This window comes from Ligilactobacillus pabuli, assembly GCF_022836475.1.
Lineage (GTDB): Bacteria > Bacillota > Bacilli > Lactobacillales > Lactobacillaceae > Ligilactobacillus > Ligilactobacillus pabuli.
In genome coordinates, this window is the sequence record NZ_BQXH01000002.1 from 110,451 (window position 1) to 168,121 (window position 57,671).

56 protein-coding genes, 1 tRNA gene and 1 other annotated feature are annotated in these 57,671 nt (G+C 44.2%); of the genes, 6 read left to right on the top strand and 51 right to left on the bottom strand.

Annotated features, from left to right (window positions below; genetic code table 11):
- Nucleotides 1–287 precede the first annotated feature (287 nt).
- From LPAF129_RS01510 to LPAF129_RS01575, 14 genes are all read right to left on the bottom strand, one after another.
- Nucleotides 288–500, bottom strand: coding sequence for a hypothetical protein (locus tag LPAF129_RS01510; protein WP_244054319.1), 213 nt, complete (start codon nucleotides 498–500; stop codon nucleotides 288–290).
- Between the two features lie 345 nt (nucleotides 501–845).
- Nucleotides 846–2,216 carry a 23S rRNA (uracil(1939)-C(5))-methyltransferase RlmD gene (gene rlmD / locus LPAF129_RS01515; RefSeq protein ID WP_244054321.1) on the bottom strand — a complete coding sequence of 457 codons (1,371 nt, stop codon included), beginning with the start codon at nucleotides 2,214–2,216 and terminating at the stop codon, nucleotides 846–848.
- Between the two features lie 655 nt (nucleotides 2,217–2,871).
- Nucleotides 2,872–3,873, bottom strand: a complete 1,002-nt coding sequence (locus LPAF129_RS01520; protein ID WP_244054471.1) for a diacylglycerol kinase — start codon at nucleotides 3,871–3,873, stop codon at nucleotides 2,872–2,874.
- Between the two features lie 48 nt (nucleotides 3,874–3,921).
- Entirely contained in the window at nucleotides 3,922–5,355 is a 1,434-nt protein-coding gene (gatB, locus tag LPAF129_RS01525) for an Asp-tRNA(Asn)/Glu-tRNA(Gln) amidotransferase subunit GatB (RefSeq protein WP_244054323.1), read from the bottom strand.
- Nucleotides 5,355–6,818, bottom strand: a complete 1,464-nt coding sequence (gatA, locus tag LPAF129_RS01530) for an Asp-tRNA(Asn)/Glu-tRNA(Gln) amidotransferase subunit GatA (protein WP_244054325.1) — start codon at nucleotides 6,816–6,818, stop codon at nucleotides 5,355–5,357. Before gatA ends, gatB begins: the two co-directional genes overlap by 1 nt.
- A gap of 3 nt (nucleotides 6,819–6,821) precedes the next feature.
- On the bottom strand, nucleotides 6,822–7,124 hold the full coding sequence (gene gatC / locus LPAF129_RS01535) for an Asp-tRNA(Asn)/Glu-tRNA(Gln) amidotransferase subunit GatC (protein ID WP_244054327.1): 303 nt from the start codon (nucleotides 7,122–7,124) through the stop codon (nucleotides 6,822–6,824).
- A 663-nt stretch (nucleotides 7,125–7,787) separates the two neighbouring features.
- A complete protein-coding gene (locus LPAF129_RS01540) occupies nucleotides 7,788–8,951 on the bottom strand; it encodes a CamS family sex pheromone protein (RefSeq protein ID WP_244054329.1) in 1,164 nt (387 codons plus the stop codon).
- A complete protein-coding gene (gene ligA / locus LPAF129_RS01545; RefSeq protein WP_244054331.1) occupies nucleotides 8,948–10,963 on the bottom strand; it encodes an NAD-dependent DNA ligase LigA in 2,016 nt (671 codons plus the stop codon). The genes LPAF129_RS01540 and ligA overlap by 4 nt, the downstream gene beginning before the upstream one ends.
- Nucleotides 10,964–11,107: 144 nt before the next feature.
- Complete coding sequence (gene pcrA, locus LPAF129_RS01550; protein ID WP_373875022.1) at nucleotides 11,108–13,336, bottom strand: DNA helicase PcrA; 2,229 nt, start codon at nucleotides 13,334–13,336, stop codon at nucleotides 11,108–11,110.
- A 287-nt stretch (nucleotides 13,337–13,623) separates the two neighbouring features.
- Nucleotides 13,624–14,787 (bottom strand): ATP-grasp domain-containing protein, encoded by a 1,164-nt coding sequence (locus tag LPAF129_RS01555; RefSeq protein WP_244054335.1) that lies wholly within the window; start codon nucleotides 14,785–14,787, stop codon nucleotides 13,624–13,626.
- A 446-nt stretch (nucleotides 14,788–15,233) separates the two neighbouring features.
- Nucleotides 15,234–15,809 (bottom strand): xanthine phosphoribosyltransferase, encoded by a 576-nt coding sequence (locus tag LPAF129_RS01560; RefSeq protein ID WP_244054337.1) that lies wholly within the window; start codon nucleotides 15,807–15,809, stop codon nucleotides 15,234–15,236.
- A 130-nt stretch (nucleotides 15,810–15,939) separates the two neighbouring features.
- On the bottom strand, nucleotides 15,940–16,620 hold the full coding sequence (locus tag LPAF129_RS01565) for a glycoside hydrolase family 73 protein (protein WP_244054339.1): 681 nt from the start codon (nucleotides 16,618–16,620) through the stop codon (nucleotides 15,940–15,942).
- Nucleotides 16,621–16,625: 5 nt separating this feature from the next.
- Nucleotides 16,626–17,216, bottom strand: a complete 591-nt coding sequence (locus tag LPAF129_RS01570; protein WP_244054341.1) for an ECF transporter S component — start codon at nucleotides 17,214–17,216, stop codon at nucleotides 16,626–16,628.
- A gap of 279 nt (nucleotides 17,217–17,495) precedes the next feature.
- Nucleotides 17,496–17,921 (bottom strand): MarR family winged helix-turn-helix transcriptional regulator, encoded by a 426-nt coding sequence (locus LPAF129_RS01575; protein ID WP_244054344.1) that lies wholly within the window; start codon nucleotides 17,919–17,921, stop codon nucleotides 17,496–17,498.
- 537 nt (nucleotides 17,922–18,458) lie between these two features.
- Between LPAF129_RS01575 and LPAF129_RS01580 the strand changes: the two genes are divergently transcribed.
- A complete protein-coding gene (locus tag LPAF129_RS01580; RefSeq protein WP_244054346.1) occupies nucleotides 18,459–18,761 on the top strand; it encodes a DUF454 family protein in 303 nt (100 codons plus the stop codon).
- Nucleotides 18,762–18,826: 65 nt separating this feature from the next.
- On the opposite strand, the gene LPAF129_RS01585 is transcribed toward LPAF129_RS01580, so the two are convergent.
- The 16 genes from LPAF129_RS01585 to LPAF129_RS01660 all read right to left on the bottom strand — a co-directional run bounded on the left by LPAF129_RS01585 (nucleotide 18,827) and on the right by LPAF129_RS01660 (nucleotide 33,705).
- Nucleotides 18,827–20,902, bottom strand: a complete 2,076-nt coding sequence (locus LPAF129_RS01585; protein ID WP_244054348.1) for a DNA topoisomerase III — start codon at nucleotides 20,900–20,902, stop codon at nucleotides 18,827–18,829.
- A 740-nt stretch (nucleotides 20,903–21,642) separates the two neighbouring features.
- Nucleotides 21,643–22,011 carry a 50S ribosomal protein L7/L12 gene (rplL, locus tag LPAF129_RS01590; RefSeq protein ID WP_244054350.1) on the bottom strand — a complete coding sequence of 123 codons (369 nt, stop codon included), beginning with the start codon at nucleotides 22,009–22,011 and terminating at the stop codon, nucleotides 21,643–21,645.
- A gap of 46 nt (nucleotides 22,012–22,057) precedes the next feature.
- Nucleotides 22,058–22,561: a 50S ribosomal protein L10 gene (rplJ, locus tag LPAF129_RS01595; protein ID WP_244054352.1), complete on the bottom strand. Its 504-nt coding sequence runs from the start codon at nucleotides 22,559–22,561 to the stop codon at nucleotides 22,058–22,060.
- A 31-nt stretch (nucleotides 22,562–22,592) separates the two neighbouring features.
- Nucleotides 22,593–22,711: a sequence feature (ribosomal protein L10 leader region), on the bottom strand.
- A gap of 68 nt (nucleotides 22,712–22,779) precedes the next feature.
- A complete protein-coding gene (rplA, locus tag LPAF129_RS01600; protein ID WP_244054354.1) occupies nucleotides 22,780–23,469 on the bottom strand; it encodes a 50S ribosomal protein L1 in 690 nt (229 codons plus the stop codon).
- Between the two features lie 96 nt (nucleotides 23,470–23,565).
- Nucleotides 23,566–23,991, bottom strand: coding sequence for a 50S ribosomal protein L11 (gene rplK, locus LPAF129_RS01605; protein ID WP_244054356.1), 426 nt, complete (start codon nucleotides 23,989–23,991; stop codon nucleotides 23,566–23,568).
- A gap of 179 nt (nucleotides 23,992–24,170) precedes the next feature.
- Entirely contained in the window at nucleotides 24,171–24,722 is a 552-nt protein-coding gene (gene nusG / locus LPAF129_RS01610) for a transcription termination/antitermination protein NusG (protein WP_244054358.1), read from the bottom strand.
- Nucleotides 24,723–24,864: 142 nt separating this feature from the next.
- Nucleotides 24,865–25,032, bottom strand: a complete 168-nt coding sequence (gene secE, locus LPAF129_RS01615) for a preprotein translocase subunit SecE (protein ID WP_244054360.1) — start codon at nucleotides 25,030–25,032, stop codon at nucleotides 24,865–24,867.
- A gap of 41 nt (nucleotides 25,033–25,073) precedes the next feature.
- Entirely contained in the window at nucleotides 25,074–25,226 is a 153-nt protein-coding gene (rpmG, locus tag LPAF129_RS01620) for a 50S ribosomal protein L33 (RefSeq protein ID WP_010496805.1), read from the bottom strand.
- Nucleotides 25,227–25,308: 82 nt separating this feature from the next.
- Nucleotides 25,309–25,830 (bottom strand): NYN domain-containing protein, encoded by a 522-nt coding sequence (locus LPAF129_RS01625; RefSeq protein WP_244054362.1) that lies wholly within the window; start codon nucleotides 25,828–25,830, stop codon nucleotides 25,309–25,311.
- Nucleotides 25,831–25,837: 7 nt separating this feature from the next.
- Nucleotides 25,838–26,593, bottom strand: coding sequence for a 23S rRNA (guanosine(2251)-2'-O)-methyltransferase RlmB (gene rlmB, locus LPAF129_RS01630; RefSeq protein ID WP_244054472.1), 756 nt, complete (start codon nucleotides 26,591–26,593; stop codon nucleotides 25,838–25,840).
- Between the two features lie 25 nt (nucleotides 26,594–26,618).
- On the bottom strand, nucleotides 26,619–27,041 hold the full coding sequence (locus tag LPAF129_RS01635; protein ID WP_244054363.1) for a Mini-ribonuclease 3: 423 nt from the start codon (nucleotides 27,039–27,041) through the stop codon (nucleotides 26,619–26,621).
- Between the two features lie 6 nt (nucleotides 27,042–27,047).
- On the bottom strand, nucleotides 27,048–28,457 hold the full coding sequence (gene cysS / locus LPAF129_RS01640; protein ID WP_244054365.1) for a cysteine--tRNA ligase: 1,410 nt from the start codon (nucleotides 28,455–28,457) through the stop codon (nucleotides 27,048–27,050).
- Nucleotides 28,458–28,607: 150 nt separating this feature from the next.
- Nucleotides 28,608–30,104, bottom strand: coding sequence for a glutamate--tRNA ligase (gene gltX, locus LPAF129_RS01645; protein WP_244054368.1), 1,497 nt, complete (start codon nucleotides 30,102–30,104; stop codon nucleotides 28,608–28,610).
- Nucleotides 30,105–30,230: 126 nt separating this feature from the next.
- Entirely contained in the window at nucleotides 30,231–31,355 is a 1,125-nt protein-coding gene (locus LPAF129_RS01650) for a PIN/TRAM domain-containing protein (RefSeq protein WP_244054370.1), read from the bottom strand.
- Nucleotides 31,356–31,454: 99 nt separating this feature from the next.
- The gene (gene radA, locus LPAF129_RS01655; protein WP_244054372.1) at nucleotides 31,455–32,828 is read right to left on the bottom strand and encodes a DNA repair protein RadA; all 1,374 of its coding nucleotides are present in this window, start codon (nucleotides 32,826–32,828) and stop codon (nucleotides 31,455–31,457) included.
- Nucleotides 32,829–33,162: 334 nt separating this feature from the next.
- On the bottom strand, nucleotides 33,163–33,705 hold the full coding sequence (locus LPAF129_RS01660; RefSeq protein ID WP_244054375.1) for a dCTP deaminase/dUTPase family protein: 543 nt from the start codon (nucleotides 33,703–33,705) through the stop codon (nucleotides 33,163–33,165).
- 212 nt (nucleotides 33,706–33,917) lie between these two features.
- Here LPAF129_RS01660 and rpiA point away from each other — a divergent pair, with 212 nt between their 5' ends.
- Entirely contained in the window at nucleotides 33,918–34,607 is a 690-nt protein-coding gene (gene rpiA / locus LPAF129_RS01665; protein WP_244054377.1) for a ribose-5-phosphate isomerase RpiA, read from the top strand.
- Between the two features lie 224 nt (nucleotides 34,608–34,831).
- Complete coding sequence (locus LPAF129_RS01670; RefSeq protein ID WP_244054380.1) at nucleotides 34,832–36,166, top strand: C1 family peptidase; 1,335 nt, start codon at nucleotides 34,832–34,834, stop codon at nucleotides 36,164–36,166.
- 294 nt (nucleotides 36,167–36,460) lie between these two features.
- On the opposite strand, the gene LPAF129_RS01675 is transcribed toward LPAF129_RS01670, so the two are convergent.
- The 4 genes from LPAF129_RS01675 to LPAF129_RS01690 all read right to left on the bottom strand — a co-directional run bounded on the left by LPAF129_RS01675 (nucleotide 36,461) and on the right by LPAF129_RS01690 (nucleotide 41,326).
- On the bottom strand, nucleotides 36,461–37,138 hold the full coding sequence (locus LPAF129_RS01675) for a 2,3-bisphosphoglycerate-dependent phosphoglycerate mutase (protein ID WP_244054382.1): 678 nt from the start codon (nucleotides 37,136–37,138) through the stop codon (nucleotides 36,461–36,463).
- Nucleotides 37,139–37,295: 157 nt separating this feature from the next.
- A complete protein-coding gene (locus tag LPAF129_RS01680) occupies nucleotides 37,296–38,474 on the bottom strand; it encodes a C40 family peptidase (protein ID WP_244054385.1) in 1,179 nt (392 codons plus the stop codon).
- Between the two features lie 366 nt (nucleotides 38,475–38,840).
- Nucleotides 38,841–39,983 (bottom strand): CHAP domain-containing protein, encoded by a 1,143-nt coding sequence (locus LPAF129_RS01685; protein ID WP_244054387.1) that lies wholly within the window; start codon nucleotides 39,981–39,983, stop codon nucleotides 38,841–38,843.
- A gap of 395 nt (nucleotides 39,984–40,378) precedes the next feature.
- Nucleotides 40,379–41,326: an AEC family transporter gene (locus LPAF129_RS01690; protein ID WP_244054389.1), complete on the bottom strand. Its 948-nt coding sequence runs from the start codon at nucleotides 41,324–41,326 to the stop codon at nucleotides 40,379–40,381.
- Nucleotides 41,327–41,591: 265 nt separating this feature from the next.
- Here LPAF129_RS01690 and LPAF129_RS01695 point away from each other — a divergent pair, with 265 nt between their 5' ends.
- Complete coding sequence (locus LPAF129_RS01695) at nucleotides 41,592–42,815, top strand: LCP family glycopolymer transferase (RefSeq protein WP_244054392.1); 1,224 nt, start codon at nucleotides 41,592–41,594, stop codon at nucleotides 42,813–42,815.
- A 468-nt stretch (nucleotides 42,816–43,283) separates the two neighbouring features.
- Here LPAF129_RS01695 and LPAF129_RS01700 read toward each other — a convergent pair.
- A tRNA-Leu gene (locus tag LPAF129_RS01700) sits at nucleotides 43,284–43,368 on the bottom strand.
- 50 nt (nucleotides 43,369–43,418) lie between these two features.
- Nucleotides 43,419–43,883, bottom strand: coding sequence for a SprT family protein (locus LPAF129_RS01705; RefSeq protein ID WP_244054394.1), 465 nt, complete (start codon nucleotides 43,881–43,883; stop codon nucleotides 43,419–43,421).
- A gap of 57 nt (nucleotides 43,884–43,940) precedes the next feature.
- Between LPAF129_RS01705 and recQ the strand changes: the two genes are divergently transcribed.
- Nucleotides 43,941–45,749 (top strand): DNA helicase RecQ, encoded by a 1,809-nt coding sequence (recQ, locus tag LPAF129_RS01710; protein WP_373875023.1) that lies wholly within the window; start codon nucleotides 43,941–43,943, stop codon nucleotides 45,747–45,749.
- Between the two features lie 751 nt (nucleotides 45,750–46,500).
- Here the strand turns inward: recQ and LPAF129_RS01715 are convergent.
- Together LPAF129_RS01715 and nadE are read right to left on the bottom strand one after the other, a co-directional pair.
- Nucleotides 46,501–46,932: a hypothetical protein gene (locus LPAF129_RS01715; protein ID WP_244054398.1), complete on the bottom strand. Its 432-nt coding sequence runs from the start codon at nucleotides 46,930–46,932 to the stop codon at nucleotides 46,501–46,503.
- 97 nt (nucleotides 46,933–47,029) lie between these two features.
- Nucleotides 47,030–47,857: an NAD(+) synthase gene (nadE, locus tag LPAF129_RS01720; RefSeq protein WP_244054399.1), complete on the bottom strand. Its 828-nt coding sequence runs from the start codon at nucleotides 47,855–47,857 to the stop codon at nucleotides 47,030–47,032.
- A 394-nt stretch (nucleotides 47,858–48,251) separates the two neighbouring features.
- On the opposite strand from nadE, the gene LPAF129_RS01725 reads away from it, so the two are divergent.
- Nucleotides 48,252–48,989, top strand: coding sequence for a WecB/TagA/CpsF family glycosyltransferase (locus LPAF129_RS01725; RefSeq protein WP_244054401.1), 738 nt, complete (start codon nucleotides 48,252–48,254; stop codon nucleotides 48,987–48,989).
- A gap of 181 nt (nucleotides 48,990–49,170) precedes the next feature.
- Here LPAF129_RS01725 and rpsI read toward each other — a convergent pair whose 3' ends face one another.
- The 13 genes from rpsI to LPAF129_RS01790 all read right to left on the bottom strand — a co-directional run bounded on the left by rpsI (nucleotide 49,171) and on the right by LPAF129_RS01790 (nucleotide 57,619).
- The gene (rpsI, locus tag LPAF129_RS01730) at nucleotides 49,171–49,563 is read right to left on the bottom strand and encodes a 30S ribosomal protein S9 (RefSeq protein ID WP_244054403.1); all 393 of its coding nucleotides are present in this window, start codon (nucleotides 49,561–49,563) and stop codon (nucleotides 49,171–49,173) included.
- A 13-nt stretch (nucleotides 49,564–49,576) separates the two neighbouring features.
- Nucleotides 49,577–50,020, bottom strand: coding sequence for a 50S ribosomal protein L13 (rplM, locus tag LPAF129_RS01735; protein WP_244054405.1), 444 nt, complete (start codon nucleotides 50,018–50,020; stop codon nucleotides 49,577–49,579).
- Between the two features lie 148 nt (nucleotides 50,021–50,168).
- Nucleotides 50,169–50,975, bottom strand: a complete 807-nt coding sequence (gene truA, locus LPAF129_RS01740) for a tRNA pseudouridine(38-40) synthase TruA (RefSeq protein ID WP_244054473.1) — start codon at nucleotides 50,973–50,975, stop codon at nucleotides 50,169–50,171.
- Between the two features lie 101 nt (nucleotides 50,976–51,076).
- The gene (locus LPAF129_RS01745) at nucleotides 51,077–51,871 is read right to left on the bottom strand and encodes an energy-coupling factor transporter transmembrane component T family protein (RefSeq protein ID WP_244054407.1); all 795 of its coding nucleotides are present in this window, start codon (nucleotides 51,869–51,871) and stop codon (nucleotides 51,077–51,079) included.
- Nucleotides 51,864–52,739 (bottom strand): energy-coupling factor ABC transporter ATP-binding protein, encoded by an 876-nt coding sequence (locus LPAF129_RS01750; RefSeq protein WP_244054409.1) that lies wholly within the window; start codon nucleotides 52,737–52,739, stop codon nucleotides 51,864–51,866. Before LPAF129_RS01750 ends, LPAF129_RS01745 begins: the two co-directional genes overlap by 8 nt.
- Nucleotides 52,715–53,554, bottom strand: a complete 840-nt coding sequence (locus LPAF129_RS01755; protein ID WP_244054411.1) for an energy-coupling factor ABC transporter ATP-binding protein — start codon at nucleotides 53,552–53,554, stop codon at nucleotides 52,715–52,717. Before LPAF129_RS01755 ends, LPAF129_RS01750 begins: the two co-directional genes overlap by 25 nt.
- A 522-nt stretch (nucleotides 53,555–54,076) precedes the next feature.
- Nucleotides 54,077–54,460, bottom strand: coding sequence for a 50S ribosomal protein L17 (gene rplQ, locus LPAF129_RS01760; protein ID WP_244054413.1), 384 nt, complete (start codon nucleotides 54,458–54,460; stop codon nucleotides 54,077–54,079).
- 36 nt (nucleotides 54,461–54,496) lie between these two features.
- The gene (locus LPAF129_RS01765; RefSeq protein ID WP_244054415.1) at nucleotides 54,497–55,441 is read right to left on the bottom strand and encodes a DNA-directed RNA polymerase subunit alpha; all 945 of its coding nucleotides are present in this window, start codon (nucleotides 55,439–55,441) and stop codon (nucleotides 54,497–54,499) included.
- Nucleotides 55,442–55,526: 85 nt separating this feature from the next.
- Nucleotides 55,527–55,913, bottom strand: coding sequence for a 30S ribosomal protein S11 (gene rpsK, locus LPAF129_RS01770; RefSeq protein ID WP_244054417.1), 387 nt, complete (start codon nucleotides 55,911–55,913; stop codon nucleotides 55,527–55,529).
- A gap of 28 nt (nucleotides 55,914–55,941) precedes the next feature.
- On the bottom strand, nucleotides 55,942–56,307 hold the full coding sequence (gene rpsM, locus LPAF129_RS01775; RefSeq protein WP_244054420.1) for a 30S ribosomal protein S13: 366 nt from the start codon (nucleotides 56,305–56,307) through the stop codon (nucleotides 55,942–55,944).
- 25 nt (nucleotides 56,308–56,332) lie between these two features.
- Nucleotides 56,333–56,446: a 50S ribosomal protein L36 gene (gene rpmJ, locus LPAF129_RS01780; protein ID WP_003689393.1), complete on the bottom strand. Its 114-nt coding sequence runs from the start codon at nucleotides 56,444–56,446 to the stop codon at nucleotides 56,333–56,335.
- 33 nt (nucleotides 56,447–56,479) lie between these two features.
- Nucleotides 56,480–56,698: a translation initiation factor IF-1 gene (gene infA, locus LPAF129_RS01785; RefSeq protein ID WP_244054422.1), complete on the bottom strand. Its 219-nt coding sequence runs from the start codon at nucleotides 56,696–56,698 to the stop codon at nucleotides 56,480–56,482.
- A 261-nt stretch (nucleotides 56,699–56,959) separates the two neighbouring features.
- Entirely contained in the window at nucleotides 56,960–57,619 is a 660-nt protein-coding gene (locus tag LPAF129_RS01790) for an adenylate kinase (RefSeq protein ID WP_244054424.1), read from the bottom strand.
- Nucleotides 57,620–57,671: the final 52 nt, after the last annotated feature.

The following is a 57,671-nucleotide window of genomic DNA, read 5'->3' on the forward strand; positions in this document are numbered from 1 at the left end:
CTCATTTGGCTAATTTGTTTTTGATTTGGATATAGTCGAACTTTAAAAGCTATCGGAGCCATTGATTTCACCATCTTTTCCTTAGCATAGCACTTTATTAGTTTAAAACAATGTGTAGTTTTAAGTAGCGTACAGTGTACGCTACGGCTATCCATCCCCCGACTAAAGTCAGGGGTATTTCGCCAAAAGCATCAATAAATACTCAAAAAAGCAGAAATCTCCTTGATTGAAAGATTCCTGCTTTTTATGTGACAAGAGATAGGGAAATCGACGTTTGCAGTTTGAGTTTACATCCGCTGTTTTTGGGAAACAACGGTCGTATCTAGCTTTGCGGTCGTTGTTTTGAAGAAACGACGGTTGCATTTGAATTTGCAGTCGCTGTTTTTGGGAAACGACGGTCGTATTTGAATTTGCGGTCGCTGTTTTAAGGAAACGACGGTCGCATTTGAATTTGCGGTCGCTGTTTTAGGGAAACGACGATTGTATCTGCTTTTGCTCATGTTATTTTCCTGAAAGAGGTGACGCTATCGCAATTGACACCTCTACTTTTACAAACTTGGGGCGGCAATCTTAATTGCTCACCCTGTTTTCTCAAACTTGGGGGAGCTTTCCCATTTGCTCACCCTGTTTTCCCAAACTTGGGGGAGCTTTCTCATTTGCTCACCCTGTTTTCCCAAACTTGGGGGAGCTTTCTCATTTGCTCACCCTGTTTTCTCAAACTTGGGGGAGCTTTCCCATTTGCTTACCCTGTTTTCTCAAACTTGGGAGAGCTATCACGCAAAAAAACTGCCACTCTCATACACTGAAAGCAGCAGTTCTTCATTTTTAGTTAGTGACCTACAAATTTAGTCTCGTTCTAAGACTGCAATTGTTTCCACGTGAGTTGTTTGTGGGAATTGGTCAAATGGTTCCAATGGTTGTTTGACAGAGTATCCCTGTTCACCAAAACGTTCAATGTCACGCACCAAAGTAGCTGGGTTGCAGCTGACATAGACGATTTTTTGCGGTGCAGCTGTAGCAGCGGCTTCAATGAATTCGGCTGCGAGGCCCTTGCGTGGTGGATCAACAACGATCACATCCGGTTTGATACCGGCAGCGGCCCATTTTTTCATTGCGTCTTCAGCACTGGCAACTTCAAATGTTAAGTTTTCCAAGTGGTTCAGGCGAGCATTTTGCTTAGCATCTTCAATCGCAGCTGGGACGATTTCCACCCCGTAGACCTGCTTAGCGGCTTGGGCCAGGCTCAATGAAATTGTCCCGATCCCACAGTAAGCATCGATCACAGTTTCTTCACCGGTCAAACCTGCTAGTTCAACGGCCCGGGCATACAGTTTTTCAGTTTGGACTGGGTTGACCTGGTAGAAGGATTGTGCCGAAATATCGAAAGTTAAACCGTTTAATTGGTCTTGAATATAGTTGCGGCCACGCAAAACTTTGCTGGTCTTTCCTAAGATCACGTTCGTTTTTTCAGTGTTGATGTTTTGCATCACACTGATCACGTCTGGACAAGCTTTTTGGATGTCCGCAGAAATTTCTGCCGCACCCATGAGCTTCTTAGTCTTAGTAACTAACACGACCATCACTTCGCCGGTATAATGACCGCGACGGACCATGACATTTCGGATCACACCTGAGTGTTTTTCTTCTTTATAGGCAGGCACCTTGTATTTCCGTAAGATGTCACGCACAGCAATAATCACTTCGTCGATCCGTGGATCTTGGATATAGTAATCTTCCAACGGAATAAAGTTGTGACTGCCACGACGGAAGAAGCCAGTCGTTAGCTTGCCATGCCATTCGCGGGCTGGGACCTGGGCCTTATTGCGGTAGTGGTATGGTTCTTCCATGCCAACTGTGTCAGCAACTTCGAGGTCTGACAAGTGGGCCTTTTGTAAAAGGTCGACCACTAACTTACGCTTATACTTCAATTGAGCCGGGTAAGCCCAGTGTTGTAAGGGAGTGATCCCCGTTTGGACGAGTTCCTTCTTACCAGCAGAGACCCGGTCAGGACTAGTTGTCAGGTATTCGAGCGCCTTGGCAAAGCCGTAGTTCTTATCAGCTTTCAAGACGTGGAGTTTAACTTCTTCACCAGGTAGAGCCCCTGCAACAAACAAGGGATAACCCTCGACTTTAGCGACACCCATCCCCTGATAAGTCAGGTCAGAAATTGTCGCAACTAATTCGTCATTTTTTTTGACTGGTGTATTTTTCTTCATTTTATGCTCCTTAATTTGCATCTGTAACGAAAGTACTTCTTGGCAAGTGTACAAGACTCACGCCCCACTTGCAAGGGCGCAGTACTATTATTTAGCTTTTTTTGTGAAACAAGCAGGTTGGCTCACTGTGCTGCAAGCCGTTTTTTCGACTGAAAGTTGGAACTTTTGACGGAGATTCAGACGTACTTAAAGTGCTCGGGAACTAATCGCTTTGCTCCGCCCTGTGTTTTCTAGTCGGGCTACTCAAAGCAGCTCCTTCCGTCTATCCAAGTCCACCTCTAATGCCAAAACCGCATTAAAGGCGGGCTCCGATAGTGCTCGGGAGCTAACCACTTTGCTCCGCCCTGTGTTTTCTTAGTCGGGTTACTTGAAACAGAAAGCTCCGCTCATCCAAGCCTGGCCTTCAATGCCGAAACCACATTAAAGGTCAAACTCCGATGATGCTCACTTTCTCCCGTTTCACTCCACCCTGTGTTTCTTAGTCGGGCTACTTGAGGCAAGAGACTCCGCTCATCCAGCTAAACCAGAACATCACTGAAAAGCGTGATTTTCTGGTCTAGCCCGATAATGCTCATCTCTTAACCGCCTCAATCCGCCCTGTGTTTTTGCCATTAAAAATGACCGTAACCCACAAGCTACGGTCATCTGTTAAACACTAATCTTTTTGGTCTGGAATTTTTTCCATTTCATGGACAAAGCGGTCCCTGACATCTCGTTCCAAAGCCGTTTCAGCTGTGATTGCTGAATCGGGGATCTCGTCGGTGTTGGCACACATTTCAATGTGCTGCTTGTGATCGATAAAGGTCATCGGTGCGTCGCCGCCGTATTCGCCGTCGACGTTGATCATCATCTGTTTATCGTCGGCACTCGCCACGATCTTAGACGTTTTCACGTAGATAATTCGCGGATCATCAACGTGCTTCCCACCGTTAAAGACCTTACGGATCAACTGCAGAATTTCCACGAGATTGGCTGTTTTCACAATGATCAAGGTAAATTTACCATCATCAAGTGAAGCATCCGGTACAATTTGTTCAAAACCGCCGACTGAATTAGTCAACGCCACAAAAAACATCGAAGCTTGGTCATCAAAGACGCCATCGTCATACTCGATGTGCATCTTGACTGGCTTGATCCGGGGCAAAAGTTCGGCACCCTTGACCAGATAAGCCAAGTAGCCAAACTGTGACTTCAATTCAGATGGGACTGAATACGTTAGCGTCGACAATAAGCCGCCCGCCGCAATATTCACGAAATAGTTATCATTTGCTTGACCAATGTCCATCTTGACCGTTTGGCCCTTCGCAATGACTTGCGCCGCTGCTAGTGGATCTTCACGAGGAATCTTCAAAGCGCGAGCATAATCATTGGTCGTTCCAGCTGGAATGATTCCCATCTTTGGTCGCTGGTCTAATGGTGCGATACCATTGACGACCTCATTGATCGTCCCATCGCCGCCCGCTGCGATCAACAGGTCAAAGCCGTCTAAGGCCGCCCGTTTCGCCTCGTTTTGGGCAGAATTTTTTTCAGCAGTCGTCGCAAAGGCACTAGTCTCATAACCAGCATTTTCCATAATATCCAAAATGCCGATCAAGTCTTTTTTCATTGCCTCGCGACCAGAAGTAGGGTTATAAATTACACGACAACGTTTTTTCATCATTATATCTTTCTCTCTAGGAAAACCGCCTACGCGAACCGCTTTCCCTTACCTTTCTTTCAAACTAGCCATCAAGAGCTGGTTGACCACTTTCGGGTTAGCCTTACCACGAGTTTGCTTCATGATATTTCCGACTAAGAAGCCGACCGCTCTATCCTTACCATTCTTAAAGTCTTCAATTGACTTTTCATTATTATCCAAAACTTCGTCAATAATTGGTTGTAAGACTGCAGGATCAGATAATTGGACCATGCCCTTTTCTTCGACCCAAGCTTTAGGGTCAGTGTCATTGGCAACGATCTGCTTGAAGACTTTCTTGGCAATCTTGCTAGAAATTGTTTCGTCTTGGATCAAGCCGATCATTTGTGCCAAATGTTCTGGTGTCAAAGCTAATTCAGCCAATTCTTGTTTCTTGTCGTTCATATAGGCACTCACTTCACCCATCAACCAGTTAGCGGCTAATTTAGGATCAGCGCCTGCAGCGACAGTTGCTTCAAAGAAGTCTGACATTTCCATCGTCTGTGTCAAAACATTGGCGTCATATTCTGTGACACCCCATTGTTCAACGTAACGTTGACGACGATCTTCTGGCATTTCAGGAATGGAATCTTGGACTTCTTTGATCCAGTCATCTGAAATGTGGATCGGCGGCAAATCAGGTTCTGGGAAGTAACGATAATCGCTCTTACCTTCCTTGACCCGCATCAAGACTGTTTCACCAGTATTAACGTCAAACCGGCGAGTTTCTTGTTGGATCGAGCCGCCAGCCCGGATCACATTTTCCTGGCGTTTTTCTTCAAATTTCAAACCTGAACGCACATGTTCGAAAGAGTTCAAGTTCTTCATTTCCGTCTTAGTCCCGTATTGCTCTGAACCAATTGGGCGAACAGAAATGTTAACGTCGACACGCATGGAACCTTCTTCCATCTTCACGTCAGAAACGCCCGTAAATTGAATGACTTGACGTAACTTTTTCAAATAAGCATAAGCTTCATCTGCAGAAGCAATATCTGGTTTTGAGACGATTTCAATCAAAGGTGTCCCCTGACGGTTCAAATCAACGTATGAATAACCATCGGGATCATGGGTGTTTTTCCCGGCATCTTCTTCGACGTGCATTTCTTCGATCCCAATTTTCTTAGTTGAACCATCTTCTAGTTCAACTTCCAAGTAACCTTCCCGACCAATTGGAGTTTGTGCCTGAGTGATCTGGTAGGCCTTTGGATTATCTGGGTAGAAGTAGTTTTTCCGGTCAAAGTGGATATCTTTAGTAATTTGGCAGTTTAAAGCTAAGGCAGCTCGCATACCGTATTCTAACGCACCCTGGTTGACTTCGGGCAAAACACCCGGATAGCCCCAGTCAAGGACGTTAGTATTCGTATTTGGTTCTGAACCATATTGGACTGGTGCCGGAGAAAATGCTTTAGACTTAGTCTTCATTTCAATATGGACTTCCAGCCCAATCGTTGTTTCAAAGTTCATTAATTTTCTCCTCCAATCGTTGGTACGGCTTGATGAAAGTCAGTTGCTTGTTCAAAGGCGTAGCCGGCACGATACATTGTTTCTTCACCAAATTGTGGTGCGATCAATTGCATCCCGATCGGCATTCCGTTTGAAAAGCCAGCTGGCAAGGACATCCCTGGCAAACCAGCTAAGTTAACTGGAATGGTGAGGATATCGTTCATATACATTTTAACTGGATCATTGATCTCAGCACCAATATCAAAGGCCGTTGAAGTCGTTGTTGGGCTCAAAATCAAGTCATAGTTGGCAAAGACATCAGCGAAATCGCGACAGATCAACGTCCGGACCTGGGCAGCCTTCTTGAAGTAAGCATCGTAAGTTCCGGCAGATAAGGAGAACGTCCCCAACATGATCCGGCGCTTCACTTCGTCACCAAAGCCTTCAGAACGTGAACGAACGTAGACGTCTTCCAAGTTCTTCACATCTTCAGCCCGGAAACCGTAACGGATCCCATCGTAACGTTGTAAGTTAGATGAAGCTTCAGACGAAGCAATGATGTAATAAACTGGCACACCGTATTTACTATGTGGCAAAGAAACTTCTTCCACTGTTGCACCTAATTTTTCAAAGGTCTTAGCAGCGTTCAAGATTGCTTCTTTAACTTCAGGGTCGACCCCTTGTTCCAAGTATTCTGTTGGCAAACCGATCCGCATGCCCTTGATATCACCATCTAATTTAGCAGTGAAATCAGGCACTTCGCGTTCGGAAGAAGTAAAGTCATGTTTGTCATGTCCTGCAATAGCACTTAACAACAAGGCGTTATCCTTCACTGAACGAGTCATTGGTCCCACCTGATCTAAGGAAGAACCAAAGGCGATCACGCCGTAACGAGAAACACGGCCATAAGTTGGCTTAACGCCGACGATCCCGTTAAAGGCAGCCGGCTGACGAATTGAACCACCAGTATCAGTGCCCAAAGCAGCTAATAATTGACCTGAGGCCACTGCGGCTGCGGGACCACCGGAAGAACCGCCGGGAACTTTAGTCTGGTCCCAGGCATTCTTCGTGATCTTAAAGGCAGAGTTTTCGTTAGAACCGCCCATCGCAAATTCATCCAAGTTCAGCTTACCCACATTGATCATCCGCGCAGCATTCAGCTTGTTCATGACAGTTGCGTTGTAAATTGGTTCAAAGTTTTCCAGGATCTTGCTGGCAGCCGTCGTCTTCAAACCCTTGGTAATAATATTATCTTTAATACCGACTGGGATACCTGCTAGTTTTTCAGCATCAGTTATGCCTGCTTGGTCGACCTGCGCAGCAGCGGCTACAGCTGCTTCTTCATTTAAAGTCAGGAAAGACTCAATTTTTTGGTCCCGGGCCTTGATCTGTTTGAAAGTTTCTGCCGTTAATTCTGCGGCACTAAAATCATGCTTGACCAAACCGTTATGGATCGAAGTTAGATCATTTTTAAAGTAATCCATTAGTTAAGCTTCCTCACTTTCATCAATAATTGCGGGAACCTTGATCAGCCCGCGGTCCTTTTGTGGGACGTTTTTCATTAATTCTTCACGGTCAGTTCCTGGAACTGCAACGTCTTTTCGCATGACGTTTTTAGCTTCGGCGACTGTTGATGTTACTGGCACACCAGTTGTATCAACTTCGCTCAGCTGTTGGACCATGGTAATAATATCATCCATTTGACCGGCAAACATTTGCAGTTCATCAGCAGTGAATTCGAGCTTCGCTAACTGGGCAACGTGCTTGACTTCATCGGCGGTAATTGCCATTTTGTTTCCCTCTTTCTCTTCATTTCGATTTTATGGTTTTTAGTCGGGTTCCGTGAAACAAAAGATTCCGCTGATCTTGCCCCAACCTTCAATGCCTAAAGTACATTAAAGACCAGGTCACGATAATGCTCATCTCTTAAGCGTTTCGCTCCACCCTGTGTTTTTTCACATTAACACTAGCTATTTTAGCATATTTTCAGAAAGGTTTAACCCTATAATCACTAAAAACTAGCCAATCAATGGCTAGTTTTTGAGTGTAGCTGCAAATTGGTGCAGGTCCTGGCATTTTTTTGCCTGACTTGTAACCAGTCACGAACCAACTGGCTATTACTTTGCCTGTCTTGTAACCAGTCTCAAGCCAACTGGCTATTACTTTGCCTGTCTTGTAACCAGTCTCAAGCCAACTGGCTATTACTTTGCCTGACTTGTAACCAGTCTCAGGCCAACTGGCTATTACTTCGCCTGACTTGTAACCAGTCTCAAGCCAACTGGCTATTACTTTGCCTGACTTGTAACCAGTCTCAAGTCAACTGGGTATTACTTCACCTGACTTGTAACCAGTCTCAAGTCAACTGGCTATTACTTTGCCTGACTTGTAACCAGTCTCAAACCAACTGGGTACTACTTCGCCTGACTTGTAACCAGTCAGACCTGCTTTTTTGCTTAATAACTGTTAAAGACGTGGGAGTAGAAGTCGCCCTTACCGTCTTCACGTGAAAGGAACGACTGCACGGTCCCATCCGCACTCTTGATCGTGACATCGATTGGGATCCCAGTTGGCAAATAAGTCCGTGCCGCCTGAGCGACATACTGGGTGAAACTCATGATTTCTGTCTGACTGTAGAACTGCGTTGTAATGTTGACTTTCATTCCCTGCAAGGTCTTGTTTTTATACTGACCCTGTGCCGTGACACCGGCAAGGTTCGGGAAGAAGTTCTTGATCTTATTTTGGAAACCTTCAAATGAGGTTTCGTCGTTATCATTTGGCACCGACTTAGTTGCTGTGGCCGGGAAAGTATAACTGGCTAAATTAGTATCCGTCCAGTTACTGATCTCATTGCCGCTCTTCGAAACCGCAGTCGCGTAGAAAGATCCACCAACTAAGCTGTCATTAGGTGCCTGCTCAAACATCGCAATCAAGATTGGGGTGTCGTTGCTGACGCCCTTTTCCTTGCGCAAGCGCGATAAAATCTTCGCGGCGGTAATTCTACCCTGTTTGACCATTTCTTCTTTAGAAATATCAGAAATGTAGGTTGCTCCGTACTGTTCTTTTTGGTAATAATCCTTCCGATTCATCCCGATCCCAATCGTCAAACCGCCTAAGCTTAACTTACCGTTGTGATCATTCATGTAATCTTGTTCTTCAATTTGTTGGACATACATTGGGTTACGTTCGTCGGCTTCTTTTTTACCATTATCCGCCGGATTCAGCCCCGTTGGATTATCCTTAGAAACACGGTCCAACCAGTTTTCAACGGTGTCTCGTCCTAACAATTGGCCTTCTTGGAAAACGTATTTCTTAGGCGAAAATTGTTTCTTCGATAAGGTCGTTAAGCCGGACTCAAAACTTTGCAAGTTCATGATCTTATCGGCTTCCTGGGTAATACCTACCCCACGCGCCTTACTCGTTTGATACTTGCCATCCCGGATCACCCCTTGATAATCAGTGTCCGTCGTTTTACCAGTAGTTTGGTAACCCGTTTTTGAAGTCGTGTCCGTCGTCTTCGCCGTATTGCCCCGCGTGCCAGTCGTCGAAGAATTCGAACAAGCGGCTAATAAGACCAGCGACATAACCAAACTAATGCATAATGTCAGCTGTTTTTTCATTGTTCTGCCTCCATTTTCTGGGTAAACTGAGCTTCATCCATAACGGGTGTGCCCAACTCTTGCGCCTTCGTTAATTTGCTGCCAGCATCGTGACCGGCAATTAAGAGGGTCGTTTTTTTCGAAACACTACCAGTCACCTTCGCGCCATGGGCTTGCAACCATTTTTTAGCTGTTGCCCGACTCAAAGTATCAAGTGTCCCGGTCAAAACCACCGTTTGTCCGTTAAACTCGCTGCCCTGAGCCTCTTCTTCCACCTGACTGGCTGTTTTACCCAAATATTCCATGTTAACGTCTTGTTTCTTTAATTCCGTAATTAGCTCATGAACTTCCGCGGTTGCAAAGTATTTGACCAAACTTTCTGCGATCACACCGCCGATAGAATCGATCTGCTCGATTTCTTCGACTGGAGCCGCAGCGATCGCGTCCAAACTGCCAAAGTGCTGGGCTAAAATCCGGGCTGCCTTGGCACCGACGTGTCGAATCCCCAAACCAAACAAGAGGTGTTCAACCGAGTTTTGCTTGCTGGCTGCGATCGCCGTTAACAAATTAGTCGCAGACTTCTCTTTGACTTTGTCCAGCTGTAAAAGCTCCTCTTTAGTCAAGGAATACAAGGAAGCCACATCGCTGATCAAGTTCAAGCTAAACATCTGTGCGATGATTGCCTTACCCAGGCCGCGAATGTCCATCGCATTTCTAGAAGCAAAGTGGATCACACTTTCTTTCAGTAGTGCCGGGCACTTCGGATTCACGCACCGTAAAGCCACTTCATCATCTAAATGGACTAACTCTGCCCCACACTCTGGACAGGCCGTTGGGATCACATAGACGCTGGAATCAGCGGGACGTTTGTCCAAAACGACCTCAGAAATTTCCGGAATAATGTCGCCAGCCTTGTGTAGCTTGACCGTATCTAACAAACGCAGCCCTTTTTCAACCACGTAGTCCGGATTGTGCAAGGAAGCCCGACTAACTGTCGAACCCGCCAACTGGACTGGATCCATGACTGCAGTCGGAGTAACGACCCCGGTCCGCCCGACGGTCCACTCAATTTCTCGTAAGACCGTTTCTTGTTCATCTGGCGGGAATTTGTAGGCGATCGCCCACCGCGGTACTTTGACTGTATTTCCCAGGTCCTGTTGCACCGTAAATGGATCAGCTTTTAAGACGATCCCATCGATCTCATAGGCTAAATCTGCCCGAGAATCCTGGTAGTCGTCAATGTATTGGTCGACTTCTTCCATGCTGGTAGCCAAACGAGAATCCGTATTAGTCTTAAAGCCCCACTTGCGCATTTGTTGCAGTGCCTGGCTTTGTGATGTCACGCCAAACTTTTCAGGTTCCATCAGGTAGTAGATAAAGGTACTCAAATTCCGCGCTGCTGTCACCTTAGAATTCAGCTGACGCAAGGAGCCCGCCGCTGCATTCCGCGGGTTCGCAAAGACCGCTAAGCCCTGTTCTTCACGCGCTTCATTCAGCTTCACAAACGAGCTTTTCGGCATATAACATTCACCACGAACTTCCACTGAAACTGGTTCACTTAAGCGCAGCGGGATCGCATTGATCGTCTTTAGGTTTTGCGTAATATCTTCACCGATCGTCCCATTGCCGCGAGTCGAGCCTTTGACAAAAACTCCATCCTCGTAAGTTAACGAAATGGCCAAACCATCGATCTTTAATTCACAGTTAAACGGCACTTGTTCCCCGACATTCTTGTGCAAGCGTTCGATAAACTCCTGCAATTCTGCCTTAGAAAAGACGTCACCCAACGATAACATCGGTGTCTCGTGCGTTACTTTTTCAAAGCCGGCTAAGATCTGTCCGCCCACCCGTTGCGTTGGTGAATCGGGCGTGATCACTGCCGGATTTTTTGCTTCTAATTCTTGGAGCTGACGGTAAGTTTGGTCATAGACTGCGTCTTCCACGCTAGGTTGGTCTAAAACGTAATACTCACGCCCCCACTGATTTAATTTCTGCCGTAATTGTGCGGCGAGTTCTGCCTCCTTGGCGGCCATCGTTTCTCCTCCTTGATCACATTGTCTGGGCAGGTCAAAGCACTTGGTGTCGCCTCACCCGCCAGTCAATTTTGCTGATAATCATTTTACCGCACTTAGCCGAAGTTTTTGGTCAAGTGCGGTATTTTTAAGCAAAGTTTAGAACTAACGCTTTGTAATTGGTGCAAAGGACGCCAACAGACGCTTGATACCTTGTGAATCAAAGGCGATATCCAGCTCGGTATCCTCACCGCTACCGGTCACTTTGACCACAGTTCCTTCACCCCAAGCTTTATGGAAGGCCTTATCGCCCACCTGCCAGCTCTTCTTTTCGGCTCCCGTTGTCGCTTGTTTCGTGACTGTTCCTGGAGCACTGACCGCCGCTTTTTTGTATGGATTTATCTGTCTAGCGGTTTGACGGTTGCCGAAGACTGAAGAAGCGCGCTGCTCATTGTCTGTTTCCAATAAGTCATCCGTAATTTCACCGATAAAGCGTGAAGCTGCGTTCGTTTGCTTCCGGCCGTACAACATCCGGGAAAAAGCGTTCGTCAAATACAGTTCTTGTTGTGCCCGCGTAATACCGACGTAGGCCAGGCGACGCTCTTCTTCCAGTTCATCATCGTCTGTCATTGACCGTGACAACGGGAAGATACCCTCTTCCATCCCAATCAAAAAGACAACTGGAAATTCAAGTCCCTTAGCGGCATGCAAGGTCATCATGGTGACTTCATTTTGTTCCTCATCCACGCTGTCTTGGTCTGAGACCAGTGACAATTCCGCCAAGAAATCAACGAATGGATCTTGGTGCTCCTCGTCTTCTTCCCAGGAAGAATCGTACTGCTGCGTCACAGTCAGAAACTCATCCAAGTTTTCCAAACGGCTCTCGTTTTCGAGCGAGTTCGTCTTCTTTAAAGCTTGGCGGTAACCAGAACGGTCCAAGAGCGTTTCCGCTAATTCAGTCACGGTCGCAGTCTGTTCCATCTCATGCATCTCACGCATCATGTGGCCAAATTGTTCCAACTGCTTGGCAGCTTTTCCCGTAATGTTAGTCATCACAACATTTTCGGCAGCTTCTAACAAACTCAAGCCATTCATCGCCGCAAAATTATTCAACTTATCTAAGCTGGCTTGACCGATCCCCCGTTTAGGTTCGTTCACGATCCGCGTAAAGCTCATGGAATCTTGCGGGTTAGTTGCCAAACGCAAGTAAGCCAAGATATCCAAAATTTCTTTACGGTCGTAGAAACGGTGCGCCCCGACGATTTTATACGGAATGTTAGTCTTCACAAATGTTTCTTCCATCACACGTGACTGGGCATTGGTCCGGTACAAAACGGCAAAATCATTATAGCTTTTACCCTGTTCGCGAATCGCCTGCTGGATATTTTTGACAACATAGTAAGCTTCATCATTGGCGTTCATGCCCCGGTAATAATGGATCTTATCGCCGGTCTGATTTTCCGTCCACAAAGTTTTAACTTTCCGGTTCGAGTTATTTGCGATCACCGCATTGGCTGCGTCCAAGATCGTCTTAGTTGAGCGGTAGTTTTGTTCCAATTTCACGACTTTGGCGTCTGGATAATCTTTTTCAAAGTTCATGATATTTTCCATGTTCGCGCCACGCCAGCCGTAAATACTCTGGTCGGCATCCCCGACAACACAGAGGTTCCGGTAACCTGCCGCGAGCATCCCGACCAAGCGGTACTGTGCTTCGTTGGTATCCTGGTATTCATCGACGTGAATATATTGGAACTTCCGTTGGTAATATTCCAGAGTCTCTTTGTCCTCAGTAAACAAGACGATCGTTTGCATGATCAAGTCATCAAAGTCCATCGCCGAGTCTTTGCGCAGTTCTGCCTGGTACATTTCATAAGCCTGAGCCGTGATCTGTTCAACTGGTCCTTCGGCATTTTTCTTGTAGTCATCAACTGTCAACAAGTCGTTTTTTGCATTAGAAATATTGCTTAAAATCATCCGTGGATCGTAACGTTTGGTATCAACATTCAAATCCGCCAAGATGTGCTTCATCAACGTGCGTTGTTCGCTCGGGCTAGCGATCGTAAAGGACCGGCTAAAGCCAATCTTTTCAGCCTCACGCCGTAAGATCCGCACACACAGGGCATGGAAAGTTGACACCCAAATAGCGGACGCATCTTCGCCTAACAACTGGTCGACCCGTTCGCGCATTTCGCGGGCAGCCTTATTGGTAAAGGTAATTGCCAAAACGTGCCACGGTAAAATACCTTTTTCTTGAATCAAGTAGGCGACCCGGTGTGTCAGAACACGGGTCTTACCACTGCCTGCACCTGCCATGATCAAGAGCGGTCCTTCGGTGGCTTGAACTGCTTCAGCTTGTTTATCGTTCATCTTGTCTAGTAGGTTTTTTTGAACCAAATTATTCAATCCTCTCTAAATCTTCAATCTGTTTTATTATATCACAGCCACCCCCACGGGTCAGTGACTGGGCCCCGCTTTTTACCGAAAATCCTGCGAGTTGGTCAGGGTGATTTACGGAATGATGCTACTGGCTGACCTTGTTTGAGCGGAAAGCAGTGGCGCTCTTAAGATTGCCGGCACTACTTTTTCAAACTTAGGGCAGCTAGCGCGTAAAAAAACTGTCGCTCCCCAATGATAGAAAACGACAGTTCCTAGTTTTAATTTTAGTCAGGACTTCACTGCAGCTAATCTTTGGGCAGCTCTTCTGCCGGTTTCTTAGCTTCTTGGTCCCAAATCCCCGTAGCATCCAGTTGTTCCTTAGCTGCATAGCCATCGTCGGCCGGCACGATCACGTAACCAACTTTCGACTGCGGCTGCATTGAGGCCGGATAACGGAAGAAGTGGTAAAACCAGTTATCCTTCAAGACCCACTGCGTTTTAATGGCGGGATAGTCTTCTGGCGTCACCATGCCAAGGGCCGCCTTTTGAATCACTTGCGGAGTGACTAACGGCATGCCAACTGCAACTCTAATCTGTTGTTCTTCCAAGGAAACATTGCTGATCTTCTGGTAAAGGTAGCCGGATTCATGCATGGCTGGCACGACCCGTTTGACATAAATCGCTTGGGCTGGTGTGACGAAAAAGGCAATTTCCAAGACACCGACATAGTTCAAGTTATCCCCGATCTGTGCCGCAATTTTTTTAATTTCTTGCCAAATGGGTGCAGGTACGTCGGCTGGCCCCACCACCTGTGCTAAGCGATGTTCCTGGTAGTAGGTCTCTAGTGGTGCCATAAAAGTCAAGGTCCCATCTTGTTGCCGGAAGAGGAACACCGAAACTTCTCGTTCATACGGGATCCATGATTCCAAAATGAAAGTTCCCTGCTCGACCAATTCCCCACATTTGGCAATATCAGATTGTTTGCGTAAGACCAATTGCCGGTGCATAAAGCCCTTTTGAATCGGCTTTAACACACAAGGAAAACCAATTGATGAAATCGACTGATAAATGTCATCCAAGCTAACAACTGTGGCGTAGGGTGCAATATTCACATTCATTTGTTCAAAGAAGACACGCTCTAACAAACGGTCCTGCATTAACTCAAGCGCCTCGCTGCCCTGGGGCACACTGGTAAAACGCTCAATAAATTTCACAGCTTCAGAACTGACCTGTTCAGACTCATAAATTACCAAATCACATCTTTCAGCAAATTCCTGCAGCTGGACTTGGTCGTTGCCGCGACCGACAATGCCTAGGTCAGCCGCCTGGAGCGTTGGACTTTCAGCATTTGAACCGTACGCTACTGTTTTGAAACCCATTTGTTTGGCTTGGTGCAATAATTCGATACCATTTGGACTATTACCGATCACACCGAGGGTACTTTCTGGAAATATGACTTTCTCTGCCACTCTAATTCACTACTTTCCGTTTCTCAATATTACATCTTAATTAACAGGATACCATACTTAACGAGTTCTAGTCTGAGTTTCCGCTGATTCTTTACCGAAAATCAGGAAATTTTTTAGTTAATTTTAATTACACAGAAAAAGCCACCCTTCTAACTGAAAGATGGCTGCTTGAAACAGATAACGAGTTGATCCGCCCTGTTATTTAGTCGAACTCCTAAACTCAGAAGATTCCGTCTAATCAGAAAGGACCTTCAATGCCCAAAACGCATTAAAGATCCTTTCCCATTAGTACTCATCTTCTAAGCGAGTTGATCCGCTCTGTTATTTAGTCGAGCTGCTTGAAACAGAAAGTTCCGCCTATCCAAACCTGGGGTCAATGCCTAAATCGCATTAACTCCCAGGTCCCGATAGTGCTCGCTTTCTAACCGTTTCACTCCGCTCTGTTATTATTCTTTAACAAAATGAACTGTGTCATCTTCAAAAGAAGCGATCCGCGCTAATGATTCGACCCGGACACCCTGTTCACGCAACATTGCGCCCCCAGTTTGGAAGGCCTTTTCAATCACGATCCCTGCTCCTTCAACGTGTGCTTGAGCTTGACGACAAATTTCTAACAAACCAGAAACTGCCTGACCATTTGCCAAAAAATCATCAATGATCAAAACGTTATCTGTCGGTAATAAAAACTTTTGGTCTACGGAAATTTTGTTAGTTACTTTTTTAGTATATGAATAAACATCTGCCGTATACAATGAATTGTTCATGGTTGAACTCTTTGTTTTACGCGCGAACAATACTGGCACATGCAAAGCCAAGCCAGTCATGATTGCTGGTGCGATCCCTGATGATTCGACCGTCAAGATCCGAGTAATATTGTTATCCCGGAATAAGTGGGCGAATTCTTGGCCAACTGTATTCATTAATTCAGGATCGATCTGATGGTTTAAAAAAGAATTAACCTTCAATACGTTACCTGGCAACACCAATCCATCTTCTTTGATCCGTTCTTCTAATAGTTTCACTACAAAAATTTCCTCCTCATATTTATTTCTTTATTTTTGACTAACTAACTAATATAGTCAAGAATAGCACATCCCTGACTAGACAACAACATTCGGTTTTTACTGAAAAAGCCTGCCTCTTTCACCAAAATCAGTCATACTGGTCCAAATGGTACTCTTGAATCAGGTCGATCAATTTTTGTGCATAGCCTGGATCAGTCGCATACCCTTTTGCTTGTAAAGCTTGGGCAGCTTGTTGATAGTTAGCCGCTGCAAGTACTGCCTGATAGTGGCTAGCGTCCCAACCAGTCCCATTAACGAACAATTGAGTATGCGCCGCAATTGATTCATCGTAACTGGCGTAAGAAGCAAAACGTGCCTTGACCGTGATCCACTGACCGTTAACATACTCTTTCGTCGTCAGCAGTGGACTATTTGGCTGGTCACTCTTAATTCCAAACAAGTTATGGTAACGCGCAGACAACTCACTTTGACCCCAGTTCGACTCTAATGCCGCCTGTGCCAAAGTAATGCTGGCAAAGACATGGTATTGCCGCTGCTGCTTTTGTGCGCTGGGCACCAGCTGTTTGATAAAGTCAGTCTTAGTCTGTTGCGGCGACTCGCGTTCGATGCGCGCAGGTTCCTGTCGTTGGTCGATCCACTTGATCGTTTGGACTGAGATCAACGTTACCAACAAGACAATTAAAATCAAGTCTGGCAACTTGACGCCGCGTCGCTTGGACGTCCGTCGTTTCGCCGGTCTTTTTCTAGCTGTTGACTGCGTTTTTGTCGTAGATTTAGTTTTACGAGTAGTTTGCTTCTTTTGTGCCAATCAGATCATCTCTTCTTCCCCCGGCTCAATAATGGTTTGGCGATCAAAGGTGAAACTAACGCGCCAATTATTGCTTCGGGAATGCCATTAGTAGCCACGACCCCTAACAGGTATGGGAATAATGCTTCCAGGTCGATTTGATAAAGTATTTGTGACTGTCCGCGATAAAACAAGTAAATTTGTCCCAAAACTAACAGAGTATTGGTCAACGATCCCAACAACCCCGCTATGCTTAAAGCCCAGTATTGTGACGAACCTTTGTGTGCCAACCAGCGAAAAGTATAGCCCGCCACAACGCCAATCAAGATCCGCGGTAAAACTGAAACAAGCGGATTAATAAACACAATTGTCGCTAACGGACTAGTCGGCCAGACAAATGCCCGGACAAAGGTAATTAGTCCCCAAATACCGCCGACGATCCCGCCACCGCCTGGTCCTAAAACCAAGGCAGCAACGATAACTGTGACGTGAATAATTGTTAAATTAAGCGGCCCAATTGGGATATAGCCCAATAAGGGAATAAAATTTTGCAGAATGATGATTGCAGTAAACAGTGCGTACAACACCCACCGATAGGTCTGGTTATGTTTAGTCACTTGATTTACCTCCGTTTAAATACAGTAATTTTAAAGTCCACTGAAAATTGTTAATCGTTCAATAATCATTGAATTTAATTATAGCATATTCATTTCTGAGCGGAACGACTAATCTAAAAAATAGTGCAAAACAGTTCCTGAGCACTCTCCTAGTTTTTTGACGTTGAGAGCTGTTGCGAAGCTAAGCTGCAAGGCCGAGCAACTTCAAAAGCAGATTTTCTAACAAAAAACGACCGCACTTTGGCAGTCGTTTGTAGTAACTTTGATTATTCTAAGTTGTTACAGGTCTTCGTGCACCAGTTCCACTGCTTGCCCCAAAACCCGCTTAAAAATCGCAAAATCACGCGGCTCGATCTCATCTTCTAAGCGTCGTTGCAAGTTTTCCCAGAACTCTTGGTTATTGTTGAGACTTGAAGTATATTTTTCAGTCGTTGCTAAATGAGTTACCCGGTGATCGGCAGGGTCGATTCGCTTATCGATCAAGCCCAAGTTGATCAGTTTCTTGATGTGGTAGTTAGTATTTGGCGTCGACTGCCCCAAGAGCCGGGAAATCTTACCAATTGTTGGCTGCCTTAACTGGTAAATTGCTTCCAAATAGTAGACATCGATTGCACCCAGTTTGGCTGATTCAGACGAATTATATTGCTGGTTAGTTAATTGTAGGATCTGTGATAAATCTGTCATTAATTTTTGTAAAGAACTCATTGTGAAACCCCCATTGTATAATTGATACCCCTAATCTGCGAAGATTAATTGACTTCAAACTATATTATTTACATATTACATTGTACGACATTTAGCACAGAACGCAAGAAAATTAGCTTGATTTTTTCAAATTAAATTTTTAAGACAGAATGTGAAATTCCGTAAGTTTCCCCCTTTAAGCGACAACAATAATTTTAAACTAATCGTTACTAAAATCATAATCTTGCCAAATTGCCTAGTTTGAAAGCCTTTTCCCTGAAAAAATTATTTTTTACGATTTCCCTGATTTTTCTTGGCCTAACACCTTAATTTTTTTAACTAAGTTCGCGCCAAAATTGAAATTAGTTATACTTTATTGCAACATAACTTTAAACTAACTTCCACCAAAAATAATTTTAGTCGACTGATTTAGCCAAGCAAGCCTTAAACAATTCTTATCACCTTGACTATATTCAAAACGCTTTCTTCGTGCTATAATCTTCTCAATCGCGTTTACTTTTAACGTGAATGAGTTTATTTTGCAGGAGGGATCAATGCATGCGCAACATTACTAAAATACTCTGGGGATTGCTGACGGTGGTCGCATTTGTCTTAGGGATCATCGGACTAGCGTTACCAGTCATGCCACAACTACCATTTTTGATCACCGGGTTTTTCGGTTTATCGAAGGTCTCTCCCCGTTTCCACCAGTGGGTCACTAACACTAAAATTTACCGAAAACTATTTGGCCATCTAACGAAATATTGTCAGGATAAAAAACAAGAATTCGAACAGCGTGGAGCAACTTGGTACCAAAACCTCTACCTGAAAATGATGATGGTCCTGATGATCAAAGATTAAAATCACACATAAAAACTGCGTCAGCCCCGACAAACTGTTGTCGTGAGCTGGCGCAGTTTATTTTTTTATTGGTCGGCCATCGCTTTTCGCAGCGCAGCGGCCAACGGACTTTCTGCTGGTTCTTCGTCCTGGTTGATTTTTTTCATCAACCGTTTTTCCTCATGCTTCGTCATCTTTTTATTCTTTTTCTTGCGGTCATTCGGCTTTTCTGTCGTACCATCATACTTGCACCGGAAGTACGTGCCGTTTTTCCCCTCAACCAACAACATCTTTCTGTGACACTGTGGACAACGGTGATTTGTGACCATCGCTTCTGCCCGCCGGTGATAGTCGCAGTCCGGATTAGTACATACCAGGAGCTTACCATTTCTAGTATTCTTTTCTTTGAGGAGTGACCCGCATTTCGGACACTTCTTGGCGGTAATCGAATGATCCTGATATTTCTGCTGACTGTTCTTGATTTCTTTAACTAGTTGAACAGTTTCCTCTTCAATTTCATGTAAGAAATTTTGGCTGTTGTACTTGCCCTGCGAAATAGCGGTCAACTGCTCTTCCCACTTGGCTGTCAAATCTGGACTTACTAAGGCTGGATTGACCAGTTTCAGCAGCTGCTTGCCCTTCGGCGTCACCCGCAAGTGGTTGCCTGTCCGTTCCATTAACTCAGTCTTCACCAGTTTTTCAATGATCTCAGCCCGAGTCGCTGGCGTTCCTAACCCATATTTTTCCATTTTTGCCAACAAACTTCCTTCATTTAACGGTGCTGGCGGAGTAGTTTGTTCCGCTGAAATTTTGAATTTTGGTGCGACCGTCTGTCCAACTTTCCAATCTTGTTGGGCAGTCTCTTTGACATGGCCGGCCTTCCAACCGGCTTCGACTACTTTTTGTTGGGTAAAAATAAAGGTCTCATTACCAAAAGCAACCGTCACCTTTTCTTGTTTAGTTTGGTACGGTTGGGCAAATAATCCGGCAAAACGGCTGGCGATCATGGTGTAGATCCGGTGCTCGTCTTGGGAGAGTTTGTCATAACGCGGCCGTTGTTCAGTTGGGATCAGCGCATGGTGATCTGTGACTTTGGCATCATTGAACACTTTTTTGACCGTGACTTGGCTGCCATTATGCAAATAATCTTTGGCAGCTGGGATCAAATTAGTGATTGCCTGCAAACGTTCTGCCATGGTTGCCTTCAGATCTGTACTCAAATATTTGCTGTCTGTCCGTGGATACGACACAATTTTGTGGACTTCGTACAAACTCTGCACAAGTGAGAGAGTCTTCTTGGCCGAGTAGCCAAACGCCTGGTTCGCTTCTCGCTGTAATTCAGTTAAATCATAGGGTAATGGTGCTGCTTGCGACTTATCTTTGTGTTCGACCGCAGTCACTTTCCCTTGTTGCTGGCTGAGGTCCTTGACCACGGCTTGAGCAGCTGCCTGATTTTTCAAAGCGAAGCGGTCTTTTTGTTGGCGTTGCGCTTGTTGACCGTTGACTTCCAAGTTTACCGTAAAATACTTTTGCGGCTTAAAATTGTTGATTTTTTGTTCCTGTTGATCAACCTGAGCCAACGTTGGTGTTTGCACCCGGCCAGCGGATAAATTATCATCGTACTTCACCGTTAATGCCCGGGTCACATTCAAACCGACCAGCCAGTCAGCTTTGGCACGAGAAAGCGCAGAATAATACAAATTGTCATATTCTTTGGCAGGTTTCAGTGCTTGGAAGCCGGCTTTAACAGCTTTAGTCGTTTGTGAAGAGATCCAGAGGCGTTTGACCGGCTTATTAAAGCGGACATATTGTAGGATCCAACGCGCCACTAATTCACCTTCACGTCCAGCATCAGTCGCGATCACGGCTTCACCGATATCTTTGCGCTTTGCCAAACTAGCAATCGTCTTCAACTGTCCTTGGGTCCGCGGTAACGGCTTAATACCAATTTTTTTCGGGAGCATCGGTAAGGTCGCTAACTGCCACTTGCCCCACTCTTTATTCAAATCTTCCGGCATCTGCAGGCCTAACAAGTGACCTAACGCCCAAGTAACTACGACCTTGTCGCCTTCAAAATAGTTTTTATGTTTCTGTGTTGCACCAAGAACTTTACTCAAGTCTCTGGCAACACTTGGCTTTTCTGCCAAAATTAACTGCTTCATTATTAATAACTTTCCTTTCAAATCCAAACTCATCTTATTGAGTGTAGCACATTTATTAGTTTAAAACGACCTTCGTCCATCGCGCAGCCCTATCCTAGCTGAATCTTGCAGCAGAGATTTGAGATAAACAACGGACGCATTCACTTTCGCAGTCGCTGTTTTGGGGAAACAACGGGCACATTCGCTTTTGCAGTCGCTGTTTTGGGAAAACAACGGTCGCATTCGCTTTTGCAGTCGCTGTTTTGGGGAAACAACGGACGCATTCACTTTCGCAGTCGCTGTTTAAAGGAAACGACGGGTACATTCACTTTTGTAGGCGCTGTTTTGGGAAAACAACGGGCACATTCACTTTTGCAGGCGCTGTTTTGGGGAAACAACGGGTACATTTACTTTTGCAGTCGCTGTTTTGGGGAAACAACGGGCACATTCACTTTTGCAGGCGCTGTTTTGGGGAAACAACGGTCGCATTCACTTTTGCAGTCGCTGTTTTGGGAAAACAACGGGCACATTTGCTTTTGCTTACACCATTTGGCCGATCCAGTGATGGCATTTCCAATTCATGGTCCTACTTCCCCAAAACAGGACCGGCTATCCCGATTCATGGTCCTACTTTTCCAAAACAGGACCGGCTATCTCTCTCGCCAGCAAGATCAGCCATCCCACACTCTCACAAAATTTTGCCCGAAAAAAAGACACCCCTCACAAGGAGAGATGTCTCTAAACATATTCTGAAAGAATAATTATTTAAGGTTAACTGTTGCGCCAACTTCTTCAAGTTTAGCTTTGATATCTTCGGCTTCGTCCTTAGATACGCCTTCCTTGATAACTGATGGGATGTTGTCAACCAAGCCCTTAGCGTCTTTCAAGCCAAGACCTGTGATGTCCTTAACAGCTTTGATTGTCTTAACCTTAGCTGAGCCTTCGCTAGCTAATTCAACATCAAATTCTGTTTGTTCTGCGGCAGCAGCGCCACCAGCAGCACCTGCAGCTGCAACTGGAGCAGCAGCTGAAACACCGAATTCTTCTTCGATAGCTGAAACTAAATCGTTTAATTCAAGAATGCTGGCTTCTTTAAGGTCAGCAATGATCTTTTCTGTATCTAATGCCATTTTGATTTCCTCCAAATTTTTTATCAAATGTATTTAAAGTGCAACTTTAAGCTGCATCTTCTTCTTTGCTGTCAGCAATAGCTTTAACAGCATAAGCGACGTTGCGAACTGGTGCTTGCAATACTGAAAGCAACATTGACAACATACCATCGCGGTCTGGTAACTTGGAAAGTGCAACAATTTCTTCGACGGAAGAAACTTTGCCTTCGATCATACCACCCTTGATTTCTAATGCATCATGGTCTTCAGCAAATTTTGCGATCACACGTGCAGGTGCAGCGACATCTTCGCCACCAAAAGCAACTGCAGTAGGACCAGAAAATACTTCGTCCAAGCCTTCATAACCTGACTTGTCAGCTGCACGCTTCAAGAACGTGTTTTTGATAACACGCATTTCTACGCCTTCTTCACGTAATTGCTTACGTAATTCAGTAACTTCTTCCACCGTCAAACCACGATAATCAGTGACAACGATTGATGAAGCAGCGTTGAATTTTTCAGCAACAGCATCAACAATTTCAGCTTTTTTGGCAATAACTTCTTTACTCACTTGATTCACCTCCCAGTCATTGTGTAGAACTTTTTTAAACAAAAAAGCTCCGTATCCACCAAGACACAGAGAGAGAATAATAAACATTACTCCTCGGCAGGATATTAAGGCTTGCGCCACCTGAGTCTTAGGTAGAATCATATAAAAAAATTGACCTCTATTAATGTATCATGTACACCAACAGAAGTCAACTTATTTTTTCAATTTAATTTTTAAAATTAAAGAGATGCTTTATCAAGTGTAACACTTGGGCCAAATGTTGATGCCAAGGAAATGTGTTGGATGTAAACACCCTTCACAGATGATGGACGAGCCTTTGTGATCACATCGTTGATTGTTTTGAAGTTACCTGCAATAGCGTCTTCGCTAAATGAAACTTTACCTAGCGGAACATGAACGTTACCGTCACGGTCAGTTCTATAAGTAACTTTACCAGCCTTAGATTCTGTAACGGCACGTTTAACGTCCATTGTTACAGTACCTGTCTTAGGGTTAGGCATTAAGCCTTTAGGTCCAAGAACACGGCCCAAACGACCAACTTGTGCCATCATGTCAGGTGTTGCGATTGCAACATCAAAGTCCAACCAGCCATCTTGGATCTGGCCAACTAAGTCATCGTCACCGACAACATCTGCACCAGCATCCTTTGCTTCTTGAGCTTTAGGGCCCTTAGCAAAAACGATCACTTTTTGGTCTTTACCTGTACCATTAGGTAGCACAATAGCGCCACGCAATTGTTGGTCTGCTTGCTTTGTATCAACGTTTAATTTGAAAGCTGCTTCGATACTTGCATCAAAGTTAGCAAAGTCAATTTTCTTAACCAAGCTAATTGCTTCGTCAAGGTTATATTCTTTGTTTGCTTCAACCTGTTTAGCGGCTTCTAAATACTTCTTACTTTTCTTTGCCATTTGTAAATTTTCCTCCTTGCAATATGTGGTCTATCGGATAAACCTCCCACTTGATACATTCGCTTTCGCAAAGTATCCGACCGGGAAGCATGGTAATTAGTCTTCGACAGTGAAGCCCATGCTTCGTGCAGTTCCTTCAATCATGCGCATAGCAGCTTCAACGTCTGCTGCGTTTAGATCTTGCATTTTTGTTTCGGCAATTTCTTTAACCTGTTCCTTAGTTACGCTAGCAACTTTGTTGGTGTTAGGTTCGCCGGAACCATGTTCAACTCCAGCAGCTTTCTTCAATAAAATAGCTGCAGGTGGAGTCTTTGTGATGAAGTCGAATGAACGATCTTCATAAACACTGATCACAACAGGAATGATCATGCCTGCTTGATCAGCAGTCCGAGCATTAAATTCCTTTGTGAAGCCCATGATGTTAATACCAGCTTGTCCCAATGCAGGACCAACTGGTGGTGCAGGAGTTGCTTTAGCAGCAGGAATCTGCAATTTAACAATGTTTGTTACTTTTTTTGCCACGGTGAATTCCTCCTTATGTTCCGTGTGTGGTACGGATGGCCTTAAAATTTGGCCTCCCACTCATATGCCAAAAGCATACCTATAAAATATAGCACGTCCCTAGTTGCTTTGCAAGCTGTTTTCACTGATTTTCATCAGCAAGTGTCGTCGACCGCCCAACAACTAGGTTATTTGCTAGTTTAAACTAACTTATCGACCTGATCAAAACTCAGTTCAGCCGCAGTTTCCCGGCCAAACATTTCAATATCAACGCGCAGCTTCATCTTTTCATTGTCGATTTCTGTGATCTTACCGACCATGCCAGAAAAGGCACCATCGATGATCTTCACTGAATCGCCAATTTCTGCGTCAAACTTAGTATGACGAGTGCTGAGCCCTAATTGATGCAAAATACTGTCGATTTCTTCATTCAACAGCGGAGCTGGCTTACTACCAGAACCGTGAGAACCAACGAAACCAGTTACACCAGGTGTGTTTCTGACAACATACCAAGCTTGGTCAGACATCACCATTTCAACTAACACGTAACCAGGGAAAGTTTTGAGTTTTTCAATTTTTTCCTTACCTGTCTTAGTTGTTTCGCGCTTTTCTTCTTCAGGAACTACCACACGGAAGATGTTGTTTTCCATCCCCATTGATTGTGCCCGGGATTCAAGGTTAGTTTTCACTTTATTTTCATATCCAGAATAAGTATGCAAAACATACCATTTCTTTTCAAGATTTTCAGCCATTGTTTCTAATGTCTCCTTTTATCTGTCAAACTTTACTTTTATCTTCAATTTTTCGCCAAAATAAAAAAACCTCGACATTGCGAAGTTTCCTTACCACCGTGATTATAGCAAATCTTGCTCCAAATTACTAGTCACAATCCTCCTAGATAATGAGCTTGAGTACAAGCTGGACTAAATAATCTGCAACTCCAAAAAAGACCGCAAATCCCAGTCCCATCAAAATCACCGTTGTTGTATCCTTGCGATTTTCACGCGCGGTCGGCCATGTCGTTGCCTTCATGGTTTGACCAACATTTTTTAAAAATTTCATAATTTAGCCTCCCTCGCCTGGCGAGTGTCTATTAATTTACTTTACTTTGTCTCCCGGTGGACTGTATGCTTACCGCAATACTTACAGAACTTTTTAACTTCCAACCGTGAAACACGTGCAGGATTTTCGACTAACGTATAGTTCCGTGAGCCGCATTCTGAACATGCTAAGGCAATTTTTCTTTTTCCAGCCATCTTCGTTCTCCTTCATTCTATCATTTGTAACTTTATCATGGTCATCAAAACAAGTCAATACTGCATGAAGTCCGCCCACCTGCTACTTCGACAAGTGATCGCGGAGTTTGCGTAAGGTTTCGAGCTGTTCAGGGTCCCAGGGATTGCGTCTGACTGCTCGTTGGTCCTGATAGCGTTGGGCAGCCTTTTTAACTTCTTTTTGTGCTCGCCGAATATCTTGGGCCAACTCCCAGGCTGGTTTCCTGAGTGCTCCCTGAGAAAAAATCGTCCACTGCTCCGCTTGATCACTCGTTGCCACGGTCACTTGCGTCAATGGCGACATTAACTCTCCCGCCAACGATTCGATGTAACTGTCAGCGGTCTGTCCTTCGTCGGTCCAAATGACTTGTAAAGTATACTGCTGATAGCTTTTAGATAAGCCCGGAACATACATCGCATCAAAAACGACGATGATCTGCGCCCCGCTTTGTTTATGGTAATCCGATAACACACGCAGGAGCTGATCTCTGGCCTCTTCTAAGCGGTCATGTTTCTTGAGCTGATTTAATTTAGGCCAATTGCCGATCATATTATAGGCATCGACGATCAAGATGTTTTTCTTCATGAAGTACTTACTTTCCTCTACTTGTATAAACTTGGTACATCAATAAACTAGCTGCAACACTAGCGTTCAAACTCTGCACATGACCACCCATTGGGATCGTCAGCATGCCATCGCAGTTTTTCTTTAAGAGCGGCGAGATCCCCTTGCCTTCGTTTCCGATCACTAAGGCTGTCGGGCTTGCCCCATCAAACTGGCGGTAATCTTGGCCTGCCATATCAGTCCCAAAGACCCACACGCCGCGTTTCTTTAATTCTTTGACAACGGCTGTCAAATTGCTAGCGCGCATCACTGGAATATATTCAACCGCCCCTGTTGAGGTTTTGGTAACTGTCGCAGTTAACTGAACTGCCCGTCGTTTAGGAATAATTACTCCGTGAACTCCAGCCGCATCAGCTGTCCGAATGATCGAGCCCAAGTTATGCGGGTCTTCGATTTCATCCAAAATCAAGAAAAATGGCGGTTCACCAGCTTCATCAGCTTTGGCAAACAAGTCATCTAACTCGGCATATTGGAAGGGAGCGACTGAGACGATCACGCCCTGGTGATTTTGGTGGTCGCTTAACATGTCCAGCTTGTTCTTGGGAACTCGTGAAACAACAATGCCTTTTTTCCGTGCGCTCACAGCGAGGTCATGCAAAGCATCCGACTTTAATTTTTCTTGAATGTAAACTTTATTCACCGGCTGAGTACTATTGATTGCCGCTTGAGCGGCGTGCCGGCCGATCACCATCCCGGTGTCTGCTTGATTATTTTTGTTATTCATATTTTTATCCTTTGCTTGTGCCATCTTAACGGCTCCGAGGCTTTTTCATGGCTGGCTGAGCTTCGATGGTGTCAATACACCAGTGTGCCAACTCTGCCAAACGAGCATCTTGTTCGCTCGTATACAGGTAACCAAAGAGGGCCTCAAAACCCGTTGAGATCCGGTAAGTCATCACGGCCGTATTTTTAGCCGAGGTGTGACTCTTAGCGTTGCGTCCCTTCTTAAAAAAGGTCCATTCTTCTTCAGTCAAATATTCTTGTTCTTCCATTTGGCTGATCAAAAAGGCCTGGGCCTTGGCGGAAACATAGTGGGTCGCCGTATGCTGTAATTTGTTCGGCTTAGTTAAACCTAGCTCTAACAAATGTTCACGTACGAAAACTTCCCAGACAGCGTCGCCAATGTAGGCTAGCGCAATGCCGTTAATTTGTTGATAATTTGCTCTTGTCATTCTAATTTATTCTCTCTTCCAGCGGGTCCCTTGGGGAGTATCTTCTAAAATGATCCCCTGCTCTTTCAGTTGGTCACGAATTTGGTCGCTTAAAGCGAAATCCTTATTCTGGCGGGCCGCGTTACGTTGTTCGATTTGTTCTTCAACTTCGGTGTCCAAAATTTCAGCTGCTTTGAGTTCGATACCAAAGACCGCCACGATTTTGGCAAAACCTGTCCGTAAATACTGCAAGGTCGCGGTTGTGACCTGTGCTTGTTCAGCGTAAATGTTGAGCTGTTTAACCAGTTCATACACAACTGCCACACCATTTTGCGCGTTAAAGTCATCATCCATCGCTTGCTGGAAAGCTGCTTCATGCTGCTGGAACTCTAGTTGAACTTGTGGATCAAGTTCCCCATCTTGTGCATCTTTTAGGCGATAGTCAATGTTGCTGGCAGCTGTTTGGATCCGTGCCAAGTTTGTGCGTGCTTCCTGCAAGTTCGCAGAAGTATAGCGGATCGGACGGCGATACTGTGTTGTTGCCATAAAGAACCGAATAATTTGTGGGTCGACTTGGTGGCGCAAATCACGGACAGTTACAAAGTTTCCGAGTGACTTACTCATCTTTTCGTCTTCTTCGCCGATCGTCACAAAACCATTATGCATCCAATAGTTGGCAAACTTTTTCCCGGTTTTCGCTTCACTTTGGGCAATTTCGTTTTCATGGTGCGGAAATTCAAGGTCTTGACCACCGCCATGAATATCGATCGTGTCACCCAAATACTTGGTCGACATCACGGAACATTCAATGTGCCAGCCCGGACGTCCCTTGCCATAAGGGGAATCCCAGGCAATTTCACCGGGTTTAGCAGCTTTCCAAATGGCAAAATCGAGAGGATCTTCTTTTTTCGCTTGGTCTGCGGCATCGATTCGCGCACTAGCACCTTGCTCCAAATCGTCGACTGCCTGTCCTGAGAGCTGACCGTAGTTTTTGAACTTCCGTGCGCGGTAATAAACATCCCCCGCTGATTCATAGGCGTAACCCTTGTCAACCAACGTCCCCACAAAAGCAATGATGTCATCCATATTATCCATCACGCGGGGGTTGAGATCTGCTCGTTTCACATTCAGTGCATCTGTATCTTCGTAAAATGCTTGAATAAACTTCTCAGTTACCGCCGTGACTGGCAGGTCCAGTTCTTGACTAGCCTTGATGATCTTATCGTCAACGTCGGTAAAATTCGAGACGTACTTGACCTGGTAACCGCGATATTCTAAGTAACGCCTGATCGTATCAAAGGCGATCGCACTTCTGGCATTGCCAATATGAATGTAATTATAAACGGTCGGTCCACAGACGTACATCCGCACTTTTCCCGGCTGCATTGGCACGAACTCTTCTTTTTTCTTAGTTAATGTATTGTATAACTGAATCAATATCAAAGCCTCCCCGACGGACCCGTCTTCGCACTCACTCGAGTCACTCATCATTATTTACTCGTTTTGACAGTTGCCTGCCGTCTTTATTAAAAAAGCTCGGAGACAAAACAGATTTAGTTTTGCTGCCGAACTTTTCACAATCATTGTTTAAAACTTAATGCCTAATTCTGTGAAGGTCTTTTCCAAATGAGACAAGACTTTTTCACGACCGATCAATTCAATTGAAGGTGCCAGATCAGGTCCATGCATTTCACGAGTCGTAGCGATCCGGATCGGCATGTATAACTTCCGGCCGCGGATGCCAGTTTCCTTTTGGATCTGCATGATCACTGATTGGATCTCAAATGCACCAAAGACTGGTAAATCTTTAATTTTTTGGGTAAAGGCCTGCAAAACAACTGGTGCTGTTTCGGTCGACATTTCCTTCAAAGCATCTTCGTCTAATGATTCAGGTTCCGTAAAGAAGACAGAAGACAGGTCGATCATTTCGGCAGCGTATGACATTTGCTGTTTGTACAGGTTAGTCAATTGACGTGCCCATTCAATTTGTTCTTTAGTTGGGTTTTCTGGCAAACGACCAGCCTTGATCAATTGTTGGATAGCCAAGGAAGTGATTTGGTCAGCGTTACCGGCCTTCACATACTGGTTATTGACCCATTCCAACTTCTTGTTATCAAATGAAGCTGGTGACTTGCTCAAACGGTTCGGATCAAACATCTTAATGAATTGTTTCTTCGTAAAGATTTCTGATTCGCCCACTGGTGACCAGCCCAACAATGTGATGAAGTTAAACATCGCATTTGGCAGGTAACCTAATGAACGGTACTGTTCGATAAACTGCAAGACAGTTTCGTCACGTTTACTTAACTTCTTACCTGTAGCGGTGTTAATGATCAATGACATATGACCAAAAACAGGTGCTTGCCAGCCAAAGGCATCATAAACAGCCAACTGCTTAGGTGTGTTAGCCACATGGTCATCACCACGTAAGACGTGAGTAATTTCCATCATGTGGTCATCAACAACCACGGCAAAGTTATAAGTTGGCATGCCATCGCGCTTGGCAATCACAAAGTCACCGCCAATGGTATCAGACTTGAAGCTGATCTTGCCTTTCACAATGTCATCCCATTCGTAGAGATGATCATGTGGAACTCGCAAACGGATCACAGGCTTGATGCCGGCTGCTTCCGCTTTGGCTTGAGCATCCTTGATCTCATCGTCGCTCATACCGGCATATTCATAGATATAACGGGGAGCTTCGTTGTTAGCACGTTGTTCGTCACGTTGGGCAGTTAATTCATCTTCTGTCATGTATGACTTGTAAGCCAGATCCTTATCCAAAAGTTCTTGGATCAATGGTGCATAGATGTCGCGTCGTTCAGACTGACGGTATGGACCATATTCGCCGGGCTTGTCTGGACCTTCATCCCAGTCGATCCCTAACCATTCCAAGTTTTCCATCTGGCTTTTTTCGCCATCGGCCACGTTTCTCTTAGTATCAGTATCTTCGATCCGCAAAACAAATGTCCCATTGTTATGCCGTGCAAATAAATAGTTGAATAATGCAGTCCGAGCATTTCCGATATGCAAATGTCCAGTTGGACTTGGTGCATAACGTACCCGAATTTTATCATTAGCCATTAAAAATTACGCCTCTTTCATTATCTTTTGCTTGTATTTTTCATTTTCATTGACTGTTTTTACAGCCACACTCTTAAATTGTACTATGCTTACTCCTAAAAATAAACACTCTAGTTCAAAGATTTCTTAGTTTTTCTCGCGAATTCCCCGTTTGGAATGGACTGGTTTGGCAAAAATCATCCGGCCAGCATCCGTTTGGAGAGCACTCGTGACTTCAACAGACAGCTTTTGATTCATGTAGTATTGCCCATCTTCGACCACGATCATCGTGCCATCGTCTAAATAAGCGACCCCTTGTTGGCGTTCGGTTCCTTTTTTGATAATCATGACGTTTAAGTTTTCGCCGGGGATCACTCGCGGTTTCAGTGATTTAGCCAAAGCATTCACGTTTAAGACCTGAACATTTTGAAATTCTGCGACCTTGTTTAGATTATAGTCATTCGTGACCACAACTGCGTCGATCATTTTCGCTAACTTCAAGAGTTTACTGTCGACTTCTTGAATATCGTCAAAGTCGCCGTCATACATCTGCACGGGCATCACTTTTTCTTCCCGCAACTTATTCAAAATATCTAAGCCGCGCCGGCCCCGCACCCGTTTGACACTATCACCGGAATCAGCAATGTATTGTAATTCATACAAGACGAAGTTGGGAACAACTAGGATACCTTCTAAAAAGCCCGTCTGAACCAAATCATAGATCCGACCATCGATCAAAATGTTGGTATCCAACAACTTATACTTGTGAAAGTTGTCGCCGGCTTTTCTTTCCAGCATTTCGCCTGCTGCCTGATCAGAACTACCATCTAGCACATTCTTTTTATGGCGACCAAACAGTTTGCGTAATTCATTAAAACGATTTTGACCCACAATAAAGCCGAGATAAGCAAATAAAATCACCAGAATAAATGGTAAGATCGTGTTCAAGAAAAATAATTGCGAATTCGTAAATAATAAGGAAATCAAAACAGCGATCACTAACCCGATCACAGTCGAGACTAATTCTGGGATCATCTTTTCCGGCTTCTCATTAGTTAAGAAGCGTTCGATTTTTTGTACTAACCTTTCGAGCGGGTCGATCACAAAGAAACTAATTAGTACAAAGACCGCCAAACCAACTACCATATCGATGAAAATATTATTCACCCAGTGGCTCGTCACATGAGCCATGCGCCACACCATCGGCATTAAGGAATAACCGGCACCGATCCCTAAAAGTGCGAAAATCAGTTGGATCATTCTTTTCCGCATCTTTATCACTTCACTTTCTCTAGTTTACTTGTATGGCTAAAGCACCATACTTTCTTTAATATTTTACCAAAATTTCTTTAAATATGCGCTCTTTTTAACTTAGTCAAACGCAAAATGTAAGGCTTGGTTTAACGTTTTAACACCACGGACTGTAATGCCAGCTGGAAAATGACCTTCAGAGATGTTATTTTGCGGGATAATGATCCGTTTAAAGCCCAATTTTTGTGCTTCGCGCACCCGCGTTTCGATATCAGTGACCCGTCGGATCTCACCCGTCAAACCAACTTCGCCGATGAAACAGTCAGTTGGGACGCTCTCTTTTTCCCGGTAGCTCGAAGCGATACTGATCGCCAGTGCGAGATCAATGGCTGGTTCGTCTAGTTTGACTCCGCCTGCTGCCTTCAAATAGGCGTCTTGATTTTGCAACATTAAACCAGCTCGTTTTTCAAGGACTGCCATGATCAAGGAAACTCGATTTTGGTTCAGTCCCGCTGTCGTTCGTTTGGCATTTCCAAATGAAGTCGGTGTGACCAAGGCCTGAATTTCTACTAAGATCGGTCGCGTTCCTTCCAGAGAAACAACCACCGCAGAGCCGGTTGCACCCTCTAGTCGTTCTTCCAGAAAAATTTCTGACGGGTTATTGACTTCTTTTAAGCCGCCTTCCCGCATTTCAAAGACACCAATTTCATTGGTTGACCCAAAACGGTTTTTAACTGCGCGCAAGATTCGATATGAGTGATGGAGGTCGCCTTCAAAATACAGGACCGTATCCACCATATGTTCTAAAATCTTCGGTCCAGCGATCGCCCCGCCTTTAGTCACGTGGCCGACCACAAAGATCGTAATGCCTTGCCCCTTTGCCAGTCGCATCAAAGACGCAGTCACTTCCCGGACCTGAGCAACACTGCCGACTGCCGATGACACTTCTGGTTCCTGCATCGTTTGCACAGAGTCGATCACTACATAATCCGGCTTTAATTCATCAATATTAGCCCGAATTGCTCCCATGTCAGTTTCAGGGTAGAGGTAAAAATCATCACTAGACACTGCCAAACGGTCGGCTCGCATCTTGATCTGGTTCGCACTTTCTTCCCCTGAGACATATAAGACCTTACCGCCAGTTTCCGCTAGTTGGCCGGACACTTGCAAAAGCAAGGTCGACTTCCCGATCCCCGGGTCTCCACCAATTAAAACCAGTGAGCCTGGCACGATTCCACCACCCAAAACTCGGTTTAATTCCCCAATTTTAGTTTCTACTCGGGGAGCTTGTTTCAGTGAGATCTCTTTTAATAACTGGGGTTTGTTGCTGCTGGCTGGCCCAGTTGAAAAAGTCGCAGTCCGAACTTTAGACTCCTTGTGTTCAACTTCTTCAACTAGTGAGTTCCATTCACCACAGTTCGGGCATCTGCCCAAATACCGGGGTGATGAATAGCCGCAATTTTGGCAAACATACTTAATTTTTGGTTTGGCCACTTGGCTGCCTCTTTTCTCTTAATTGTTTCAAATGGTGCTTACTTTATCGGAGGGAACTTTGTTGATGATTGCTCCGCACTGTGTTTTACTAGTCGGGTTACTTAACCCAAAAGATTCCGCCTAACCTGCTTTCTGTCACGATGCTTAAACCGCATCCTGCCCGGAAGCCTGTTATTGCTCGTCTTCTAACCGGGTTAATTCACCCTGTGTTTATAGTCGGGTTACTTAACCCAGAAGATTCCGCTTAACCTGCTTTCTGTCACGATGCTTAAACCGCATCCTGCCCGGAAGCCTGTTAATGCTCGTCTTCTAACCGGGTTAATTCACCCTGTGTTTATTTGCCTGACGAACCGAAGCCGCCCGCTCTTTTTGCCTGCGGCGTTTCTTCTGTATCTGCCTTCAAATATGGCATGAAGATTCCCTGACCTATCTTTTCACCCTTCTTGATCACTTGGTCAAATAAAGAAAAGTTTAACAATTGGACGAAAATTTCACCCTCATTGCCTTCATTATTATAGTAATCAGAATCGATCACTCCGATTCCATTTGGCAAAACTAAGCCCCGCTTTAACGGTGCACTCGACCGGTCCGCCAACAATAAGTATTCATCTGGTCCCATATAAGCCTTAACTCCTGTTGGAACCAAGAAAGGCTTCAACGCTTTTTGAGCCCGCTGTACTTGGAGGTCATCTGGTGCCAGCTTTTGTCCAGAACGGATCGCGGCCAAGACCTTGATAAAGTTCATTTTCCAAATACTACGGACTACGAAGTCCTCTGGCGCATAAAAATCATAACCAGCGGAGTGTTCCGTGGCACGTTGTGGTAATTTAACATCTTCAGCAGGATATCTGCTAACTTTTTCAAATCCTCTTTTCAAAACTAACCCTCATTTTCGCATAATTTTTCACATGTTTTCATAATAACATACTTCCGAAAGTTCGGGGCACCTTAAAGACCTTTTTAAAAAAAATCAACAATATGTTACAATAATTAGTGTCAGGAAATCTCTAAAAGCCCTGCTTTTTAGATTTTTTAACCGTTAAAAAATTAGACTTATAAAACAGACCCACGAGGAGGAGACAGCTCGTCATGAAACAAGATGAATTGAAAAAATTAGTCGGCGAAAAATCTGTAGAATGGATCAAAGACGGAATGACTGTTGGTTTAGGAACTGGTTCTACGGTGAAGTTTATGGTAGATGCCCTAGGTCGGCGCGTTAAAACTGAAGGCTTAAGCATTACTGGAGTTACCACTTCCAAAGCCACTGCTAAGCAAGCTGAAGAACTAGGGATCCCTCTTAAGTCTGTTGATGCAGTCGATCACATTGACCTAACCATCGATGGTGCCGATGAAATTAGTGCCGATTTCCAAGGAATTAAAGGCGGCGGTGCTGCCCTCTTATTTGAAAAAATCGTTGCAACTAATTCCAAAAAAGTCATGTGGATCGTGGATGAAAGTAAAATGGTCAAACATCTCGGAGCTTTCCCACTGCCTGTAGAAGTGATCCCATATGGCAGCCAAAAAGTCTTCGAACGCTTTGAACAAAAAGGCTACAACCCCACTTTCCGCAAGAGTGCCGATGGTAACAGCCTTTTGTTAACAGATTCTGAAAATTACATTATCGACCTGCATTTAGGTGAGATCCTAGAGCCTGAACGCTTGGCAGACGAATTGATCAAAGAAGTCGGTGTTGTAGAACACGGACTATTCTTAAATATGGTCAACACGGTGGTTGTTGGCTTAGCCGATGGTCCAAAAGTCCTAGATGCAAATCGCTAAACTTAAATTTGCCAGCAGATTTTTTATTCTGCTGGTTTTTTTAAAACTTTTTTAACCAAATAATTCATTGGGAAAACAAGCAGTTTAGCCCGCCAGCACAAACTTTCTGTAATATTTTGGCGGGAACTTTCGTTTAATTATGGTTTTAGTTAAGCAATCTTATTTACTATTATTAAAGAATGCCGTAAAATATGAGTAGACTGTTAAAGGAGAGTGACTTTTTAATGACTTCAGCAATTACTTCTGATCAATTAAAAAACTATCAAAAAGATCTTGATACACACGCTGGCGCCCAAGTGGCCGAACGTGCGGTAACTAAAAACGGAATTTTAGCAACAAGCGCCGACTATCGCTCAGAAATCAACATGAGCCCTGTCTTCTCCATCGATTTGGACACAGGTAAAGTTGCCAACCAGAAACAATCTGGCCGTTGCTGGATGTTTGCCGCATTGAACACAATGCGGCATGATATCCACAACAACTTCAAAGTTTCTGACGACTTCGAATTATCCCAAAGCTACACTTACTTCTGGGACAAACTCGAAAAGGCCAACTACTTCTACGAAAACGTCTTGAAGACAGCAGCTTTACCAACTAGCGACCGGAAAGTTGCTTGGTTGATGACTACTCCTCAACAAGATGGTGGCCAATGGGACATGGTCATCGCATTGATTCAAAAATACGGTGTCGTTCCTCAGTCCGTGATGCCTGAAACGAAGAGCTCTTCAGCTTCTGGCGAATTCAACAGCACACTTAACCTGAAATTACGGAAAGATGCCGTTGAATTACGTGAATTAGTTGCCAGCGGTGCTAGCGACGAAGACCTCGCTGCTCGCAAAGACAAGATGTTAAATGAAGTTTACCGCTTGTGTGCTTATGCCTTTGGCGAACCAACACAAACTTTCGACTTCGAATACCGTGATCAAGACAACAACTACCATCTTGACCAAAACTTAACACCACAAACCTTCTTCAAGAAGTACATCGGCTGGAATCTTGATGACTACGTTTCAATCATCAACGGACCTACTGCTGACAAGCCTTACAACCACATGTACACAGTTGAAATGCTGGGTAACGTGGTCGATGGCCGCGAAGTTCGTCATTTAAATGTCGACATGGCTACTTTCCGTGACGTTGCTGTTAAGCAATTGAAGTCCGGCGAAAGTGTTTGGTTCGGTTGTGATGTTGGTCAATCATCTGACCGTCAAAAAGGTATCATGGATACTGAACTTTACAGCAAAGACGAATTGTTTGATATCGACTTCTCCATGTCTAAAGCAGAACGCTTGGACTACGGCGAAAGCTTGATGACTCATGCGATGGTCTTAACTGGTGTTGATTTGGTCAATGACCAACCAACTAAGTGGAAAGTTGAAAACTCATGGGGCGAAAAAGTTGGGACAAAAGGCTTCTTCGTAATGAGTGATAGCTGGATGGACGAATACTGCTACCAAGTAGTTGTTAACAAGAAATTCTTGCCAGAAAGCTTACAAGAAGTCTTGAAAGAAGAACCAAAAGTTCTCGCACCTTGGGATCCAATGGGTTCATTAGCTTAATAACTTCAGAAAAGACACTGCAATGGAAACATTGTGGTGTCTTTTTGCGTGCACTGAGCTTGCGTGTGGAGTTGCTGGAGTTTGGAACCGGAAATTGGGCGATTGCCGGCACTACTTCTCCAAAACAGAGACGGCTATCCCGATTGCCGGCGCTACTTTTCCAAAACAGGAACGGCTATCTCGATTGCCGGTACTACTTTTCCAAAACAGGGACGGCTATTACAGTTTGAGATGATACTTACTTTCTTTTTCCAAACAAAAACAAAAAAGACACCTCATTGATCAAGGTATCTCTTACTTAGTTATGATTTGTTTGTTTTGTAAGTTTAATCGATTATCAAAGGTATAAATGAGTGGTTCACCATTGGCCACCTCCACCCCATCGATCGCAACATCGCTGATCTGCTCAATATATTTGATCAGCGCTCGTAAAGTACTCCCGTGTGCCACGACCAGCTGATTTTCACCTGCCAACAAATGCGGCGCAATTTCATCGACCCAATATGGCAAAATTCGCGCACTAGCCATCGCCAAACTTTCAGCTAAGGGTAAAGATGATTGCGGCAACTGTGCATAGCGTCGCTCACGATCAGGCGTTGGTAATTGCGGCGGTACCGCATAATAGGAACGGCGCCATAAAGCCACCTGTTCTTTTCCAAAGATCCGTCGCGTGGCATCTTTGTTCCAGCCACGTAATGAACCGTAATGGCGTTCATTTAAGCGCCAAGTCTTGTGTAAAGGCAAATATGCTTGATTTAACTCTTCTGCCACAATATTGGCAGTCTTAATGGCCCGGACCAGCACCGAAGTATGAATATCAGTAAATTCCAACTGCTGCTGAGCTAACAAACGACCAGCTGCGTGGGCCTGCCGTTCACCCTTGGCAGTTAAGGGCGAATCAGACCAACCAGTATATTCATTGACTAGGTTCGCTAAACTTTGCCCGTGTCGTAACAAGACTAATTTGACCATTAAGTACTCATCTCCTCTATTACTGGAATATCATAGCAAATTTTCAGCAGAAACAAAAGTCAACTTCTATCAAACACTCCCGTCACTATTAATACACGATAAAAAAACACAGAGTCTCCCCTGTGCTTAGTGAGTATTTGTAAAAAAAACTGATCTGTTATCTAACTCGGATTGCGAACTGTGGACGGTAACCAGAAACTGAACCTGTGGAAACTTTTTGGCCAGGTGCTGGTGCGTGCACATATCTGCCGCCGCCTAAAGCAATCGCAACATGGTATGAGCCACCGCGACCACCCCAGAAGTACAGATCACCTGCTTGGGCTTGTCCCAGTGGGATCGGTGTCCCGGCACTTTCCTGAGCTGAAGTGACCCGTGGCATTGATTTGCCAAATTTGCCAAAGACATATTGAACAAAACCTGAGCAGTCAAAACCGGCTGGAGTTGTACCGCCGTACTTATAAGGTGTCTTGTTAACAAATGACAGTGCGTAACTTGTCACTGAGCCATATGAAGCTGCTGGGGCTGGTGAATATGCCGGCTGGCTGGCAGCTGGACGACGAGTGTTATTATTATGACTAGCAGGCTGACTGGCCTGAGCTGGTTGACTGGCATTGTTAGCAGGACTAGCAGCCAAATCAACTGACTGGCTCTGAACTGCTGGTGCTGGAGTTGTTTCGGCAACCGAAGTCTTAGCTGTATCAGCGGCTTTTTCAGCGGCTTCAACTGTTTTAGCTTGTTCAGCAGCTTTTGCAGCTGCTTCCGCTGCTTTAGCAGCCTTTTGAGCAGCTTCATCTTCCCGGTTCTTTTGCGCATTTAAATCAGCCCGTTTGGCATCCAAATTAGCACTAGCTTGCATTAACTGGATCCGCAGAGTTTCTTGTTTTTTAATTGAAGTCTTCAAAGCTGATTGTTCAGTTTCGATGGCAGCTTTATCTGCTTTTTGTTGTTCCATTGCTTGGTTATTAGCGTGAACCACCGTTGCAACAGTCACCGTCCGACTAACAGCGTCGGAAAAATTATTAGAGTCCGCCACAAACTTTAAGACAGAGCCAGAATTATTGATCTGAGCTGAGCGTGCTTGTTTAGCGAGTTGATCATTTCTCTGGGCAATTTTATCTTTTAAATCTGCAATTTTTTTCGTTTTAGTTGCTTGTAATTTTGTGTTACTGCTAATTTTTGTTTCAGCTGCTGACATTTTTTGCTTGGCAGCGGCGAGTTCCGTATTAACTTGATTTAAATCAGAGGTTGTATCAGCGGAAATACTTGGAGCAACAACGCTCATCAACGTCACTGTAGCTAATACTATGGCACTTTTACTAATGAAATTCTTTTTCATGCTTTTAATCCCCTATGTATAATTTTTTGAGTTAATTTGTCTTTTCTGAAGCCTACGAGATAAATACTAGCATCAAGTTCAAACAATAACAATTACAGAAATTTTACAAATTGGTCTAAGCCAGTCCATAAAATCGCCCAAATAACACAGAAAGATTTCACACTTTTCTTTAGTAAGTATATCTAATCACGCCAAAGTTTTATTTAGCAAGTTTTCTTGTGATTTTCATTACTAAATCTTTTGTAAAAAACCATGTAACATTTTGTAATATAAACTAAATATTACTACCCGCAACTTCAAGTTCTGCCCACAAAAAAAGACCGCCTAAGTAGACGATCTTTAAACAGATTATTTGTTAATTTCTTTTTATGGATGGATGTAAGCCATTGCAGCACCGGCTGAAAGAGTCTGTGTGTTAGGTCCCATTGGGTTAGAGAAGCCTGTCCCACCCTGTTGGATAGTAACTGAGCTGCCATTAACACCAACGACATAAGCAACATGACCGTAACCTGGTGCGGCGATCCAGCCACCAACACTAGAACCACCGGCATAAACGGCAACTGAACCAACTGCAGGTGTGTGATCTACACGGAAGCCAGCAGCTGCGGCTGAGCCAGCCCATTCTTGACCGTTACCCCAGTAACCGCCGACCCAAGGAGCAACCATCTTAACGTAGTAAGTACATTGACCTGCTGGGTAACCGTTAGGACCGCCGCCCTTGCCATGGCTAGTTCCGCCAAGTTGAACTTGTTCAACTTTAACTTGAGTCTTTTGTGCTGAACCATTGTCACGACCATTATGACCAGTCAAATCATTTTGCTTGTCACGGTTAGCTTGATCTTGATCAGCATTAGCTGCGCGGTTAGCATCAGCTACCAAGCGACCTGCTTTTTCAGTATCTTTGGTCTTCTTGGCATCATTAGCAGCTTTACGGGCTGCTTCAGCATTAGCTTTAGCAGTAGCATCTTCGCTATTCTTCTTAGCAGTTAATTCAGCCTTTTCAGCACCAAGTTCAGCTTGGTTCCGTAATAAGGATAATTTTTCATCTTTTTGTGCCTTAACTGACTTTGTCAGTGCAGCTTGTTCAGTTTCAACTTGAGCCTTGTCATCTTTTTGTTGTTGCATTGCTTGGTTATTTGCACCAACGATGCGGGCAACTGTGACAGAACGGCCAACAGCGTCAGAAAAGCTATCAGAATCGCTGACAAATTTCAACATTGAGTTTGAGCTGTTTAATTGAGCTGATTGAGCTTGCTTTTTCAATTGAGCATCACGCTTAGCAATGTCTGATTTCAAATCATTGATCTTTTGTGATTTTTCCATCTGGACTTTGGTTGCAGCGTCAATTTTCTTTTGCGAAGCTGAAATTTTTTCTTCAACTTGAGAAATTTTGCTATTGACGTCGTTCAAATCAGAGGTTGTGTCAGCTAAAACGCTGGGTGCCACAACGCTCATAGTTGTGACTGTTGCCAAGACGATGGCACATTGACTAAGTAAGTTCTTCTTCATGAAATATGTTCTCCTAAGTAATCTGTTTTAATTTTATTTTTTAGTTAAATTATGTTTCGCTTAAATACCACGATTTCTATAATAGCATTGTTAGTTTGAGATAACCATTACATTATATTTACAAAAACTAATGCAAACGGCCAGAAAACGGCTCTTATATTACAAAAATGTTTCACAAACGTAAAAACACAAAAGTTGCTCAGAAACAAACATCTGGAATATCAACCTTTTAGCCCATTTTAGCGGGCTTTTTAGATTTTGCGCAATTTTTAAGGATTATTACAAACAAATTGAATTAATACCGACAAATTTACCAAATTTGCTGAATTTTGTCCGTAAAAAAAGACCCGATCATTTAAAATTACCGCAATGATTGGGCCCTTCAAGCAAAAAAACTACCCGATTCCTTGAGTTAAAATCATTAAAATTGGCACCACTAATAAGGATAAAAAGGTCGTTTCGGTGACCATCACTGACGCATAATCAGCATCAGCATCATATAAACGAGCGACAACTGGTGCATTAGTCATGACTGGCATCGCCGCTTGCATTATGAAAACTTGCTTCATTAACACTGGCAAATGAGTCGGCAGTAATAATAAGGCTAAAACCAGCGGTGCGATCACAAAACGTCCAAGCAAGATCAACCAATTATCCTTGTGTAAAGTCAGCTGCTTTAAGCCTGCTCGGTAAATGCAGATCCCGATAAATAACATGGATAAAGGTGTTGTTAAATTGCCTAAGTATTGAAAATCCTTGGCTAAAAATAACGGCAGTTTCACCTGAGCTAGAACTAACAAAACACCCACGATAAAGCCTAACAAAGGCGGTGAAAAAATCTTGCCCAGTGTCTTTTTCCAACTAAAATCAACGGCTTTAGCCCCGTCTTTTTGAATGAAATAAGTCCCGATCGTCCAAAAAATCGTGGTGTTTGCCATGTAATAAATCAAAACAAACGGAATACTCTTATCACCAAACAAGGCCTGGTTGATCGGCAAACCAACAAAAACGGTATTGGAATTAAAAAACATTGAGGCAAACAAGCCCTGGTGACTTGGGTCAACCTTAAAGACCCGGATCACAATGAGTGAGATGACCATTAAAATCATCATTGATAAGACTGGAAAAACCAGGTCCGGCACCATCGTCAACATCTGGTGTGCACTAAACCTGCTGGTGATCGTTTGAATCATGTAACACGGCAAGGCAATTTGCGTCACCAGCCGCGCTAATAACTTATCAGTTGTTCCCGGAAACCAGCCACGAGCTGCCAAGACATAACCGACAATGATCAGGCCTAAAATAATAATTACGCCTGAAATACTATGCATAAAAATCCCCACAACAAATTCTTCTCTCTATTTAAAGTGTATCTTCAAAAAATACTAACAATTCGAGTATAGCACGGCAAGCACTGTGGTGAAAGCGCAAGTGTCACGGGCAAGCACTGTCATTTAGTCCCACCCAGCAAACAAGCAGTGTTCCTTTGTGCACCCATTTGCCATTCTTATTTCTTAAAAATCGCCAAAGCTAACAAAATTTCATTTAAAAAAAAGGCCTCAACGTGTATAATTTCACTTAGGTTTGAAAAAAATGAAGGAGTACCTTATGGCTAATAAAAAAAATAACGACGATGAGTATTACAGTTCCAACTTACGACGTCACCCTGAAACTACTCATCAAGCTAAGCCCAACCATTCTTTGCGCAAAAAGATCTGTGCGATCCTGCTCGTGGTCTGCTTAGTAGTAATTTATGGTGGAACCGCCTATGCTTCACACATGTTGCATTCTGCCAAAAACACCCTCAATGATACTTATACTAAAACTAACGTTAAAAAATTACGTGATGTTTCCGACGTGATCAAAAACAAAAAGCCGTTTTCACTGTTGATCCTGGGAACCGATACTGGTGACCTGGGTCGCTCTGATACCGGCCGGACTGATACGCTGATCGTAGCGACTGTCAATCCCGCCAAAAAACGGGTCACGTTGACTTCGATTCCGCGAGATACCGAAGTGCGCATCGCCGGCTCGGACAATTCTTACGATAAGATCAACACAGCTTACACAATCGGCGGTGTCTCAACGGCAATCAAGACGGTACAAAATACGCTCCACGTTCCGATCGACTATTACGTCTTGGTCAACATGGGCGGCTTGCGCAAAATCGTGGATGCCGTCGGCGGCGTTACTGTGACCCCACCATTGACCTTCAAGTATGAAGACGCCAACGTAACAAAGGGCCAAAAAGTAAAGTTGAATGGGAAACAAGCTCTAGCATACTCACGGATGCGCTATGATGATCCTGAAGGTGACTACGGCCGCCAGAAACGGCAAAAACAAATTATCAGTGCCATCATTGATCAGGCGATCAGTATTTCTTCAATCACTCGTTTCCAAGAACTATTGAAGTCAATTGAAAGTAACATGCAAACAGACCTGACCTATAATGATATGCTCACCATCGTCAGCAACTACAAGGATGCCGCTAAGTCCGTCGATTCCTACACAGTCCACGGTGATGATGCCATGTTAAGCGGTTCTTCTTATCAAATTGCTTCGAAAGAAGAAAAAGAAAAGGCTTCGAAACGGATCCGCAATCAGTTAAACCTCGAACCATCGACCGAAGAATTCACGAACCCGATCGAAAGTGACGGTTCAGCTGGTACTGCCGGTCAAAATAACGGACAAGCCGCTGACCAAGGCCAAGCCAACAATGGTGCCTACGATGGAACGTACGCTGCGCCAAGCTACCAGCAAGACTATTCCAATCAACAAGACTATTCCAATCAACAGCCTGCTGATCAATACGGCTATTACGGTGGTTATTAAGCCCAAACGAGCAATCTAACTAAGAACTCTATCTGAAAAGGTCGGGTTCTTTTTTTCGCCAAAATTTGAGGGACTGACCAAATCAGGCAAACTTCTGCGGGGATTTCCGTTTGCCGACGGAAGTCCATCCGGCTTGCGGGTCATTCCCGCGGCGCCCCCTGTTTCTTAGTCGGGCTACGTGAAACAGAATGTTCCGTCCATCCAAACCTCACCTTCAATGCCAAATACACATTAAAGGCCAGGCTCTGATGGTACTCGCTTTCTCCCGTTTTTCTTCGCCCTGTGTATTTAGTTGGGCTACGTGAAACAGAATGTTCCGTCCATCCAAGCCTCACCTTCAATGCCAAATACACATTAAAGGCCAGGCTCTGATGGTACTCGCTATCTCCCGTTTTACTTCGCCCTGTGTATTTTTTCTGCACGAAAAAAGCCGCTGAAAACATTTCTGCTTTCAACGACTTGCTTTGATGCGGGTAAATGGATTCGAACCATCACGAGCGCAATGCTCACCAGATCCTTAGTCTGACGCGTCTGCCAATTCCGCCATACCCGCGACAACAAAAATAATTGTACCAAAGTTTTGCCAGTTATGCAAGAGTTTTTTTATTTCGGCGCCAGCTCTCGCATTAATTTTAAGTGGCCGTGACACTTCGAACAAACATAACGGGAAACATCGATCCGCCGCACACGAGGATATTCTTGCCCGCATGCCAAACACTGGTATAAATAACGGCGTTTAGGCCGTTGCCGTTTCGCTGGTGCCGGTGCAAAGCGTGAACCGCCCACCGCTTGCAGCAGCTGCTTGAACTCAGGGTCTTTGTGCTGGTAACCTGACTGCATCAAATGTAAGTGGTAATGGCAGAGTTCATGCTTGATCACTCCCACTAAAGTGGCCTCATCATGCTCACTCAGCATTTTCGGGTTAATTTCGATCTGATGATTTTGCAGCAAGTAGCGCCCGCCAGTGGTTCTTAACCGCGTGTTGAACCGTGCTTGGTGTTGAAAAGGTCGGCCAAAACTAACCTGTGAAATTTGCTGGACCAGAGCTTGTAATTGTTGATCTGTCATAAGCTACCATGACCTTTCAGAAAAATTGGCTGGAGGACTAAAAAAGCCAGCGATAAAATGCTAAAATTTAAGGTGAAGTTTTTTGAAAGGAGCTTTCTTTTGACCCCACATGATATTCTCAAAAAATACTACGGTTATTCCGAGTTTCGACCGGGCCAAGAACAAATTATCAACCAAGTTCTCAATGGTCAAAACACGCTGGCAATCATGCCGACCGGTGGCGGAAAATCACTGTGTTACCAAGTACCAGCCCTACTTTTAGAAGGCTTGACACTGGTTGTTTCCCCATTAATTTCTTTAATGAAAGACCAGGTCGATTCCTTACAAGACAGTGGGATCAGCGCTGGCTTCATCAACAGCTCGCAAGACTGGCCCACGACTCGATCGATTTTAAGCCAAGCCGCTCGCGGACAACTCAAGCTCTTGTACGTTGCTCCCGAACGCCTGGAACAGCCAGGTTTCATGCAACAATTACAACACTTAAATGTCCAGCTGGCCGCCATCGACGAAGCCCACTGTATCTCCCAGTGGGGGCACGATTTTCGAAAAAGTTATCTCTCGTTGAGTTCTATTTTACCACAAATTCAATCGCACCCGACCGTGATCGCCTTGACTGCGACGGCGACTACCGAAGTGGCAGCTGATATCAGAGAACGGCTCAATATTCCCGCAGAAAATGAGATCACCACGGGATTCGCACGCCCGAACCTGGCATTCCAGGTCGTCAAAGGCCAGAATAAGAATGATTTTATTTTAAAGTACGTCCAGGCAAACAAGCAGTCGGCCGGTATTATTTACGCTGCGACTCGCAAGAAAGCGGAACAAATTGGCGCAATGTTGACCAAAGCTGGGATCCGAGCAGGAGTTTATCATGCTGGTCTACCAGACGCAATCAAAAAACAAACTCAAGAAGATTTCTTATTTGATCGCTTAGCGGTCATTGTGGCAACCAACGCTTTTGGCATGGGAATCGATAAGAGCAACGTCCGCTATATTATCCACGCCCAGGCCCCGGGAAGTTTAGAGGCCTACTATCAGGAAGCTGGTCGGGCGGGACGCGATGGTGCCAACGCTGAAGCAATTTTACTTTATGCCGCACAAGACATGCAAATTCAACGGCTTTTTGCGGAAAATTCAGATGCGGATGAAAAACATAAGGCAGTTATTTACCATAATATCCAAAGCATGGTCAACTACGTCAACACCCAGCAGTGCTTGCAACAGTTCATCGTCAACTATTTCGGCCAGGACATGTCCCCTTGTGGAACTTGTTCTAACTGTACCGACGAACGCGAAGAAACCGACGTGACAGTTAACGCGCAAAAGATCCTGTCGTGCGTGATCCGGATGCACCAGCGTTACGGCAGAAAACTAGTCGCCCAGGTCTTAGCTGGTTCCAAAGCCAAGCGGGTCACCGAGCTCGGCCTGACTTCTTTGACCACTTATGGCATAATGCACAATGTCAAGGCCAATCAAATTGAAGAACTGATCGACTACCTGACCGCAAGCGGCTATTTAACCATGCCGGATCCGCAATACCCGACTCTACACGTTACGGCCTTAGGGGCAGCTGTCTTGCATGGCGAAAAAGACGTCACCAGAAAAGTTACGGTGATCAAACAACATAGTGCGGCACCGGTCGACTCAGAACTTTTCGAACATTTACGCGCCCTTCGCTACGAACTGGCCGAGAAACAAAATGTACCGCCTTACGTCATCTTTTCCGACCAGACGCTCCGCGAAATGTGCAGTGCTTTACCAACTAACGATGAAGAAATGTTAGCCATCAAAGGAGTTGGCCAGGCTAAAATTGCCAAATACGGCCCGCAATTTTTGGCAGCCATCGCCAAATACCGTCATGCATAAGTTAATCTTTTATAAAAAAACGTGGTTGAAATATCCCTTGTGTAGGTGCATGGGATTCAACCACGTTTTTTTGTTGCTCAGCTGGCTTGCTGTTGGTTGATTCGGACATTACTTTGCGGTAACAATGTTGGAGTCTCATATTGCGGACGTCGTTTTGGTCAAACAACGGTCATATTTCACTTTGCGGTCGTCGTTTGAGCAAAACAGCGGTCGCATTTCTCTTTGTGGTCGTTGTTTGAGCAAAACAGCGATCGCATTTCTCTTTGCGGTCGTCGTTTCAGCGAAACAGCGGTCGCATTTCTCTTTGTGGTCGTTGTCTGAGCAAAACAGCGGTCGCATCATCTCAGTCTGCGGTCATTGTCTGAGCAACTAGCAATTCAAACAAAAAAACAGGACTCAGCATAGCTATAACACTTGCTGAACCCTGTTTTTTTAAGTGAGTTTGGTGAAGCAGAGATTCCAATCGATCCTGTCTCTTAACCGCTTTGTTCCACTCTGTGATTGTAGTCGAGTTCCAAAACTCAGAAAATTCCGCTCAACCTGCTTTCTGTCACGATGCCCAAAACGCATCATGCCCGGAAGCCTGTTGATGCTCGTCTTCTAAACGAGTTTTTCCACTCTGTGATTGTAGTCGAGTTACTGAAAGCAACTCCTTCCGCTTATCCCAGCCCAACCTTCAATGCCAAAAGCGCATTAAAGGCCAGGCCACGATAATGCTCGGGAGCTAACCGCTTTGTTCCACTCTGTGCTTTTAGCCGACTTTTTGCATGATCCGGCCAACATGAACGTTCACATGATCCATCGCTTCGGATTGTTCTTGTTCAGCTGCCTTAAAGGCTGGGCCGTCAATTTTGTGAGCCGTGTAATCAATGCTGTCTTGCATATGTTCACAGCCAGCCACAAATTCACGGTAACCCTTCAAGAGTTGCTTATGTGGCCCAATAATCATGATTGGCGCTGCAACCTTGCTCAAGGCTGCCACATTCTGATGGTACTGTTCAATTCCTTGACTAAAGCTTTCTTGGATTGCCGCAAATTGTTCATCTGTCAACGGCTTTTCTTCCGTCACATTTGCATTTGCTAGTTCAAAATATTCGTTAAGCTGGCCGCCCATTTCTTCGGTCGAGCGTAAAACATCAGTGACCGTTTGTAGATACCGGCCTAAATTTGCTTGTTTTTTCAAAAGTGGTTCCTCCTCGTTGTGATCAAACTGATTAACCTAGTATAGCATGGAAACCACCCTGATTGCTGGCTTAAATTGCTGTCATCAAATTAGACTGTTATTTCCAAAATTCATCATACACATTGATTGGCAAATGACGCTTATGACGTGTCTTTTCAAACCAGCCTTCGATCTTTTCTGCCGCTTGGCTGTCAATTTCTTGGCCTTCCAAATAATCATCAATATTTTGATAGGTTACTCCTAAAGCTACTTCGTCCGGTAAAGCTGGCCGGTCTTCTTCAAGATCCGCTGTCGGAACCTTTTCGTAAAGGTGCTTTGGAGCTCCCAGTTCATTTAAAAGTGCTTGGCCTTGCCGTTTGTTTAAGCGCCATAATGGTGTGATATCCGCTCCACCATCGCCAAATTTGGTATAGAAGCCAGTCACCGCTTCCGCTGCATGGTCAGTTCCAATGACAGCGCCGCTCCGTGCACCAGCAACCGCATATTGGGCGATCATCCGCGCACGGGCCTTAATATTTCCCTTGTTAAAATCGCTGATTGCTAAATCATTGGCTTCAACTGCAGCGACCATCGCATCAGCACTAGGTTGAATATCAACCCGGACTGTTTCATCTGCCTGCATAAACTCGATTGCATCCAAAGCATCCTGTTCATCAGCCTGCTTGCCGTATGGTAACCGCACAGCGATGAAACGATACTTCTGATCACCTGTTTCTTCCCGCAATTCCTTAATAGCCTGTTGTGCCAAGGCACCGGCTAAAGTTGAATCCTGTCCACCAGAAATTCCTAACACCAGTGTTTTAAAAAACGGATATTTCTTCAAATAGTTTTTCATAAAATCAACTGAGCGGCGAATCTCTGTTGCCGGCTCAATAGTTGGAGCAACGTGTAATTCAGCAATAATCTCTTTTTGCAACGGACGCATAGTTTCTTCCTCCTCAAAATGAACAGTCACGCACCGACTAGCTGACAAAGTGCCTGCTTGCAGCGGACCAGCTTGTCAGTTTTGGCTAGTATTCTTGATGTCACATTTTCTATCATTGGCACTTATTTTACACTATTTGCCGAAATTTTTCAGTAAAAGTTCTCATTTTTTTGCCGTAAAAATTGCACTGGTCTTCTACCGCTCCAACTACTAAAACCAGGCTAGTTCACAATTTTTAAGCATAGTGGTCTATTTTTAGTTGATTACTACATCTCTTTCACTAAAGAAAACGTCATCATCTTGTGATTTGGTTAATTTTTTTCAACTATCCAACTATTTAACTCTAGGTTTGCTATAATATGCTTATTCTAATTCAGACAAAAGAGGTGGTAACATGCAACCCAACTTTCCAACAGTCTCAGTCCTTGGGGTAGATTTTACATCAATTACAAACGAACAATTCTTACACCAGCTCTACGCGGACAGCCAGGCCGGCAGAAATCGGGTGATCGTTACTGCTAATCCTGAAATCGTCTTATTTGCCAGGCAAAATCAGCGTTATGCACGCGTCCTCGCTCAGGCCGACTATACGGTACCAGATGGTGTCGGGATCGTCGATGGCGCTAAGATTTTACAACAATCTCTCCCTGAGCGCATCACGGGCTATGACACCATGTTAAGCTTATTGGCTTGGGCAAATGACCACCAGAAGCGTGTTTTCCTATTGGGAGCCAAGCCAGCTGTCATTCAAAAGGCCGTCGCAAATATCAACCACGATTATCCCAACTTACAAGTCTGCGGTTGGCACGACGGTTACTTTGATGATGAACAAGCAGTCGTCGAGCAAATCAAAGCTGCAGAGCCTGATTTTGTCTTTTGCGCTCTGGGCTTTCCTAAGCAAGATTACTTCATTCACCAACACCACCAGGCCGCTGCTGCGATTTGGATGGGCGTTGGCGGCAGTTTCGACGTTCTGGCTGGAATTGTCAAACGCGCCCCGCAAAAGTGGCAGGATCGTCATTTAGAGTGGCTCTATCGCTTACTACAAGAACCACAACGTTTCGGCCGGATGTTAGCCTTACCTAAGTACCTGGCTTTGATCATCCAACAACGGCTGACTGGCAGAAAATAACTATCATTTAAAATTACCAAAAAAGGATAGCCCGCTATCCTTTTTTTTAGTGTTCAATTTTAACGATTTTTAGGCTGTGCCCTAACTTACGGTATTCAAATGGGGAGCTAAGTAGAGTTTTTTGCGCAAAAAAAAACACCTTCCACGACGGGAAAGTGTTTCTTGATAAACGATAATCGAATTAACGTTTTGAGAATTGTGGAGCCTTACGAGCCTTCTTCAAACCTGGCTTGCGACGTTCCTTCATACGAGGGTCACGAGTCAAGAGTCCAGCACGCTTTAATACACCACGAAATTCTGGGTCAACTTGCAGCAATGCGCGGGCAATTCCATGACGAGTTGCGCCGGCTTGGCCTGCATAGCCACCACCATTAAGGTTAACCAAAACATCGTATTGATCTTGTGTTTCTGTCACACCAAATGGTTGCTTGATAACTTCGATCAAGTTAGCAAATGGGATATATTCTTCAACTGATTTGCCGTTCATCGTGATCTTACCAGTACCGGGTACTAAACGAACACGAGCAACGGAGTTCTTACGACGGCCTGTGCCACTATATTGTACTTGAGCCAATTTCGAATTCCTCCTAGATTAAAGTATTGATATCCAAAACTTCTGGATTTTGTGCTGCATGCTTGTGATCTGCACCGCGATAAACATGTAACTTCTTAAGTTGCTGACGACCCAATGTACCCTTTGGAAGCATGCCTCCAATAGAAAGTGCAAGTAATTTTTCTGGGTCTTTTTCACGGTAATCACCGGCAGTCCGTTCTTTCAAACCACCTGGATGAAGTGTGTGATGGTAGTAAATCTTCCGATCAGCTTTTTTACCTGTCAAACCAACTTTTTCAGCGTTGATGATGATGACAAAGTCACCTGTATCAACGTTTGGTGTATAAGTTGGTTTATTTTTACCACGTAAGATAGATGCAACTGCGCTAGAAAGACGGCCCAAAGGGATATCTGTAGCATCAACGACATACCATTTACGTTCTACTTCGCCTGGTTTTGCTATATATGTTGTACGCACGTTTATTTCCTCCATTTGTGATGCTTGTTTGACAAACAATAAGTTAACGGGGCCTACTGTGGGGCAAACAATACCATGTACTATAGTACTATTTTTTCGCCGAGTAGTCAAATAAAAACCACGAAAAAGATGATTTTTTCACCAATTTCTAGTTAAATTTTTCCCCTGGGACCTCACTTTTAGCGATTTGTGCTTGAATTTCGTCCCCGTAGTAAACTTCTTTAAGATACAATCCACTTGCTGGTGCCGTTTCTCTGGCCTGGTTGCGGTCTTTTACTTCGTACAACCGTAAGAAATCATGCACCGGCCGACGCTGGTTCCCAATTTCTAATAAGGTCGCCACCATGATCCGAACTTGGTTATACAAAAAGCCATTGCCGCAAAATTCAAAAATCAACTCATCGTTAGCTAAATCTTCACGGACTGTTGCTTCATAAATAGTCCGAACATGCGACTTCGTTTGACTTCCTGAGGCCACAAAGCTGCTGTAATCGTGCGTGCCAACGACATCCGGTAAAGCAGTCTTGATCAGCTCAACGTCTAAGGGATACTTGTAATGGCCCGTATAGAGCCGCTTAAACGGGTCAATAAACCATGAACGGGATACTCGGTATAAATACCGCTTAGCATGTGCCTCATAGCGCGCATGAAACGTCTCTGGCACAATTTCGCAGTCCACGATTTCAATATCTAAGGGCAACATACTATTGAGGCCACGCAACATCGCTTGTGCCGGCATTTCATGGGGAAAATCAAAGTGGGCCACTTGCCCATACGCATGCACCCCCGCATCCGTCCGACCGGAGCCATAAAGATTGATTTTGTCGGGCAGCTTACTCATTTTATTGATGGCTGCTTCTAAGACTGACTGGACTGTCCGTTGATTTGGCTGACTCTGAAAGCCGGCAAACTTTGTCCCGTCATAGGCCATCGTAATTTTATAACGCTTTGTCATCATTAATTCCTTTACTTAAAAATCTGCTTATTTTAACTAGTGACAAAAACGCACCGCTCAAAATTTCAACGGTGCGTTCCTGTCATCCAAAATGACCGTCCTTAACTTCTTAAGAAAATCAAGGCTGCGGTTAAAACAATAAACAAAATCACACCAATTGTATCATTTTGTTTCCATTCCTGTTTACGGTACTTAGTGCGTCCTTCTCCACCATGATACCCCCGGGCTTCCATCGCAGTCGCCAAGTCTTCAGCTCGATTAAAGGAGCTGACAAACAATGGGATCAATAACGGAATGACTGACTTGATCTGCTTAATCAAACTACCCTCACCAAAGTTAACACCACGTGCACGTTGCGCATTCATGATCTTAGTAGTTTCATCCATCAAAGTCGGTACAAACCGTAAGGCAATCGACAGCATTAAGGCAATCTCGTAGACTGGGACCTTGATCTTAGTTAACGGTTTTAACAAGGACTCCAAGCCATCGGAAATTTCGATCGGCGTGGTCGTCAAAGTCAATAAGGTCGACATAAAGATGATCAAGACAAACCGGCAAAAGACAAAGACTGCATTCAGTAACCCACGGTCAGTCACTGTGAATGGTCCCCATTGCCAGTACACATTTCCGCCACTAGAAAAGAAGATCTGCAGTAACACTGTAAATAAGATCAGCCAAATCAGTGGGCGAACACCCTTAATGAAAAAGCCAAGGGAAATGTCTGATAGTTTGATAAACAACAGCACTAAAGCCGCCATCAAAACATAGGTCTGCCAGTTGTTACACAAAAAGACGATCACAATAAAGTAAAAACTCAAGAAGAGCTTGGCGCGCGGATCCATCCGATGAATCAATGAATCACCATTGATATAGCGGCCTAACAACATTTTATCCACGAAGGCCACCTCCTTGCTCATTCATCATGTCTGCCAACTGAGCAGCTAATTGTGCTTCAGTCAAAGGCAGCGTCTTAAATGGAACACCTTGTTGCTGCAATTTAGCAGCGAAGGCTGTCGTCTGCGGTAAACCTAAATGATGAGCTTTCAGCCACTCTGGATCACTAAAGATCTCGGCTGGTTGACTGTCCGCGATCACTCGTCCCTTTTCCATCACGATCACATGGTCGGCATAATTAGCCACATCATTCATCTGATGAGTTACCAAAATAATAGTCAAATGTTGTTCCTTGTGCAAACGGTCAAACATTTCCATCATTTCTAGGCGACCTTTAGGATCAAGTCCCGCAGTTGGTTCATCCAAGACCAGGATCTGGGGTTCCATCGCCAAGACCCCCGCAATGGCGACCCGACGCATTTGACCACCCGATAACTCAAAGGGTGACTTTTGCAGGACACTATCAGGCAAACCAACCAGCTTGGCCATTTTAACGGCAATTTGTTCAGCTTCCTCATCACTTTTACCAAAGTTTTTCGGGGCAAAAGCAATATCCTTCAAAACTGTTTCTTCAAATAGCTGTGCTTCCGGAAATTGAAAGACAAAGCCGACATGGCGCCGTAAGTCATTTAATTCCTTGTTTTTGGTTTCAGCGGTGATTTTGTTGTTTTCAACGGTTAAACTCCCAGAAGTCGGTTTTAACAAGCCGTTTAAATGTTGTAAGAGTGTCGACTTGCCGCTCCCAGTATGTCCAATGATCGCCGTGTAGGTATTATCCGCAATATCCAGCGAAACATCGGTCAACGCACGGTGAGAGAATGGAGTACCGCTTTGATAAACATAATTTAATTTTTCAATATGGATCGACATAACCAGTTCACCAAGCTCCCTTCATCCATGTATTCTTGCGGTAAATCGATACCGCGTTGCGCTAACTCACCCTTTAACCGTTGCGGATAAGGGACATCCAAGCCAATCTCAATTAACTGATTGCCTTTTTGAAATAGGTCCTGCGGTAAACTATCATCGATAATTTTACCGTCATCGACCACGATCACCCGGTCAGCTAACGAAGCCTCATCGATATCATGCGTGATCGATAAGACGGTAAAGCCTTCTTTTTTGTTGAGTTGACGAATCAGGGAAATGATCTGCATCCGTCCTTCTGGATCAAGCATGCTGGTTGATTCATCAAAAATCACAATTTTAGGTCGTAAAGCCAGGACGCCGGCAATTGCGACACGCTGCTTTTGACCGCCTGACAGTCGGACCGGTTCGTGCTGGGCAAAATCCTGCATCCCGACGACCTCTAGCGCCTCTTTGACTCGTGCATGCATTTCTTCACGTTCAATGCCCTGGTTCTCTAACCCAAAGGCCACATCGCCTTCCACGTCTGCCCCAACAAACTGATTGTCAGGATTCTGAAAAACCATGCCGATTTTTTTTCTAATGTTCCATAAACTTTGATCTGTTAATTTTTCCCCATCAATATAAATTTCGCCAGCTTCAGGGGCAATTAGCCCGTCAATTGCTTTGGCGAGGGTACTTTTACCACTACCGTTATGACCAATGACTGCTAACCATTCGCCTTCATTGACATGTAGATCAATATGGGAAAGGTCTAACTCTTCATTTTCCTGAGAATAACGAAAGCATAGATCTTTAATGTCAATTATTCCACTCATTGTGCCTGCCCTTTCAATTTTTAGTCTATAAAGTCAATCATACCATAATGCTAGCAGTGAAAAAATAGGAATTCACTGAAAACGATGACACTCCTAGCAAATAGCCCTTTTAACCATCTTTTCAGTCAGATTCTGACACGCAAAATTCCTGTTAAACTAAAACTCACTTGTAATACCTTAACCCGCTTGAAAGCTCAACAAATCTGTTGCACAGATCCGACTAACCTGAACCACCACTTTTATGTAGGCTCGCGCTTAGATTACCACTGGTCACGCAAAATTACCAGTTAAAACATTTCACACTAAAATTTGGAATGAAAACCAAAAGCGGCCCACGAACTTAATCGTGAACCGCTGTAAAATTCAAAAGTTTTTGCAAATAAAAAATCACTTTTTATGACGAAATTTTCACAACTTTAAAATTGCTACTTAAGACTAGACTCGGTTTAACCCAACATCATAACGCCTATCTATCGCCATAAAAGTGACACTTTGTTAATTTAATTTTTGATGCATCAAAAATTAATCAACTAATTCAAGAACAACCATGTGGGCTGCATCGCCGCGACGTTGATCCATTTTCAGGATGCGAGTGTAACCACCGTTACGCTCTGCATAACGTGGAGCTACCTCATCGAATAATTTTTGTAAAGCAGTTTGAATAGTAACTTTTTCGCCTTCATCTTTAACGTCAGCAACAACATCCATCATGAATGCAGCAGCGCGACGACGAGAAGCCAAGTCACCCTTCTTACCTAATGTGATCATCTTTTCAACGAACTTACGTGTTTCTTTTGCACGTGGTTCAGTTGTGACAATTTTACCATTAACGATCACGTCAGTTGTCAAGTTACGTAACATTGCTTTACGATGAGCACTGTCACGTCCTAATTTACGGTATGCCATGAACAGATTTCCTCCCTTGTTAGTTAGTTGATATTACTAGTCATCATGACGCAATGACAATTCCAAATCGGCCAATTTTGCCTTAACTTCTTCCAATGACTTCCGGCCCAAGTTACGAACCTTCATCATGTCTGCTTCTGACTTGTTAGTCAATTCCTGCACGGTATTAATACCGGCACGTTTCAAGCAGTTGTAAGAACGAACAGACAAGTCGAGTTCCTCAATCGTCATTTCGAGCATTTTTTCTTTATGCGTTTCTTCTTTTTCGACCATGATTTCAGCGTTCTTAGCTTCATCAGTCAAATCAACGAATAAAGTCAAATGTTCGGTCAGAATTTTAGCTGACAAACTGATTGCCTCACTCGGCGTAATTGAACCATTAGTCCAGACATCAAGCGTCAACTTGTCAAAATCATTTTTTTGACCAACACGTGTTTTTTCTACTTGGTAGTTGACACGTTCGATTGGGGTATAAATCGAGTCGATTGCCAATACACCGATCGGCATATCTTCAGTTTTAGCTTTGTTTTCATTAGCTGAAACATAGCCACGACCCTTGTTAGCAGTCATCCGTGCATGGAATGAAGCGCCGTCTGCAACCGTACAGATGTATAGATCAGGATTAAGGACTTCAACTTCACTGCTTCCTTGAATGTCGCCTGCAGTCACTTCCATGGGACCAGTAACATCAATTTCCAATGTCTGAACGTCTTCGGAATTTAACTTCAATGCAACTTTTTTTAGATTCAAGATGATTGTAGTTACGTCTTCTAAAACACCATCAATTGATGAGAATTCATGTAAGACGCCATCAAGTTGAACATCGGTGATAGCAGCACCTGGCAATGAAGAAAGGAGAATCCGACGCAAAGAGTTGCCAAGGGTTGTCCCGTAGCCACGTTCTAGTGGTTCAACAACGAATTTACCGTAGTTTTCGCTTTCTTCAACTTTTTGAATTTTTGGTTTTTCAAATTCGATCATTCTTACCTTTACCCCTTTCAAAACGTAACGTGCAATCTGGAAACAACATCATGAAGTAAAACTTCAAAATGAGTGCTAGTCCAAATTAAACACGACGGCGCTTTGGAGGACGGCATCCATTATGAGGAACTGGAGTAACATCCTTGATAGATGTAACTTCAAGACCTGTTGTTTGAAGAGCACGGATAGCTGCTTCACGACCAGAACCTGGTCCTTTAACAGTAACACCGACTGACTTCATGCCAAAATCCATTGCACCCTTTGCAGCTGCTTCAGATGCCATCTGAGCTGCGAATGGTGTTGACTTACGTGAGCCTTTGAAGCCCAATGAGCCAGCTGAGGACCAAGCAACAGCGTTACCATGAACATCTGTAATCATAACAAGTGTATTGTTAAAAGTAGAATGAATATGAGCAACGCCGGTTTCGATATTCTTTTTCACACGACGTTTACGAGTTTTATTAGCTGCCATTAAATAGCTGACCTCCTTCTTTAATTAATTATTTTTTCTTGCCGGCAATTGAAACTGCTGGGCCTTTGCGAGTACGCGCATTGTTCTTCGTGTGTTGTCCACGAACGGGCAAATTACGACGATGACGCATGCCACGGTATGAGCCAATTTCTGACAAACGCTTGATGTTCAAGGAAACTTCACGACGAAGGTCACCTTCAACTTTATAGTTATCAACAACGGCACGGATCTTGTCTTCTTGATCAGAAGCTAAATCACGTACACGAACGTCTTCAGAAACGCCTGCTTCTGCCAAAATCTTTTGGGCAGTAGTGTTACCGATTCCGTAAATATAAGTTAAGCCGATTACAATTCGCTTATCGCGGGGTAAATCGACACCTGCTATACGAGCCATTACAATTACACCTCCTAATTTATTATTATCCTTGTCTTTGTTTGTGCTTTGGATTTGAGCAAATTACCATAACGCGACCTTTGCGTTTGATAACTTTGCAGTGTTCGCACATTGGCTTAACTGATGGTCTTACTTTCATAATTATACCTCCTGCATAAGATTGAAGTACAATCTATCTGTAACGATAGGTGATGCGACCCTTAGTTAAGTCGTATGGAGACATTTCAACCGTCACCTTATCACCCGGCAAAATACGAATATAATGCATCCGGATCTTACCTGATACATGAGCTAATATTTCATGCCCATTCTCGAGTTCAACTTTGAACATCGCATTCGGCAAGGTTTCCTTGATCGTACCCTCAATTTCAATCACATCATCTTTCGCCACGCAAAAGTACCTCCTTAAATTGGTTTTAAAACTTTACACTTAAAAATGTGAGAAGCTTTGTTGGAGTCCCACCTTTTTTCCGTCGGGCTTCGTTCATCCAAAAATTGGGCGAACTAAACCTATTGAAAAGATAAACCTAAATTATCATAGCACAAGCATCGCCTGCTTGCAAGGTAATTTTCATAGTTTTTGCAAATTAATTTTCAAAAACTGCAGCTTTCTTTTTCACGGCTGGAACTTCACTTCTCTCAACAATAATTACTACTTTAAAGCATTCAAAATCGTTTGAATATCAGAATAGACCTTAGTAATTTCTTGGTTACCCTGAACATTGTGCAATAAGCCCTGTTGTTCATAGAAATCAAGTAATGGTGTATTCATCTTGATATTGACATCTAAACGATTCTTAACTGTTTCAGGTTTGTCATCATCACGTTGGTAGAATTCATGTCCGCCACAACGATCACAAGTCCCTTCAACCTTAGTTGGGTTGAAAACTTTATGGTAAGTTGCACCACAATTCCGGCAAATAAAACGACCAGTTAAACGTTCCATCAATGAAGCTGGGTCAACATCAATGTTGATCACGCCAGTTAAAGGACGTCCTAGTTCCTTACCAATTTCTTCCAATGCATGTGCTTGAGCCATGTTACGTGGATAACCATCTAATAAGTAACCATCTTTAACGTCTTCTTGTGCTAAGCGTTCTTTGACGATGCCATTAGTAACTTCATCAGGAACTAATTCACCTTTATCAATATAAGCCTTGGCTGCAAGACCCATTGGAGTTTCATTTTTCATTGCTGCACGGAAAATGTCTCCAGTTGAAATATGAACAACTTGGTATTCATCAACGATTCGTTCTGCTTGAGTACCTTTACCGGCACCAGGCAGACCCATTAACATTAAGTTCAATGCCATCAAAAACCCTCCTAAAATTGTAGGTTACCCATCGGATAACTTACCAGTCTTT

Bases quoted from the DNA above. Each gene is read 5' to 3' on its own strand.
- LPAF129_RS01510 (WP_244054319.1), bottom strand. From the start codon at position 500: ATGAGCAAAAGCAGATACAATCGTCGTTTCCCTAAAACAGCGACCGCA.
- rlmD (WP_244054321.1), bottom strand. From the start codon at position 2,216: ATGAAGAAAAATACACCAGTCAAAAAAAATGACGAATTAGTTGCGACA.
- LPAF129_RS01520 (WP_244054471.1), bottom strand. From the start codon at position 3,873: ATGAAAAAACGTTGTCGTGTAATTTATAACCCTACTTCTGGTCGCGAG.
- gatB (WP_244054323.1), bottom strand. From the start codon at position 5,355: ATGAACTTTGAAACAACGATTGGGCTGGAAGTCCATATTGAAATGAAG.
- gatA (WP_244054325.1), bottom strand. From the start codon at position 6,818: ATGGATTACTTTAAAAATGATCTAACTTCGATCCATAACGGTTTGGTC.
- gatC (WP_244054327.1), bottom strand. From the start codon at position 7,124: ATGGCAATTACCGCCGATGAAGTCAAGCACGTTGCCCAGTTAGCGAAG.
- LPAF129_RS01540 (WP_244054329.1), bottom strand. From the start codon at position 8,951: ATGAAAAAACAGCTGACATTATGCATTAGTTTGGTTATGTCGCTGGTC.
- ligA (WP_244054331.1), bottom strand. From the start codon at position 10,963: ATGGCCGCCAAGGAGGCAGAACTCGCCGCACAATTACGGCAGAAATTA.
- LPAF129_RS01575 (WP_244054344.1), bottom strand. From the start codon at position 17,921: ATGAGTTCTTTACAAAAATTAATGACAGATTTATCACAGATCCTACAA.
- LPAF129_RS01580 (WP_244054346.1), top strand. From the start codon at position 18,459: ATGCGCAACATTACTAAAATACTCTGGGGATTGCTGACGGTGGTCGCA.
- LPAF129_RS01585 (WP_244054348.1), bottom strand. From the start codon at position 20,902: ATGAAGCAGTTAATTTTGGCAGAAAAGCCAAGTGTTGCCAGAGACTTG.
- rplL (WP_244054350.1), bottom strand. From the start codon at position 22,011: ATGGCATTAGATACAGAAAAGATCATTGCTGACCTTAAAGAAGCCAGC.
- rplA (WP_244054354.1), bottom strand. From the start codon at position 23,469: ATGGCAAAGAAAAGTAAGAAGTATTTAGAAGCCGCTAAACAGGTTGAA.
- nusG (WP_244054358.1), bottom strand. From the start codon at position 24,722: ATGGCTGAAAATCTTGAAAAGAAATGGTATGTTTTGCATACTTATTCT.
- secE (WP_244054360.1), bottom strand. From the start codon at position 25,032: ATGAAATTTTTAAAAAATGTTGGTCAAACCATGAAGGCAACGACATGG.
- rpmG (WP_010496805.1), bottom strand. From the start codon at position 25,226: ATGGCTGGAAAAAGAAAAATTGCCTTAGCATGTTCAGAATGCGGCTCA.
- LPAF129_RS01625 (WP_244054362.1), bottom strand. From the start codon at position 25,830: ATGAAGAAAAACATCTTGATCGTCGATGCCTATAATATGATCGGCAAT.
- rlmB (WP_244054472.1), bottom strand. From the start codon at position 26,593: ATGAATAACAAAAATAATCAAGCAGACACCGGGATGGTGATCGGCCGG.
- LPAF129_RS01635 (WP_244054363.1), bottom strand. From the start codon at position 27,041: ATGACAAGAGCAAATTATCAACAAATTAACGGCATTGCGCTAGCCTAC.
- gltX (WP_244054368.1), bottom strand. From the start codon at position 30,104: ATGGCTAATGATAAAATTCGGGTACGTTATGCACCAAGTCCAACTGGA.
- LPAF129_RS01650 (WP_244054370.1), bottom strand. From the start codon at position 31,355: ATGCGGAAAAGAATGATCCAACTGATTTTCGCACTTTTAGGGATCGGT.
- rpiA (WP_244054377.1), top strand. From the start codon at position 33,918: ATGAAACAAGATGAATTGAAAAAATTAGTCGGCGAAAAATCTGTAGAA.
- LPAF129_RS01670 (WP_244054380.1), top strand. From the start codon at position 34,832: ATGACTTCAGCAATTACTTCTGATCAATTAAAAAACTATCAAAAAGAT.
- LPAF129_RS01675 (WP_244054382.1), bottom strand. From the start codon at position 37,138: ATGGTCAAATTAGTCTTGTTACGACACGGGCAAAGTTTAGCGAACCTA.
- LPAF129_RS01680 (WP_244054385.1), bottom strand. From the start codon at position 38,474: ATGAAAAAGAATTTCATTAGTAAAAGTGCCATAGTATTAGCTACAGTG.
- LPAF129_RS01685 (WP_244054387.1), bottom strand. From the start codon at position 39,983: ATGAAGAAGAACTTACTTAGTCAATGTGCCATCGTCTTGGCAACAGTC.
- LPAF129_RS01695 (WP_244054392.1), top strand. From the start codon at position 41,592: ATGGCTAATAAAAAAAATAACGACGATGAGTATTACAGTTCCAACTTA.
- LPAF129_RS01705 (WP_244054394.1), bottom strand. From the start codon at position 43,883: ATGACAGATCAACAATTACAAGCTCTGGTCCAGCAAATTTCACAGGTT.
- recQ (WP_373875023.1), top strand. From the start codon at position 43,941: ATGCTAAAATTTAAGGTGAAGTTTTTTGAAAGGAGCTTTCTTTTGACC.
- nadE (WP_244054399.1), bottom strand. From the start codon at position 47,857: ATGCGTCCGTTGCAAAAAGAGATTATTGCTGAATTACACGTTGCTCCA.
- LPAF129_RS01725 (WP_244054401.1), top strand. From the start codon at position 48,252: ATGCAACCCAACTTTCCAACAGTCTCAGTCCTTGGGGTAGATTTTACA.
- truA (WP_244054473.1), bottom strand. From the start codon at position 50,975: ATGACAAAGCGTTATAAAATTACGATGGCCTATGACGGGACAAAGTTT.
- LPAF129_RS01750 (WP_244054409.1), bottom strand. From the start codon at position 52,739: ATGTCGATCCATATTGAAAAATTAAATTATGTTTATCAAAGCGGTACT.
- LPAF129_RS01755 (WP_244054411.1), bottom strand. From the start codon at position 53,554: ATGAGTGGAATAATTGACATTAAAGATCTATGCTTTCGTTATTCTCAG.
- rplQ (WP_244054413.1), bottom strand. From the start codon at position 54,460: ATGGCATACCGTAAATTAGGACGTGACAGTGCTCATCGTAAAGCAATG.
- LPAF129_RS01765 (WP_244054415.1), bottom strand. From the start codon at position 55,441: ATGATCGAATTTGAAAAACCAAAAATTCAAAAAGTTGAAGAAAGCGAA.
- rpsK (WP_244054417.1), bottom strand. From the start codon at position 55,913: ATGGCAGCTAATAAAACTCGTAAACGTCGTGTGAAAAAGAATATCGAA.
- rpsM (WP_244054420.1), bottom strand. From the start codon at position 56,307: ATGGCTCGTATAGCAGGTGTCGATTTACCCCGCGATAAGCGAATTGTA.
- rpmJ (WP_003689393.1), bottom strand. From the start codon at position 56,446: ATGAAAGTAAGACCATCAGTTAAGCCAATGTGCGAACACTGCAAAGTT.
- LPAF129_RS01790 (WP_244054424.1), bottom strand. From the start codon at position 57,619: ATGGCATTGAACTTAATGTTAATGGGTCTGCCTGGTGCCGGTAAAGGT.